Annotated in this window: 55 protein-coding genes, 1 pseudogene and 2 riboswitches (2 of these 58 cut by a window edge); of the genes and pseudogenes, 32 read left to right on the top strand and 24 right to left on the bottom strand. The window is 74.4% G+C overall.

What is annotated here, in order from left to right; all coding sequences use genetic code 11:
• Together CRP39_RS04075 and CRP39_RS04070 are read left to right on the top strand one after the other, a co-directional pair.
• Positions 1-505 carry the 3' portion of a glycosyltransferase family A protein gene (locus CRP39_RS04075; RefSeq protein ID WP_097204557.1) on the top strand. The gene continues 650 nt to the left of window position 1, outside the view, so 505 of the gene's 1,155 nt are visible here — the last part of the coding sequence; its start codon lies off the left edge, out of view; the stop codon is at positions 503-505.
• Positions 502-1,152: a flavin reductase family protein gene (locus CRP39_RS04070; RefSeq protein WP_245853550.1), complete on the top strand. Its 651-nt coding sequence runs from the start codon at positions 502-504 to the stop codon at positions 1,150-1,152. The genes CRP39_RS04075 and CRP39_RS04070 overlap by 4 nt, the downstream gene beginning before the upstream one ends.
• Positions 1,153-1,251: 99 nt before the next feature.
• On the opposite strand, the gene CRP39_RS04065 is transcribed toward CRP39_RS04070, so the two are convergent.
• Both CRP39_RS04065 and CRP39_RS27965 read right to left on the bottom strand, forming a co-directional pair.
• Positions 1,252-2,226 carry a carbohydrate kinase family protein gene (locus CRP39_RS04065; RefSeq protein WP_097204555.1) on the bottom strand — a complete coding sequence of 325 codons (975 nt, stop codon included), beginning with the start codon at positions 2,224-2,226 and terminating at the stop codon, positions 1,252-1,254.
• Positions 2,227-2,345: 119 nt separating this feature from the next.
• The gene (locus CRP39_RS27965; RefSeq protein WP_097204553.1) at positions 2,346-3,002 is read right to left on the bottom strand and encodes a CDP-alcohol phosphatidyltransferase family protein; all 657 of its coding nucleotides are present in this window, start codon (positions 3,000-3,002) and stop codon (positions 2,346-2,348) included.
• Positions 3,003-3,208: 206 nt separating this feature from the next.
• Here CRP39_RS27965 and CRP39_RS04055 point away from each other — a divergent pair, with 206 nt between their 5' ends.
• Positions 3,209-3,853 (top strand): hypothetical protein, encoded by a 645-nt coding sequence (locus tag CRP39_RS04055; protein WP_097204552.1) that lies wholly within the window; start codon positions 3,209-3,211, stop codon positions 3,851-3,853.
• Here CRP39_RS04055 and metF read toward each other — a convergent pair.
• Entirely contained in the window at positions 3,843-4,745 is a 903-nt protein-coding gene (gene metF, locus CRP39_RS04050) for a methylenetetrahydrofolate reductase [NAD(P)H] (RefSeq protein ID WP_097204550.1), read from the bottom strand. The genes CRP39_RS04055 and metF overlap by 11 nt on opposite strands.
• Positions 4,746-4,921: 176 nt before the next feature.
• Here metF and CRP39_RS04045 point away from each other — a divergent pair, with 176 nt between their 5' ends.
• From CRP39_RS04045 to CRP39_RS04035, 3 genes are read left to right on the top strand one after another with little or no spacing between them, the layout of a single operon-like run.
• A complete protein-coding gene (locus tag CRP39_RS04045; RefSeq protein WP_097204548.1) occupies positions 4,922-6,046 on the top strand; it encodes a polyprenyl synthetase family protein in 1,125 nt (374 codons plus the stop codon).
• On the top strand, positions 6,046-7,593 hold the full coding sequence (gene crtI, locus CRP39_RS04040) for a phytoene desaturase family protein (RefSeq protein WP_097204547.1): 1,548 nt from the start codon (positions 6,046-6,048) through the stop codon (positions 7,591-7,593). Before CRP39_RS04045 ends, crtI begins: the two co-directional genes overlap by 1 nt.
• The gene (locus tag CRP39_RS04035) at positions 7,590-8,540 is read left to right on the top strand and encodes a phytoene/squalene synthase family protein (RefSeq protein ID WP_216359597.1); all 951 of its coding nucleotides are present in this window, start codon (positions 7,590-7,592) and stop codon (positions 8,538-8,540) included. Before crtI ends, CRP39_RS04035 begins: the two co-directional genes overlap by 4 nt.
• Here the strand turns inward: CRP39_RS04035 and CRP39_RS27375 are convergent.
• From CRP39_RS27375 to CRP39_RS04020, 3 genes and pseudogenes are all read right to left on the bottom strand, one after another.
• Positions 8,537-8,698 (bottom strand): annotated as a pseudogene (locus CRP39_RS27375) (lycopene cyclase domain-containing protein); the annotation flags it as partial. The gene CRP39_RS04035 and the pseudogene CRP39_RS27375 sit on opposite strands and share 4 nt — an antisense overlap.
• 73 nt (positions 8,699-8,771) lie before the next feature.
• The gene (locus CRP39_RS04025; RefSeq protein WP_097204545.1) at positions 8,772-9,173 is read right to left on the bottom strand and encodes a lycopene cyclase domain-containing protein; all 402 of its coding nucleotides are present in this window, start codon (positions 9,171-9,173) and stop codon (positions 8,772-8,774) included.
• A gap of 7 nt (positions 9,174-9,180) precedes the next feature.
• A complete protein-coding gene (locus CRP39_RS04020) occupies positions 9,181-9,504 on the bottom strand; it encodes an Rv2175c family DNA-binding protein (protein ID WP_097204543.1) in 324 nt (107 codons plus the stop codon).
• Between the two features lie 70 nt (positions 9,505-9,574).
• Positions 9,575-9,660, top strand: a riboswitch (ZMP/ZTP riboswitch).
• 27 nt (positions 9,661-9,687) lie between these two features.
• Here CRP39_RS04020 and CRP39_RS04015 point away from each other — a divergent pair.
• The 5 genes from CRP39_RS04015 (at position 9,688) to bfr (ending at position 15,129) form a co-directional block, all read left to right on the top strand.
• Positions 9,688-11,145 (top strand): glycine hydroxymethyltransferase, encoded by a 1,458-nt coding sequence (locus CRP39_RS04015; RefSeq protein ID WP_097204542.1) that lies wholly within the window; start codon positions 9,688-9,690, stop codon positions 11,143-11,145.
• A 121-nt stretch (positions 11,146-11,266) separates the two neighbouring features.
• Positions 11,267-13,261, top strand: coding sequence for a Stk1 family PASTA domain-containing Ser/Thr kinase (gene pknB, locus CRP39_RS04010; RefSeq protein ID WP_097204540.1), 1,995 nt, complete (start codon positions 11,267-11,269; stop codon positions 13,259-13,261).
• Between the two features lie 29 nt (positions 13,262-13,290).
• The gene (locus CRP39_RS04005; protein WP_097204538.1) at positions 13,291-14,208 is read left to right on the top strand and encodes a deoxyribonuclease IV; all 918 of its coding nucleotides are present in this window, start codon (positions 13,291-13,293) and stop codon (positions 14,206-14,208) included.
• 136 nt (positions 14,209-14,344) lie between these two features.
• The gene (locus CRP39_RS04000) at positions 14,345-14,542 is read left to right on the top strand and encodes a (2Fe-2S)-binding protein (protein WP_097204536.1); all 198 of its coding nucleotides are present in this window, start codon (positions 14,345-14,347) and stop codon (positions 14,540-14,542) included.
• Positions 14,543-14,634: 92 nt separating this feature from the next.
• Complete coding sequence (bfr, locus tag CRP39_RS03995; RefSeq protein ID WP_097204534.1) at positions 14,635-15,129, top strand: bacterioferritin; 495 nt, start codon at positions 14,635-14,637, stop codon at positions 15,127-15,129.
• 51 nt (positions 15,130-15,180) lie between these two features.
• Here the strand turns inward: bfr and CRP39_RS03990 are convergent, their stop codons facing one another.
• From CRP39_RS03990 to CRP39_RS03980, 3 genes are read right to left on the bottom strand one after another with little or no spacing between them, the layout of a single operon-like run.
• Positions 15,181-16,191 (bottom strand): threonine aldolase family protein, encoded by a 1,011-nt coding sequence (locus CRP39_RS03990; RefSeq protein WP_245853549.1) that lies wholly within the window; start codon positions 16,189-16,191, stop codon positions 15,181-15,183.
• Positions 16,184-17,521 carry a class II 3-deoxy-7-phosphoheptulonate synthase gene (locus CRP39_RS03985; RefSeq protein ID WP_097204532.1) on the bottom strand — a complete coding sequence of 446 codons (1,338 nt, stop codon included), beginning with the start codon at positions 17,519-17,521 and terminating at the stop codon, positions 16,184-16,186. Before CRP39_RS03985 ends, CRP39_RS03990 begins: the two co-directional genes overlap by 8 nt.
• A 29-nt stretch (positions 17,522-17,550) precedes the next feature.
• The gene (locus CRP39_RS03980) at positions 17,551-18,576 is read right to left on the bottom strand and encodes a 6-phosphofructokinase (protein ID WP_097204530.1); all 1,026 of its coding nucleotides are present in this window, start codon (positions 18,574-18,576) and stop codon (positions 17,551-17,553) included.
• An 82-nt stretch (positions 18,577-18,658) separates the two neighbouring features.
• Between CRP39_RS03980 and CRP39_RS03975 the strand changes: the two genes are divergently transcribed.
• Together CRP39_RS03975 and CRP39_RS03970 are read left to right on the top strand one after the other, a co-directional pair.
• Positions 18,659-19,543, top strand: coding sequence for an SDR family oxidoreductase (locus CRP39_RS03975; RefSeq protein WP_097204527.1), 885 nt, complete (start codon positions 18,659-18,661; stop codon positions 19,541-19,543).
• 87 nt (positions 19,544-19,630) lie between these two features.
• Positions 19,631-20,848 carry a cytochrome P450 family protein gene (locus CRP39_RS03970; RefSeq protein ID WP_097204525.1) on the top strand — a complete coding sequence of 406 codons (1,218 nt, stop codon included), beginning with the start codon at positions 19,631-19,633 and terminating at the stop codon, positions 20,846-20,848.
• A 13-nt stretch (positions 20,849-20,861) separates the two neighbouring features.
• Here CRP39_RS03970 and CRP39_RS03965 read toward each other — a convergent pair whose 3' ends face one another.
• Positions 20,862-21,350, bottom strand: coding sequence for a polyadenylate-specific 3'-exoribonuclease AS (locus CRP39_RS03965; protein ID WP_097204523.1), 489 nt, complete (start codon positions 21,348-21,350; stop codon positions 20,862-20,864).
• Positions 21,351-21,432: 82 nt separating this feature from the next.
• Between CRP39_RS03965 and glpK the strand changes: the two genes are divergently transcribed.
• A complete protein-coding gene (gene glpK, locus CRP39_RS03960) occupies positions 21,433-22,908 on the top strand; it encodes a glycerol kinase GlpK (protein ID WP_097204520.1) in 1,476 nt (491 codons plus the stop codon).
• Between the two features lie 2 nt (positions 22,909-22,910).
• Positions 22,911-23,213 carry a DUF6221 family protein gene (locus tag CRP39_RS03955; protein ID WP_097204518.1) on the top strand — a complete coding sequence of 101 codons (303 nt, stop codon included), beginning with the start codon at positions 22,911-22,913 and terminating at the stop codon, positions 23,211-23,213.
• A gap of 36 nt (positions 23,214-23,249) precedes the next feature.
• On the opposite strand, the gene CRP39_RS03950 is transcribed toward CRP39_RS03955, so the two are convergent.
• Entirely contained in the window at positions 23,250-24,014 is a 765-nt protein-coding gene (locus tag CRP39_RS03950; RefSeq protein WP_245853548.1) for a lysophospholipid acyltransferase family protein, read from the bottom strand.
• A 122-nt stretch (positions 24,015-24,136) separates the two neighbouring features.
• Between CRP39_RS03950 and CRP39_RS03945 the strand changes: the two genes are divergently transcribed.
• The 3 genes from CRP39_RS03945 (at position 24,137) to CRP39_RS03935 (ending at position 27,017) form a co-directional block, all read left to right on the top strand.
• Positions 24,137-25,015: an alpha/beta hydrolase gene (locus tag CRP39_RS03945; RefSeq protein ID WP_245853546.1), complete on the top strand. Its 879-nt coding sequence runs from the start codon at positions 24,137-24,139 to the stop codon at positions 25,013-25,015.
• Positions 25,012-25,698: a hypothetical protein gene (locus CRP39_RS03940; protein WP_097204513.1), complete on the top strand. Its 687-nt coding sequence runs from the start codon at positions 25,012-25,014 to the stop codon at positions 25,696-25,698. Before CRP39_RS03945 ends, CRP39_RS03940 begins: the two co-directional genes overlap by 4 nt.
• Positions 25,699-25,781: 83 nt before the next feature.
• Positions 25,782-27,017 carry an ornithine cyclodeaminase, nickel-pincer nucleotide-dependent gene (locus CRP39_RS03935; protein WP_097204511.1) on the top strand — a complete coding sequence of 412 codons (1,236 nt, stop codon included), beginning with the start codon at positions 25,782-25,784 and terminating at the stop codon, positions 27,015-27,017.
• Between the two features lie 42 nt (positions 27,018-27,059).
• Here the strand turns inward: CRP39_RS03935 and CRP39_RS03930 are convergent, their stop codons facing one another.
• The 4 genes from CRP39_RS03930 to CRP39_RS03915 are packed head-to-tail and all read right to left on the bottom strand — an operon-like array spanning position 27,060 to position 30,150.
• Positions 27,060-28,067 carry an ROK family glucokinase gene (locus CRP39_RS03930; protein WP_245853544.1) on the bottom strand — a complete coding sequence of 336 codons (1,008 nt, stop codon included), beginning with the start codon at positions 28,065-28,067 and terminating at the stop codon, positions 27,060-27,062.
• A complete protein-coding gene (locus tag CRP39_RS03925) occupies positions 28,068-28,556 on the bottom strand; it encodes a hypothetical protein (RefSeq protein ID WP_097204509.1) in 489 nt (162 codons plus the stop codon). It lies immediately after the preceding gene.
• Complete coding sequence (locus CRP39_RS03920) at positions 28,553-29,710, bottom strand: ArsA family ATPase (RefSeq protein WP_097204507.1); 1,158 nt, start codon at positions 29,708-29,710, stop codon at positions 28,553-28,555. The genes CRP39_RS03925 and CRP39_RS03920 overlap by 4 nt, the downstream gene beginning before the upstream one ends.
• Before the next feature lie 8 nt (positions 29,711-29,718).
• Positions 29,719-30,150, bottom strand: coding sequence for an SRPBCC family protein (locus CRP39_RS03915; protein ID WP_097204504.1), 432 nt, complete (start codon positions 30,148-30,150; stop codon positions 29,719-29,721).
• Between the two features lie 152 nt (positions 30,151-30,302).
• Here CRP39_RS03915 and CRP39_RS03910 point away from each other — a divergent pair, with 152 nt between their 5' ends.
• Positions 30,303-32,153 carry an AMP-dependent synthetase/ligase gene (locus tag CRP39_RS03910; RefSeq protein ID WP_097204503.1) on the top strand — a complete coding sequence of 617 codons (1,851 nt, stop codon included), beginning with the start codon at positions 30,303-30,305 and terminating at the stop codon, positions 32,151-32,153.
• Between the two features lie 39 nt (positions 32,154-32,192).
• Here the strand turns inward: CRP39_RS03910 and CRP39_RS03905 are convergent, their stop codons facing one another.
• The 4 genes from CRP39_RS03905 to CRP39_RS03890 form a co-directional block, all read right to left on the bottom strand.
• On the bottom strand, positions 32,193-33,323 hold the full coding sequence (locus CRP39_RS03905) for a glycosyltransferase family 4 protein (protein WP_097204501.1): 1,131 nt from the start codon (positions 33,321-33,323) through the stop codon (positions 32,193-32,195).
• A complete protein-coding gene (locus CRP39_RS03900; RefSeq protein ID WP_097204499.1) occupies positions 33,320-34,588 on the bottom strand; it encodes a M48 family metallopeptidase in 1,269 nt (422 codons plus the stop codon). The genes CRP39_RS03905 and CRP39_RS03900 overlap by 4 nt, the downstream gene beginning before the upstream one ends.
• Positions 34,589-34,700: 112 nt before the next feature.
• Positions 34,701-35,783: a C40 family peptidase gene (locus CRP39_RS03895; RefSeq protein ID WP_097204497.1), complete on the bottom strand. Its 1,083-nt coding sequence runs from the start codon at positions 35,781-35,783 to the stop codon at positions 34,701-34,703.
• Between the two features lie 17 nt (positions 35,784-35,800).
• Positions 35,801-35,976: riboswitch (cyclic di-AMP (ydaO/yuaA leader) on the bottom strand.
• A 188-nt stretch (positions 35,977-36,164) separates the two neighbouring features.
• Positions 36,165-36,476 (bottom strand): hypothetical protein, encoded by a 312-nt coding sequence (locus tag CRP39_RS03890; protein WP_097204495.1) that lies wholly within the window; start codon positions 36,474-36,476, stop codon positions 36,165-36,167.
• Positions 36,477-36,784: 308 nt separating this feature from the next.
• Between CRP39_RS03890 and CRP39_RS03885 the strand changes: the two genes are divergently transcribed.
• From CRP39_RS03885 to CRP39_RS03865, 5 genes are all read left to right on the top strand, one after another.
• Complete coding sequence (locus tag CRP39_RS03885) at positions 36,785-38,353, top strand: serine/threonine-protein kinase (protein ID WP_183358914.1); 1,569 nt, start codon at positions 36,785-36,787, stop codon at positions 38,351-38,353.
• A gap of 27 nt (positions 38,354-38,380) precedes the next feature.
• On the top strand, positions 38,381-40,060 hold the full coding sequence (locus CRP39_RS03880) for an N-acetylmuramoyl-L-alanine amidase (RefSeq protein WP_097204494.1): 1,680 nt from the start codon (positions 38,381-38,383) through the stop codon (positions 40,058-40,060).
• Between the two features lies 1 nt (position 40,061).
• Positions 40,062-42,422, top strand: coding sequence for an FHA domain-containing protein (locus tag CRP39_RS03875; RefSeq protein ID WP_183358915.1), 2,361 nt, complete (start codon positions 40,062-40,064; stop codon positions 42,420-42,422).
• Positions 42,423-42,500: 78 nt separating this feature from the next.
• On the top strand, positions 42,501-44,375 hold the full coding sequence (locus CRP39_RS03870) for a DEDD exonuclease domain-containing protein (RefSeq protein ID WP_097204492.1): 1,875 nt from the start codon (positions 42,501-42,503) through the stop codon (positions 44,373-44,375).
• A complete protein-coding gene (locus tag CRP39_RS03865; protein ID WP_097204490.1) occupies positions 44,372-44,659 on the top strand; it encodes an Lrp/AsnC family transcriptional regulator in 288 nt (95 codons plus the stop codon). Before CRP39_RS03870 ends, CRP39_RS03865 begins: the two co-directional genes overlap by 4 nt.
• Before the next feature lie 76 nt (positions 44,660-44,735).
• On the opposite strand, the gene trpD is transcribed toward CRP39_RS03865, so the two are convergent.
• Positions 44,736-45,782: an anthranilate phosphoribosyltransferase gene (trpD, locus tag CRP39_RS03860; protein ID WP_097204488.1), complete on the bottom strand. Its 1,047-nt coding sequence runs from the start codon at positions 45,780-45,782 to the stop codon at positions 44,736-44,738.
• Positions 45,779-46,195: a hypothetical protein gene (locus CRP39_RS03855; RefSeq protein WP_097204486.1), complete on the bottom strand. Its 417-nt coding sequence runs from the start codon at positions 46,193-46,195 to the stop codon at positions 45,779-45,781. The genes trpD and CRP39_RS03855 overlap by 4 nt, the downstream gene beginning before the upstream one ends.
• Before the next feature lie 130 nt (positions 46,196-46,325).
• Here CRP39_RS03855 and ctaE point away from each other — a divergent pair, with 130 nt between their 5' ends.
• The 4 genes from ctaE to qcrB all read left to right on the top strand — a co-directional run bounded on the left by ctaE (position 46,326) and on the right by qcrB (position 50,688).
• Positions 46,326-46,940: an aa3-type cytochrome oxidase subunit III gene (ctaE, locus tag CRP39_RS03850; protein WP_097204484.1), complete on the top strand. Its 615-nt coding sequence runs from the start codon at positions 46,326-46,328 to the stop codon at positions 46,938-46,940.
• Positions 46,941-46,947: 7 nt separating this feature from the next.
• Positions 46,948-47,835, top strand: a complete 888-nt coding sequence (gene qcrC, locus CRP39_RS27960) for a cytochrome bc1 complex diheme cytochrome c subunit (RefSeq protein ID WP_216359596.1) — start codon at positions 46,948-46,950, stop codon at positions 47,833-47,835.
• Between the two features lie 73 nt (positions 47,836-47,908).
• A complete protein-coding gene (qcrA, locus tag CRP39_RS03840; protein ID WP_097204482.1) occupies positions 47,909-49,021 on the top strand; it encodes a cytochrome bc1 complex Rieske iron-sulfur subunit in 1,113 nt (370 codons plus the stop codon).
• Positions 49,021-50,688 (top strand): cytochrome bc1 complex cytochrome b subunit, encoded by a 1,668-nt coding sequence (qcrB, locus tag CRP39_RS03835; protein ID WP_097204481.1) that lies wholly within the window; start codon positions 49,021-49,023, stop codon positions 50,686-50,688. Before qcrA ends, qcrB begins: the two co-directional genes overlap by 1 nt.
• An 898-nt stretch (positions 50,689-51,586) precedes the next feature.
• Here qcrB and CRP39_RS03830 read toward each other — a convergent pair.
• Both CRP39_RS03830 and ctaC read right to left on the bottom strand, forming a co-directional pair.
• Complete coding sequence (locus tag CRP39_RS03830; protein WP_097204479.1) at positions 51,587-51,988, bottom strand: cytochrome c oxidase subunit 4; 402 nt, start codon at positions 51,986-51,988, stop codon at positions 51,587-51,589.
• 45 nt (positions 51,989-52,033) lie between these two features.
• Positions 52,034-52,903, bottom strand: a complete 870-nt coding sequence (gene ctaC / locus CRP39_RS03825; RefSeq protein ID WP_097204478.1) for an aa3-type cytochrome oxidase subunit II — start codon at positions 52,901-52,903, stop codon at positions 52,034-52,036.
• Positions 52,904-53,167: 264 nt separating this feature from the next.
• Between ctaC and CRP39_RS03820 the strand changes: the two genes are divergently transcribed.
• From CRP39_RS03820 to asnB, 3 genes are read left to right on the top strand one after another with little or no spacing between them, the layout of a single operon-like run.
• Complete coding sequence (locus CRP39_RS03820) at positions 53,168-53,533, top strand: metalloprotease (RefSeq protein ID WP_097204476.1); 366 nt, start codon at positions 53,168-53,170, stop codon at positions 53,531-53,533.
• The gene (locus CRP39_RS03815) at positions 53,523-53,897 is read left to right on the top strand and encodes a DUF3817 domain-containing protein (protein ID WP_097204475.1); all 375 of its coding nucleotides are present in this window, start codon (positions 53,523-53,525) and stop codon (positions 53,895-53,897) included. Before CRP39_RS03820 ends, CRP39_RS03815 begins: the two co-directional genes overlap by 11 nt.
• 56 nt (positions 53,898-53,953) lie before the next feature.
• Positions 53,954-55,888 carry an asparagine synthase (glutamine-hydrolyzing) gene (gene asnB, locus CRP39_RS03810; protein ID WP_097204473.1) on the top strand — a complete coding sequence of 645 codons (1,935 nt, stop codon included), beginning with the start codon at positions 53,954-53,956 and terminating at the stop codon, positions 55,886-55,888.
• Between the two features lie 96 nt (positions 55,889-55,984).
• Here the strand turns inward: asnB and CRP39_RS03805 are convergent, their stop codons facing one another.
• A complete protein-coding gene (locus CRP39_RS03805) occupies positions 55,985-56,332 on the bottom strand; it encodes a HesB/IscA family protein (protein WP_097204471.1) in 348 nt (115 codons plus the stop codon).
• A gap of 143 nt (positions 56,333-56,475) precedes the next feature.
• Here CRP39_RS03805 and CRP39_RS03800 point away from each other — a divergent pair, with 143 nt between their 5' ends.
• On the top strand, positions 56,476-56,608 hold the 5' portion of the coding sequence (locus CRP39_RS03800) for a DUF3043 domain-containing protein (RefSeq protein WP_097204469.1). 473 nt of this gene lie beyond the right edge of the window; the window shows 133 of its 606 coding nt (coding positions 1-133); the start codon lies at positions 56,476-56,478; the stop codon falls past the right edge of the window.

Genomic DNA, 56,608 nt, shown 5'->3' with positions numbered 1-56,608 from the left:
CGGCTACGCGGCGGCCGGCGGCCACGGCGCGGTACGCGGCGAGGTGATCGAGGACGTCGCCCTGGCGCGCGCGGTGAAGCGGACCGGCGGACGGGCGGTCCCGGTCGACGGGTCCCGGCTGGCCGCATGCCGGATGTACTCGGGCTGGCGGGAGCTGCGGGCGGGGTACGCCAAGTCCCTCTGGGCGTCGGTGGGCGGGTCGCCGGCGGCGAGCGTGGCGGTAGCCGCCGCGCTGAGCGCGGTGGAGGTGCTGCCCGCGGTGGCCGCGCTGCGGGGCTCCCGGGCGGGGCTGGCCGGCTACGCGGCCGGGGTGGCCGGGCGGGCGGTGTCGGCGGCGGTGACCGGGAGCCGGGTGTGGCCGGACTCCCTGGCCCACCCGCTCTCGGTCCTGCTCTTCGACGTCCTGCTGGCCGACTCGGTGACCGGGCGACGCCGGGGCACCCTGTCCTGGCGCGGCCGCCCGGTGGGCGCGACCCGGCCGGCGCGGGAGACGATGAGCCGGTGACCAGCCCGATCGCGCGTGTGCAGTTCGACCCGGCGGCCATGGACAGCGGCGCGTTCTACCGGGTGCTCAACTCGGTGGTGGTGCCGCGCCCGATCGCATGGGTGACCAGCCGCTCGGCCGAGGGCGTGGTCAACCTGGCGCCGCACTCCTTCTACACGGTGGCCTGCGTCGACCCGCCGGTCGTGCAGTTCACCTCCGTGGGCCGCAAGGACTCGCTGCGCAACGTCGAGGCCACCGGCGAGTTCATCGTCAGCCTGGCCCCCGAGCCGCTGTTCGAGCAGGTCAACGCGACCGGCACCGACTTCCCGCACGGGGTCAGCGAGGCCGAGGAGTGCGGCGTGCGGCTGGAGCCGGGCGAGCGGGTGTCGGTGCCGCGCGTCGCGGAGTCGCCGGTCAGCGTGGAGTGCACGCTGCACTCCACGCTGCGGCTGGGCGACAGCACGGTGGTGTTCGGCCGGGTCGAGGTCATCAGCGTGTGGGAGAGCGCGGTCCGCGACGGCCGGCCGCGGATCGAGCACCTCCAGCCCCTGGCCCGCCTCGGGGGCAACGAGTGGTCGACGCTCGGCGAGATCAAGGAGATCCGGCGGATCTCCTATCGCCGCTGGAGCGAGGACCCGTCGATCGGCGAGCACGTCCGCGAGGAGTGACGCGATGACGAGGGTCCCTGATCGCGCGGCCTCCTCCCTCACCGCCCACCGTGAGGGTGGACGCCCGGTGATCAGGTCACCTGATCCCAGCCGCACACGTCATGGCAGGTGTGGGGCGATCTCGTCGGCGGCGTCGGCGCCGAACGCGGCGGCGAACCGCTCCAGGAACGGCTGCTTGTGCAGCTCGTACTCCTGGGTGCCGACGACCTCCACCGCCTCGGTGGCCACGGCCGACCCCAGCTGAGCGGCCCGCTCGAAGCCCAGACCCCACATCCGCCCGGCGATGAACCCGGCCCGCAGCGCGTCGCCGCCGCCGGTCGGCTCGACCGGCTTGGTCTCGGGGACGGCGATGACCGGGATCGGCTCGGCCCCGGCCTGCCGCACCTGCACGCCGGCCGACGCCCGGGTGGTGACCCACGTGCCGACACGGTCGAGCACCTCGGCGTCGGACCACCCGGTCTTCTGCAGCAGCAGCGCGGCCTCGTACTCGTTGGTGAACAGCACGTCGGCGCCGTTCACCAGCTCGCGGATCATCCCGCCGTCGGCCCAGGCCAGCTGCTGGCTGGGGTCGGCGGCGAAGCGGTAGCCGCGGGTCCGGCACTCCTGGGTGTGCCGGACCATCGCGGTCGGGTCGTTGGGGCCGACGACGACCAGATCCGGCTCGCCCACGCGGCGGGCGACCGGCGCGAGCTCGATGGACGACGCCTCGCTCATCGCGCCCGAGTAGAAGGACGCGATCTGGTTGTTCACCGCGTCGGTGGTGCACACGAACCGGGCGGTGTGCTTGAACTCCGACCAGTGCACGCTGCCGGTGTCGACCCCGTGCCGGGACAGCCAGGCCTCGTAGTCGGCGAAGTCGCTGCCGACCGCACCGACGAGCACCGGGCCCAGCCCCAGCAGCCCGAGCCCGAAGGCCATGTTCGCGCCCGCGCCGCCACGGTGCTGCACCAGATCGTCGACCAGGAAGGACAGCGAGACGTTCTCCATCTGGCCCTCGACGAACTGCTCGGTGAACTTCCCGGGGAAGGTCATCAGGTGGTCGGTGGCGATGGATCCGGTGACGACGACGGGCACGGGGCGCTCCCTCGGGGACGGTCGCTGAGACGGCCCGCGCGGTGTCGGGTCGAGGTGGACGGCGGGGGTGCCGGGACCCGACCAGCCTAGGAGGCGACCCGGCACGCCGCGCTCCGGCATCAGTCGGCCAGCGCCCGGCGCAACGCCGTCCCGAGCTGCGCGACCCCGACGACGCCGAGCAGGCACCCCACGGCCGTGCCGGCCGTCACCACCTCGGCGGCGAGGTCCAGGCCGGCGAGCACCCCGGCCCCGCCGAGGGTGAAGCCGGTCATCGCCACGCGGGTCGGACGCTCCCAGACCGAGACGGCGCCGGTCTCGGAGACCCCGGCCTGCCCGGCGCGGGCGCGCAGGTAGTCCGGCAGCCAGCACAGCGCGCCGTAGGCGGCGGCCAGCCAGCCGGGCGCGCCGGCCGCCCACAGCGCGGCGGCGAAGGCGGCCTCGCTGAGCCGGTCCACCGCGGAGTCGAGCACGAACCCGCGGCGGGAGGCCCGGCCGGTGGCGATGGCCAGGGCGCCGTCGAGGGAGTCGAGGACGGCGGAGACGCCGATGAGCGGACCGGCCAGCACCAGCCACGCACCGCCGGCCCAGGCGGGGACGACGGCGGCGACCGCGACGACCAGGCCGAGCGCGGTGGCCGCGATGGGCGGCACCCGGGCCAGCGGGCGGGCGGCGGCGTAGGCGGCCGACAGCCAGCCCCGGACCAGCCGGCTGTCCGCGGGGTCGGTGCCGCCGTGCCAGGCCGACCACGCGGCGAGGTACTCCTCCCGGCTCAGCACGGCGTCCTCCCCACGCGGGGAAGTCCACCAGGCCGGCCCTCCTCCGGCGAGACCGGGGAGCGTGGACGCCTGCCGGCCGCCGCCTCCTCCGCCCCCCTGCCGTCGCGTTCCGGGGGCCGCGGCCCTCGCCGCCGTCGTCGTCCTGGTCGCCGCCGCGGGGCCGACGTCACGCATGCACCGGCCGCACCGGCGGGTAGGGCACCGGCATGGCAGTCATCAGCGACGCGGTCGTCGTCGACGTCCTCCGCCGGGTCGACCGGCTCACCGCCCCGCTGGTCCGGCGGCTGGGCCGGCCACGGGCGCTGCCGCGGGACGAGCGCGACCGGTGGTGGTCCGACCAGGTGCCGCTGGTGGCCGCCGGGATCAGCGCAGCGCCACGGATCGCCGGCAAGCTCGCCGACCTGCTGCCCCTGCAGAACACCGTCGGGTCGGCGGTGCAGGCTCTCGTCATCGGCGGGGTGGCCACCGAGCACGGGGTCGAGGACCCGGCCGAGCGGGTGTCACTGCTCGCCCGGGTGCTGCTCGACCGCGACCTCGCCGTGGAGCAGGTCCGGCCGCTGCTGCAACCCGCCAAGGGCGCCTACGCCGACGAGGCCTTCGGCGCCCGGACCCGGCGCGCCGGCGTCCTGGGCAACGTACGCACGCTCTGGCGGGTCTCCCGCCTGCTCAGCCGGATCGACGACACCCTCGACGCCCGTCCCAAGGGCAGGCTGCACCACCGCTTCCTGGCCAACCTGCCCGTGGTCGGGGTGGTCGGTGGCTACGCCGCCGAGCGCGAGGCGCTGCGCCGGGCCGCCGCGGCCGCGGCCGCGGCGGCGGCGACGCCGGACCCGGCGCCGGTCAGTGGGTAGCGGGGACCGCGGCCAGGTTGGCGTACACCTCTCGGGTAGCCGTGGAGCGGTTCATGGTGATGAAGTGGATGCCGGGGACGCCCTCGTCCAGCAGCGTCCGGCACAGCTGCGTGGCCACCTCGACGCCGTAGGCGCGAACGGCCGCCTTGTCCTCCGGGCGGTCCCCGTCGAGCTGGGCGAACCGGGCCGCCAGGTGTGCCGGGAACGCCTGACCCGACAGCTGCACGATGCGGGTGATCTGCCGGGCGTTGGTCACCGGCATCACCCCGGCGATGATCGGGACGTCGCAGCCACGGCCGGCCACGCGGTCACGCAGCCGCAGGTAGTCCTCGGCCCGGAAGAACATCTGGGTGATCGCGAAGTCGGCCCCGGCGCGGCACTTGCGCACGAACATCTCGACGTCGCTGTCGAAGTCCGGCGAGCGCGGGTGGCGCTCGGGGAAGGCGGCCACCCCGACGCTGAAGTCGCCCATCGAGCGGATGAGGTCCACCAGCTCGGCGGCGTAGGTCAGCCCCTCCGGGTGGGCCACCCACTCCGCCTGCGGGTCCGCGCCGGGCGGGTCACCGCGCAGGGCCAGCAGGTTGCGCACCCCGGCGGCGGCCAGGCGGCTGACGACGTGCCGCAGCTCCGCGACGCTGTGGTCGACGGCGGTCAGGTGCGCCAGCGGCGTCATCGTCGTCTCGGTGGCGATCCGCTCGGTCACCGACACCGTGCCCTCGCGGGTGGAGCCACCGGCGCCGTAGGTCACCGACACGAAGGACGGGCGCAGCCGCTCCAGCTCGCGCAACGCCGTCCACAGCTGCGCGGCGCCGTCGGGGGTCTTCGGCGGGAAGAACTCGAACGACCACGTCGGCCGCCCGTGGGCGAGCAGGTCCCGCACGGTGCCGGTCATGGGGGCACAGGATACGGACCGGTTTGTCCCGCCGGGCTGCATCCACCCGGTGTCGTCCGGGTGAAGAGAACGGAGCAGGCGTGCACGTCCGGAACGAGGAGGCTGGTCCGTTGACCCTGGTGCAGGACACCCCACAGGCCGTGCAGGTCCCAGCACCGGCAGGCGATACTTGGTCGATGACCGCCGGGGCGCGCACGCGCGGGACCACTGCCCTCCCCGCCGCTCCGCCGGCCGCCGCCGAGGTGGACCGGGTCCGCGCCGCGGTGCACATCGCCCTCACCGGCTTCCTCGACGAGCAGCGGGACGTCCTCGCCGCGATGGACCCCGCGCTGCTCCCCGTGGCCGACGAGGTCCGCGCCCTGGCCGACGGCGGCAAGCGGCTGCGCCCGCTGTTCGCCTACTGGGGCTGGCGGGCGACCCGCGGCGCGGACGCGACGGAGGACGACGCCGCGGTGCTCCGGGCCGTCGCCGCCCTGGAGTTCGTGCACGCCAGCGCGCTGGTCCACGACGACGTCATGGACGGCGCCCTCACCCGCCGCGGCCGCCCGGCGACCCACGTGGGCTTCGCCGCCCGGCACGGCGACGGCCGGCTCGCCGGGGACGGCGAGACGTTCGGGGTCGGCGCCGCGATCCTCGTGGGCGACCTGGCGCTGGTGTGGTCCGACGAGCTGCTCCGCCGCTCCGGCCTGTCGCCGGCCACCCTCATCCGGGCCCGCGCCGTCTGGGACACCATGCGCACCGAGGTCACCGCGGGCCAGTACCTGGACCTGCTCCGCGCCGCCGGCGGGCTGCCCGGGGCGCAGGGTGCGCTGACCGTCGCCCGGTACAAGAGCGCCGGGTACACCGTGCAGCGGCCGCTGCAGCTCGGTGCCGCCATCGCCGGGGCAGGCCGCGAGGCCGCCGAGGTCTGCACCGCGATCGGGCTGCCCCTCGGGGAGGCCTTCCAGCTCCGCGACGACGTCCTCGGGGTGTTCGGGGACCCGTCGGTCACCGGGAAGTCCGCCGACGACGACCTGCGCGAGGGCAAGCAGACCCTGCTCATCGCCCTGGCCGAGGAGGCCACGGACGACGCCGGCCGACGCCTGCTGGCCGACCTGCTCGGCAACCCCGACGCCTCCACGGCGGACTTCGACGCGCTGCGGTCGCTGATCGAGGCCACGGGCGCCCGCGCCCGGGTCGAGGACCGCATCGCCGACCGGACCGAGCTCGCGCGCACCGCCATCGCCGAGGCGCCGTTCGCCGAGGACGCTCGCGCCGCGCTCGACGTACTGGCCGTGGCCGCCACCACCCGCACCGCCTGATGGTCCGGACCGTCCCCGGGCGCACCGATCGCGTGGTCGTGGTGGGCGCCGGGCTGGCCGGCCTGTCCGCCGCGCTGCGGCTGCGCGGCGCCGGGCGGGAGGTGACCGTCGTCGAGCGGGGGCCCGGCCCCGGTGGCCGCGCCGGGCGCATCGAGGAGCGCGGCTACGCCCTCGACACCGGCCCGTCGGTGTTCACCGCCCCGGAGCTCATCGCCGACACCCTCGCGGCGGTCGGCGAGCGGCTGGAGGACCGGCTGACCCTGACCCCGCTGGACACCACCTACCGCGCCCAGTTCGCCGACGGCTCGCACCTGGACGTGCACGCCGACCCCGACGCGTTCGCGGCGGAGGTGGCGGCCCTGTGCGGGTCGGGCGAGGCCGCCGCGCTGCGCCGCTACCTCGCCGACCTCGCCGAGCTCTACCGCCTGCAGCTGGACACCTTCATCGACCGCAACCTCGACACCCCGCTGGACCTGCTCGGCCCGGAGCTGGTGGCGCTGGCCCGCCGCGGCGGGTTCGGGCGGCTGTCCCGGCACGTGGCGCGGGCCTTCACCGACGACCGGCTGCGCCGGCTGTTCAGCTTCCAGGCCCTCTACGCCGGGGTCAGCCCGCAGCGGGCGATCGCCGCCTACGCCGTGATCGCCCAGCTCGACATCGGCGCCGGCGTGTGGCACCCGGCCGGCGGGATCGTCGCCGTCCCCCGGGCGCTGGCCGCCGCGGCCGCCGACGCCGGCGTCGTCCTCCGGTACGGCTGCGGCGTGCGCGAGCTGGAGCTGACCGGGGCACGGGCCACGGGCGTGCTGCTCGACGACGGCGAGCGGGTGCCGGCCGACGCCCTCGTCGTCACCGTCGACCAGCCCGAGCGCCTGGTGCCGGGGTTCGCGCGCCGCCGCCGGCCGGTCTACTCGCCGTCGTGCGTCGCGCTGCACGTCGGCGTGCGCGCCGAGCTGCCGGGCCAGGCGCACCACACGATCAGCTTCGGCACCGCGTGGGAGGAGGTGTTCGACGAGCTCACCCGGTTCGGCCGGCCCATGACCGACCCCAGCCTGCTGGTGAGCATGCCCTCGCGCACCGACCGCAGCCTGGCGCCCGACGGCGGCCAGGTGCTCAGCATCGTGGCCCCCACGCCGAACCTGGACCGGCGCAGCGGCGGCAACCCCGACCTGGACTGGCCGGCGCTGGGCCCCCGCTACCGCGACGAGGTGCTGGCCACCCTGGAGACGCGCGGCTGGACCGGCCTGACCGGCGCCATCGAGGTCGAGCACATGGACACCCCGCTGACCTGGGCGGCGCAGGGCATGGCCGCCGGGACGCCGTTCGCGCTGGCCCACACCTTCGGCCAGACCGGCCCGTTCCGGACGCCGACCCTCCCCCGCCGCGGGCCGGAGAACGTCGTCCTCGCCGGGTCGTCGGTGCAACCGGGAGTGGGGGTGCCGATGGTGGTCATCAGCGGCCGGCTCGCCGCCGAGCGCATCACCGGCCCCGAGCACATCCGCGGATCCGCACGGGGCACGTCCGCCGAGGTACCTGCGAGGGAGGCCCGGTGACCGCCACCGAACGGCTGACGACGGCGCAGCGGCAGGCGCGCCTCGACGCCGCCTACCGGCACTGCGCCGCGATCGCCGCCCGCCACGGCAAGAGCTACCACCTGGCCACCCGGCTGCTGACGCCTGACCGCCGCCCGGCAGTGCACGCGCTCTACGCGGCCGCCCGCACCGCCGACGACCTCGTCGACCACCCCGGCGCCGACCCGGCCGGCGACCTCGCCGACTGGTCCCGCGCCGCGCTCGCGGAGCTGGAGGCTGGCTGGTCCGACGACCCGGTGCGGCTGGCCCTGGTGCACACCTACCGCCGCTACGACATCGCCGTGGAGCACCTCGTCGACTTCCTCGCCGCGATGACCAGCGACCTCGACGTGACCGGATACGCCGACATGGACGCCCTCGACCGGTACATGTGGGGCTCGGCGTCGGTCATCGGCCTGCAGGTGCTGCCGGTGCTGGGCACCGCGCGGGGGGTCGCCCGCGAGGAGGCCGCGCCGCACGCGATCGCGCTGGGCGAGGCGTTCCAGCTGACCAACTTCCTGCGCGACGTCGCCGAGGACGTCGACCGCGGCCGGGTCTACCTGCCCGCCGACCTCATGGCCGCGCACGGGGTGACCCGGGAGCAGCTCGAGGCCAAGCGGTACGACGCGCGTTTCCGGGAGCTCATGCGGGAGATGGTGGCGATCGTGCGGCGCCGCTACGACGACGCCGCGCCCGGGACGCCGCTGCTCGCGCCGGAGTCCCGCGACTGCGTGCGCGCGGCCACCGCCCTCTACGGCGGCATCCTCACCGAGATCGAGCGGGCCGACTACCGGGTGCTCGACCGCCGGGTGTCGGTGTCCAAGCCGCGGCGCCTGGCGGTGTTCGCCTGCCGGTTGACCGCCGCCCAGCTGGCCAGGGTGAGGGTGACCATCGCGAAGCCGAACAGCAGGTCCTCGACCGGGGCGTAGGCGATCCGCGGGCCCCAGATCGCGTCCGGGTCGTACACGACCACCTCCAGGCCGGTGAGCACGCCGTTCATCAGCAGCTGGAACGTGATGATGATCGCGTAGGCCACCCAGAACACCGGCCGGGTGACCATGCGGGTGCGGTAGACGGCCAGGTCCACGACGAGGACCGCGACGACCGCGACGACCGCCAACGTCGAGTAGCTCACCACCGGGCCTCGGCTTCCTCGGTGCTCATCTGGCCGACTCCGTGCCCCGGTCCGCTCCTCGCTCGTTCCTCGCTGCGATGCTCCCAGGGCTGTCGTCGACCGCGGGGTAGCCGGCGTCCCAGCCGGTCACCCGCCGCACCGCCTCCAGCGCCAGCACCGAGCACAGCGGGACGACGAGGAAGAAGAGCACCTCCTCCACCGGGATGCCGCCCGGCAGCCGGACGCCGAGGGTGCGGGTGTCGGAGTAGTCCCAGTGACCCTGTGCGATCGCGTACAGCACCCAGACGACGAAGACGGCGAACTCCGGGACGACGGCGACCAGCAGCCGCCGCCAGCGCGCGTAGACCCGCACCCGCAGCACCAGCTCCAGCGGCGCGGTGACGACGAGGCAGCCGGCCAGGAGCGCCAGGTACGTCAGGGAGCCCACCCCGGACTCAGAACGCCAGCGCCTGGGCCCGGCGGGTGACCTCGGTGTGCCGGTCGCTGCGCAGCGCGTCCACCGGGGTGCCCGGCAGCGACTCGTCCGGGCGGAACAGCCACTCGAAGACCTCCTCGTCGCTGAACCCGCCGTCCTTGAGGACGGTGATGAGCCCCGGCAGGTGCCGCAGGACGGCGCCGTCCTGCAGGAAGTCGGTCGGGATCTTGCTGTTGCCGCTGCCGGGCACGGCCATGAGCTTGTGCTCGCGCAGCAACTGGCGGACCCGGTTCGGCGAGATGCCGAGGACGGCGGCGACCTCCGCGGGGGTGAGCGTCTCCATGACGTGCGAGCCTATGGCGCCCCGGCGGCGGACACCGGCGGGACCGGTCCCGGGGCCACGGCTAGGATCGCTGCGGGGCCGTGACTGGCGCATCGAGGTGGGACCGACCACCGGGGAGCGGCCCGCACCACCCCGCCGGGCGCCTGGGCACCTCCCCGAGTCGACCCCCGCTGGAGGGCTCCCATGACCGACGCCACCGCCCCCTTCGACGCCGCCACCGCGACGGCGGCCTACCGCAGCGCCCTGCAGGTCATCGGCGCCGTCGAGCCCCGCGTGGCCGACGCGATCGGCGCGGAGCTCGCCGACCAGCGTGCCTCGCTGAAGCTCATCGCCAGCGAGAACTACGCCAGCCCCGCGGTGCTGCTGACGATGGGCAACTGGTTCAGCGACAAGTACGCCGAGGGCACCGTCGGGCACCGCTTCTACGCCGGCTGCCAGAACGTCGACACCGTCGAGGCGCTGGCCGCCGAGCACGCCCGGGAGCTGTTCGGCGCGCCGCACGCCTACGTGCAGCCGCACTCGGGCATCGACGCCAACCTGGTCGCCTTCTGGGCGGTGCTGGCCACCCGCGTGGAGGCGCCGGCCCTCGAGAAGGCCGGCGTCCGGCACGTCAACGAGCTCACCGACGACGACTGGCGCGACCTGCGCCACGCCCTGGGCGACCAGCGGATGCTCGGCATGTCCCTGGACGCCGGCGGCCACCTCACCCACGGGTTCCGGCCCAACATCAGCGGCAAGATGTTCGAGCAGTCCTCCTACGGCACCGACCCGGGGACGGGGCTGCTCGACTACGACGCCGTCCGCGAGCGGGCCCGCGAGTTCCGCCCGCTGATCCTCATGGCCGGCTACTCCGCCTACCCGCGCCGCGTCGACTTCGCGAAGATGCGCGAGATCGCCGACGAGGTCGGCGCCACCTTCGTCGTCGACATGGCCCACTTCGCCGGGCTGGTCGCCGGGAAGGTGCTCACCGGCGACTTCGACCCGGTGCCGCACGCGCACGTCACCACGACCACCACGCACAAGTCGCTGCGCGGTCCGCGCGGCGGCATGGTGCTGGCCCAGCCGGAGTACGCCGACGCCGTCGACCGCGGCTGCCCGATGGTGCTGGGCGGCCCGCTCCCCCACGTCATGGCCGCCAAGGCCGTCTCCTTCGCCGAGGCCCGCCGTCCGGAGTTCGCCGGGTACGCGCAGGCCGTCGCCGACAACGCGCAGAGCCTCGCCGAGGGCCTGGCCCGCCGCGGCGCCACGCTGGTCACCGGCGGCACCGACAACCACCTCGTGCTCGTCGACGTCACCTCCTTCGGGCTGACCGGCCGGCAGGCGGAGTCCGCCCTCCTGGACGCCGGCATCGTCACCAACCGCAACGCCGTCCCGGCCGACCCCAACGGCGCCTGGTACACCTCCGGCGTCCGGCTGGGCACGCCCGCGCTGACCACCCGCGGCTTCGGGGCGGCCGAGTTCGACCGCACCGCCGAGCTCATCGTCGACGTCCTGGCCGGCACCACGCCGACCGCCACCCGCGACGGCGGGGTGTCCAAGGCCAAGTACACGACGACCGACGGCCTGGCCGACCGGACTCGTGCGGCCGCCGCCGAGCTCCTCGACGCGCACCCGCTGTACCCCGGACTCGACCTGGACTGAGGGGCCCGCCCTCCCGTCGCGGGCCCGGGCTCCCGGGGCGGGTGTGACGGGTGAACCGCCACACCGGTCACACCCGCGTGTGCAGGCGGCGGACTCGTCCGTCGCTCCTACACTCGACCGGGTGGACACCGCCGTCACCGACCCCGTGGTCGGCCTCGTTCTCGAGGGGCGCTACCGCCTCGAGGAGCGGCTGGCGCGCGGTGGCATGTCCACCGTCTACGCCGCCACCGACCTGCGGCTGCACCGCACCGTCGCGGTCAAGGTCATGGCCGAGCACCTCATGCACGACCCCACGTTCGTCGACCGGTTCACCCGCGAGGCGCGGGCCGCGGCGATGCTCAGCCACCCCAACGTCGTGTCGGTCAGCGACCAGGGCAGCGACCAGGGCTTGGTGTTCCTCGTCATGGAGCTGGTCCGCGGCCGCACCCTGCGCGACCTGCTGCAGGCCCGCGGCCGGCTCACCGTCGGCGAGGCGTTCGCCGTCCTGGAGCCGGTCCTCTCCGGGCTGACCGCCGCGCACCGGGCGGGCATCGTGCACCGCGACATCAAGCCGGAGAACGTCCTCATCGGGACCGACGGCGTCGTGAAGGTCGCCGACTTCGGCCTCGCCCGCGCGCTCACCGGCACCGGGCAGACCAGCCACACCGGCGGGGTGTTGATCGGCACCGTCGCCTACCTCTCCCCCGAGCAGCTCGAGCGGGGCAAGGCCGACGCGCGCAGCGACGTGTACGCCGCCGGGGTCGTGCTGTTCGAGATGCTCACCGGCCACCCGCCCTACGGGGGCGACACCCCGCTGGCGGTGGCCTACCAGCACGTGCACCACGACATGCCCGTCCCGTCGGAGGAGGTGCCGGGCCTCCCGTGGGAGGTCGACGAGCTCGTCGCCCGCACCACCCGCCGTGACCCCGCCGTCCGACCTCTGGACGCCGGAGCGTTCCTCGCCGACCTCGAGGACGTGCGCAACGACCTCGGCATCGAGCGGGTGCCGGTGCCGACCGGCCGCAGCACCGCCGGCCCGGGCACGCTGCGCCCCACGAACCGGCCCAGCCGGCCGCGGCACCCCAGCGACCCCGGCCCCTCCGACGGCACGGAGGTGCTCGGTACCACCGGCACCCGCCCGGGGCGGGGCGCGCGGACGTCGATGCTGCCCGGCATGGGTCCCGGCCCGACCACCGACGTCGCCGGCCGCCGCCCACCCCTGGAGCAGCGCCGCCCCGGCGTGCCCCAGCACATCCGGCGTCGGCGCGCCCGCCTCGCCGTCGCGATCGTGCTGCTGCTGGCCGTCACCATCGGCGCCGTCGGCTGGTGGATGGGGTCCGGCCGCTGGACGACGGTCCCCTCCCTCGTCGGCAAGGAGCAGGCCGCCGCCATCGACCTGCTGCAGGAGGCGGGGCTGGACCCCGACTGCTGCGAGGAGCAGTTCAGCGAGGAGGTCGCCGCCGGTGTGGTCATCGCGGCCGACCCCGAGGGCGGCGAGGCGATCCGCGGCACCGACGTCCGGCTGACCGTCTCCAAGGGCCCCGAGCGGTTCGAGGTGGACCCGGCGCTGATCGGCCGCCCACTCGAGGAGGTCCAGGCGGCGATCGAGGCCAGCATCCCCGTCGCCATCTCGGTCGTGCAGGACTACGACAACAAGATCCCGGTCGGTTCCGTCACCGGCTTCGAGCCGGAGGCGGGCACGGACCTGATGCGCGACCAGCCGCTGACGGTCTTCGTCAGCCGCGGGCACGAGCCGGTGACCGTCCCGGCCGTCGTCGGTCTGCCCCCGGAGGAGGCGACGGCCAACCTGCAGGCCCTCGGCTTCACCGTCGAGCGGTCCGAGGGACGCAGCGCGGACGTCGACGCCGGCGAGGTCATGGCGGTCTCGCCGGCCGCCGGTCAGCAGGCGCCGCACCAGAGCACCGTGACCATCCAGGTGTCGGCCGGCCTGCCCCAGGTGACGGTCCCCGACGTGGTCGGCAAGAGCGAGGACGAGGCGGTCGCCGCCCTCGAGGCCGCCGGCCTGCAGGCGAAGGTCAGCCAGTTCTTCGGCAACCGCGTGCTGCGGCAGACCCCCAGCGCCGGTGAGGTCGTCGACATCGGCACGTCGGTGACGATCCTGGTCACCTTCGGATAGGACTGAGGACACTGCACACACCCCCCGGTGTGCCGCCGATCGGCGCGCACATCCAGATCAAGGGCGGCCTCGCCAAGGGCGGCCTGGCCTACACCGACGCCGTCGCCGCGCGCGCCGTGCAGGTCTTCGTCGGCAACCCCCGCGGGTGGAAGCTCACCGCGGGTAACCCGGCGCAGGACGCCCTGTTCGCCGAGGGCTGCGCCGAGCGCGGGGTGCCCTCGTTCATCCACACGCCGTTCCTGGTGAACGTCGGCTCCCCGACCGAGGCCACCGTCGAGCAGTCGATCGCCTCGATCGCGCACAACCTGGCCCGCGGTGCCGAGCTCGGCTGCCATGGCGTCGTCGTCCACGCGGGCTCCGCCGTCGGCGAGGACCGCTACGAGGACGCCCTGCGCCAGCTGCACGAGCGGCTGCTGCCGGTCCTGGAGGCCGCCCCCGACGACGGGCCGCACCTGCTGGTCGAGCCGACCGCCGGCGGGGGCAAGTCGCTCGCCGCCACCGTCGAGGACCTCGGCCCGTACCTGGCGGCGCTGGAGCACCACCCGCTGGTCGGCGTCTGCTTCGACACCTGCCACGCCTGGGCGGCCGGCCACGACCTCGCCACCCCCGGCGGGATGACCGCCACGCTCGACGCCCTGGAGGCCACCGTGGGCCCGGGCCGGCTGGGGCTGGTGCACGCCAACGACTCCCTGGACGAGTGCGGCTCCCGCCGCGACCGGCACACCACCATCGGCGCCGGCACCATCGGCAGTGGCGCGTACGGCACCGGTCCGTTCGCCGAGCTGCTGGCGCACCCGTCGATGGCCGGCGTCCCCGTCGTCGTGGAGACCCCGTCGGAGCGGGACGGTGTCGCCTGGGCCGGTCACGCCGCCGATATCGCCCTGCTCAACGACCTCGCGGCCCTCCGGACCACACCGCAGCCGGGCGCCGTCCGCCTGGCGAGCTGAGCCGTCCCGGGACCAATGACTCGGTCAGGCCGCACACTCCAGGCACCCGGGTCTGGGCACAGTGACCCTTGGCACACTGGAGAGGCTGGGCTAAGTTAGGCGTGCCTTTCCTTCCCCTGCCCCGGGAGTGCCGCGCGTGTACGTCTGCATCTGCTTCGCCGTCAGCGAGTCCCAGCTGGTCGACGTGATCGACGACGGCGCGCGCACCGAGGAGGAGGTCGGCGACGCCTGCGGCGCGGGCACCGGTTGCGGCAACTGCCTGGACCGCATCTGCGATCGGCTGCGCGCCGCCGATCCGCTGCACGGCCTGGAGCTCCGCGAGACCGTCGCCTGAGGGCAGGCTGCCCATGCTGAGGTCGACCTGAGTTCGGCCGGGGTCCCAGCGGGCCACTAACCTCGGCCGCAGTCGAGCCGAGGAGGAGCGCCATGCAGGGTGACGCACGGGTCATCGAGTACCTGAACGAGCAGCTGACCAGCGAGCTCACGGCCATCAACCAGTACTTCCTGCACGCCAAGATGCAGGCCAACTGGGGCTACAACAAGCTCGCCAAGCACACCCGCGACGAGTCGATCGAGGAGATGACCCACGCGGAGCGGCTGACCGACCGCATCCTCTTCCTCGAGGGCCTGCCGAACTACCAGAAGCTGCTGCCGCTGCGGATCGGGCAGACCGTCCGCGAGCAGTTCGAGTCCGACATGGCCGTCGAGGTCGAGGTCCTGGCGCGGCTGCGTGAGGCGATCCCGTACTGCGAGTCGGTCGGCGACCGCGTCAGCAAGAACCTGTTCGAGGAGATCCTCGCCGACGAGGAACACCACATCGACTACCTCGAGACCCAGCTGCACCTGCTCGACACCCTGGGCGAGCAGCTGTACCTGGCCGGCCAGATCGAGCACCCGACGCCCGGCGACCACGCCGAGTAGGCCCCACCCGACACGAGGCCCGCACCCCGCCGGGGTGCGGGCCCGCTCGCGTCACCGGCCGAGGACCCCGCTCAGGACGTCGGCCGCCCGCTCGATGCCCGCCCGGTCGACGTCGAGGTGGGTGACCAGCCGGATCCGGCGTGGACCGACCTGGGAGACCAGCACCCCCTGGGCCTTGGCGGCCTCGGCGACGACCGGCGCCGCGACGTCGTCCAGCACGACGATGTTGGTCTCGACGGTGGCCGGGTCGACGCCGAGCCGCTTGGCCAGCAGCCGCGCGTGCTCGTGGTCCTCGGCCAGCCGGGCCAGGTGGTGGTCCAGGGCGTACACCCCGGCCGCGGCGAGGACGCCGGCCTGCCGCATGCCCCCGCCGAGGCGCTTGCGCCACAGCCGGCCGGCCGCGATCCGCTCGGCCGAGGCGACCAGCACCGAGCCCACCGGCGCACCCAGGCCCTTGGACAGGCACACCGAGGCGGTGTCGGCCAGCCGCCCGTAGGTGGCGAGGTCGATCCCGGTGGCGACCGAGGCGTTGACCAGCCGGGCCCCGTCGAGGTGGACGGCGACCCCGGCCTCCCGCGACCAGTCCCACAGCCGCCGCAACTGCTCCAGCGGCTGCACCAGCCCGCCGCCGCGGTTGTGGGTGTTCTCGACGGCGACCGCGGCCGTGGCGGTCAGGTGCCAGTCGGTCCTCGGCCGCACCTGGGCGATGAGCTGGTCGGCGTCCAGCCGGCCCCCGGCCGACACCACCGTGCGCGTCGAGATGCCGAACACCGCCGCCGCGGCACCCATCTCGTAGGTGACCACGTGCGCGTCGGCGTCGCAGAGCACCTCCTGGCCGGGCTCGCAGACCAGGCGCATGCCGATCTGGTTGCCCATGGTCCCGGAGGGCACGAACAGCGCCGCCTCGTGGCCCAGGAGGCCGGCGACCCGTTCCTCGAGCGCGCGGATCGACGGGTCCTCGCCGTAGACGTCGTCGCCGACCTCCGCCTCGGCCATCGCCCGGCGCATCGCCGGAGTCGGCCGCGTGACGGTGTCGGAGCGCAGGTCGATCAGGTCAGCCACGCAGCATCTCGGCGACCAGGAACGCCAGCTCCAGCGACTGCCCGGTGTTCAGCCGCGGGTCGCAGGCCGTCTCGTACCGGCTGTTGAGGTCCTCGTCGCTGATCTCCATGGCCCCGCCGAGGCACTCGGTGACGTCCTCACCGGTGAGCTCGACGTGGATGCCGCCGGGCCAGGTGCCCAGCGCCCGGTGGACGTCGAAGAAGCCGAGCACCTCGTCGACGATGCGGTCGAAGTGCCGGGTCTTGTACCCGGTGGAGGACTCGTGGGTGTTGCCGTGCATCGGGTCGCACTGCCACACGACCTGGTGCCCGCTGGCGGTGACCTTCTCGACGATCGCCGGGAGGACGTCGCGGATCTTGCCGTTGCCCATCCGGCTGATGAGGGTCAGCCGCCCGGGGATGCCCTCGGGGTCCAGCCGCTCGACCAGCTCGGTGGCCTGCTCGGGCGTCGTCGTCGGGCCGATCTTGACGCCGATCGGGTTGGCGATCCGCGACATGAACTCCACGTGCGCGCCGTCGAGCTGGCGGGTGCGCTCACCGATCCAGACGAAGTGCGCCGAGGAGGCGTAGGGCCGGCCGTCGTGCACGCGCAGCAGCGCCCGCTCGTAGTCGAGGATCAGCGCCTCGTGGCTGTTGTAGAGCTCCACGCCGCGCAGTGCGGCGTCGTCGACCCCGCACGCCTTCATGAACCCCAGCGCCCGGTCGATCTCGCGGGCGATGACCTCGTAGCGCACCCCGGCCGGGGAGTTGGCCACGAAGTCCTTGTTCCAGTCGTGGACGGCGTGCAGGTCGGCCATGCCGCCGCGCGCGTAGGCGCGGATCATGTTCATCGCCGCGGCGGAGTTGGCGTAGGCGCGCACCAGCCGGTACGGGTCGGGGATGCGCTGCTCGAGCACCGGCTCCAGCGCGTTGACCATGTCGCCCCGGTAGGAGGGCAGGCCCAGCGCGTCGATGTTCGACGACCGCGGCTTGGCGTACTGACCGGCGACCCGCCCCACCTTGACCACCGGCACGCTGGCGCCGTACGTGAGCACGACGGCCATCTGCAGCAGCGTGCGCGTGGTGCTCTGCAGGTGCGCGTCGGTGTTCAGGTCGAAGGTCTCCGCGCAGTCGCCGCCCTGCAGCAGGAACGCCCGGCCCTGCGCGACCTCGGCCAGGCGGGTGCGCAGCTCGTCGACCTCGCTGGGGGCGACGATCGGCGGCACCGACGACAGGGTGGACAGGACGGCGTCCAGCGCTGCACGGTCCGGCCACTCCGGCTGCTGGGCAGCCGGCAGCTCACGCCACCGGTCGAGGCCGGGGACCACATCGGCGGGATCGGGGAGACTCACGCCTACAGAGGGTACGGCGGTGCCCTCCGTCAGCCGAAGAAGACCTCGACCTCCGCGTACCGCTCCACCGGCACCAGCTTCAACCGGGCGGTCGCCGCGGTCAGCGGCACGCGGACGATGTCGGTGCCGCGCAGCGCCACCATCACCCCGGACTCGCCGTCGTGGACGGCGTCGACGGCGGCCAGCCCGAACCGGGTGGCCAGCACCCGGTCGAACGGCGAGGGGGTGCCGCCGCGCTGGATGTGGCCGAGCACGACCGCCCGCGCCTCCCGGCCGGTGCGCTGCTCGATGAGGGAGGCCAGCGCGGTGCCGATGCCGCCGAGCCGCACGTGGCCGAACGCGTCCTTCTCCCCCGCGGCGAGCACCATGCCGCCGTCCTTGGCCACCGCCCCCTCGGAGACCACGACGATGGGCGAGTAACCGGAGTCGAAGCGGTGCTGGCAGTGCGCGACGACGGCGTCGACGTCGAAGGGCTGCTCCGGGATGAGCACGACGGTCGCTCCGCCGGCCATCCCCGCGTGCAGCGCGATCCACCCGGCGTGCCGGCCCATGACCTCCACCACGAGCGTGCGGTGGTGGCTGTCGCCGGTGGTGTGCAGCCGGTCGATGGCCTCGGTGGCCACGCCCAGGGCGGTGTCGAAGCCGAACGTGTAGTCCGTGGCGTCCAGGTCGTTGTCGATCGTCTTCGGGACGCCGACGACCGTCAGGCCGGCCTCGGCGAGCTTGGTGGCCACCCCGAGGGTGTCCTCCCCGCCGATCGGGATCAGCGCGTCGATGCCCAGCCGCTCGAGGTTGGCGATCACCCGGTCGGCGCCACCCTCCAGCGCGTAGGGGTTGGTCCGCGAGGTGCCGAGCACGGTGCCGCCGCGAGGGAGGATCCCGCGGACGGCGGCGAGGTCCATCGGCACCGTGTCGGCCTCCAGCACGCCCCGCCAGCCGTCGCGGAAGCCGACGACCTCGTCGCCGTGCTGGGTGACGCTCTTGCGGACCACGGCCCGGATGACCGCGTTGAGGCCCGGGCAGTCACCGCCGCCGGTCAGGATGCCGATGCGCATGTCCGTCCTCCGCGGGAAGGGTCCTGGCTGCTCGGGGGTTGGTCCGGGTCATGATGCCGCACCCGGGGCCGGGCCACTCGTGATGCGCACGATCGCCGTCACCGGGGCCACCGGCACGCTCGGTGGCCGGGTGGCCGCCCGCCTCGCCGGACGGGACGACGTCACGGTGCGGCTGGTGGTGCGCGACGCCGGCCGGGCGCCGCGGCTGCCGGACGCCGAGGTGGTCGCCGCACCCGGCGGCTACGCCGACGGGGCCGGGCTCACGGCGGCCCTCGACGGCGTGCACACCCTCTACCTCGTCTCCGCGGCCGAGGCCGAGGACCGCGTGCAGCAGCACCTCACCGCCGTCCGCGCCGCCGCCGACGCCGGGGTGCAGCGGGTGGTCTACACGTCCTTCCTGGGCGCCGCGCCCGACGCCGTCTTCACCCTGGCCCGCCAGCACGCCACCACCGAGGACGCGCTCACCGCGACCGGGGTGCGCACCACGGTCCTGCGGCACGCGATGTACGCCGACTTCGTGCCGTTCTTCGCCACCCTCGAGGAGGGGCGGGCGGTGATCGCCGCCCCGGCCGGAGACGGCCGGGCGTCCTTCGTCTCCCGCGACGACCTCGCCGACGTCGGCGCCGCCGTCCTGCTCGACGACTCCCCCGCCCTGGACGGGGCCGTGCTCGACGTCACCGGGCCCGCGGCGCTCTCAGTGGACGACGCGGTCGCCGTCCTCGCCGAGGTCACCGGCCTGCCCGGGGAGTACCGCCCGCAGACCGTCGAGGAGGCGTGGGCCACCCGCCGTCCCTCCGGGCACCCCGACTGGGAGGTGGAGGGATGGGTGACCAGCTACCTGGCGATCGCCGCGGGTGAGCTGGCGACGGTGACCGACGTCGTCCCCACGCTCACCGGCCACCCCGCGCGGACGGTGGCCGAGCACCTGCGCGCCCACCCGGAGGACTGGGCGCACCTGCGGCCCTGAGCCGAGCGGCAGGGCGTCGACCTCCTGCGCGTCCGGTGCCAGGCTGGTCGGGTCCACGGGGAGCCGCACGACCGGAGGGAGACGGCCGTGACCGTACCCGCCACCCCGCTGGCCGAGGCCGCCGAGCTGGCCGACCCCTGGCCCGTCCTCGCCGCGCTGCGCGAGAGCGGGCCGGTCCGTCGGCTCGACCCGAGGCTGCGCCTGCCCGTGTGGGTGGTCGCGCGCTACGAGGACGTGCTCGCGGCGCTGTCGGACCCACGGCTGAGCAACGACCCGCACCACGCGGTGGCCCTGCGCAGCCTGCTCCGCGGCGACTTCCTGAGCCGCAGCATGATCGGCACCGACCCCCCGGAGCACACGCGGCTGCGGCGGCTGGTGTCGAAGGCCTTCACCGCCCGCCGGGTCGAGGCGCTGCGGCCGCGGGTCCAGCAGATCACCGACGCGCTGCTGGACCGGATCACCCCGCGGGGCACCGCCGAGCTCGTCGGCGAGTTCGCCCTCCCGCTGCCGATCACCGTCATCGGCGAGCTCCTCGGCGTCCCGGCCGCCGACCGGGAGCGCTTCCGCGCCTGGACCGACGAGGTGCTGGACCAGCCGTTCGACCCGCAGGAGGACCTGGCGCGCGTGACGGCGGCGCGCGAGCGGATGCACGGCTACCTCGCCGACCTGGTCCAGGCCAAGCGCGCCAGGCCCGCGGACGACCTGCTGACCGACCTGGTGGAGGCGACCGACGAGGGTGAGCGGTTGGACGCGCAGGAGCTCCTCGCGATGACCTTCCTGCTGCTCGTCGCCGGGTACGTCACCACCGTCAACCTGATCGGCAACGGGACGCTGGCGCTGCTGCGCTCGCCCGACCAGCTCGACCGGCTGCGCGCCGACCCCTCCCTGGTCCCGCAGGCGGTCGAGGAGCTGCTCCGCTTCGACGGCCCGGTCAACCCCGGGCTGACCCGCTACGCCGTCGAGGACCTCGAGATCGGCGGGGTGACCATCCCGCGCGGCGACGTGGTGCTGCTCGCCGTCGCCGCGGCCGACCGGGACCCCGACCGCTTCCCGGACCCCGACTCGCTCGACGTCGGAGCGGCCGGCCCCGGGCACCTCGCCTTCGGGCACGGCGTCCACTACTGCCTCGGCGCGCCGCTGGCCCGGCTCGAGGGGCAGATCGCGTTCACCCAGCTGCTGGCCCGGCTGCCGGACCTGGCCCTCGCCGTGGACGAGGACGCGCTGCAGTGGTCGGCCGGTGGCGTCCTGCGCGGCCTGAAGGAGCTGCCGGTCACCTTCACCCCGACGCCGGTCACGGGCGCCTGACCGCCGGGGGCCGTCAGCGGGGCCGTGCGCCCTCCATCGCCTGCCAGCGGGCGAGGTTGTAGCGGGCGTCGACCAGCGCGTCGTGGGTGCCGGGCGGCTTGGGCGGCAACGGCGGCTGCCCCAGGTCGTCCCAGCGCTGGCGCAGCTCACGGGTGAACCGCGGGATCGGCCGGGGCAACGCCGGCATCGCACCCCACAGCTGGCACAGCGCCACGTGGTCGTAGGCGGCGAACCAGGCCCAGAGCTCGATCTCCTCACCGGGCCCGGTGAGGAAGGCCAGCAGGTCGTCCCGGATGCGCTGCCGGCTGCGCCACGCCCGGTCGGCCGGCGGGGGCAGCTGGTCGAGGACGTTGCGCCGCACCCAGGGGATGGCCCGGCGCTCGTCGAACTCGGTGCTCACGGCGTAGAACTCCCGCCCGGTGTCGTCGACGACCCCGATCGACACCAGGTCGATCGTCGTGCCGTCCTCGATGAACTCGGTGTCGTAGAAGAACCGCCGCACGCACCCACCGTAGGCGGAGCGCTCTGGTCGGTGTCCGTCGCCGCGCTGCTCGACGCGGGGACCACCGGCTAGGTTCGGGCCCATGCCGGTGCTGGCGATCGACGCGGGGACGACCGGGGTGACCGCGCTGGTCGTGGGCGAGGACGGTGCCGTCCTCGCCCGCGGCTACCGCGAGTTCGCGCAGCTGTTCCCCCGGCCGGGCTGGGTCGAGCACGAGCCCGAGGACATCTGGACGGCGACCCTCGCCGCGTGCCGCCAGGCGCTGGCCGGCACCGACGCGCAGCCCACCTGCGTGGGGATCACCGACCAGCGGGAGACCGCGGTCGTGTGGGACCGGCGCACCGGCCGGGCGCCCCGGCCGGCGATCGTCTGGCAGGACCGGCGCACGACCGGCATCTGCGACCGGCTGCGCGAGGCGGGACACGAGGACCGGGTCGCCGAGCTGACCGGGCTGCGACTGGACCCCTACTTCACCGGCACCACGTTCTGCTGGCTGGCCGCCGAGGAGCCCAGCCTGTGGGCGGGGGTCCGCGACGGCAGGCTGGCCCTGGGCACGGTCGACTCGTTCGTCGTCTCCCGGCTGACCGGCGGGGCGGTGTACGTCACCGATCCGAGCAACGCCTGCCGCACGCTGCTCTACGACCTCGAGGCGGGTGGGTGGTCCGAGGAGCTGTGCGCGCTGTTCGACGTCCCGCGGTCGGCCCTGCCGGAGGTGGTGCCCAGTTCCGGCGTCGTCGGCACGACCAACCCCGACGCCTTCCTCGGGCTGCGGTTGCCGGTCGCGGGCATCGCCGGCGACCAGCAGGCCGCGCTGTTCGGCCAGGCCTGCTACTCCCCCGGCACGAGCAAGTGCACCTACGGCACCGGCTCGTTCGTGCTGACCAACACCGGGGCCACGCCGGTCCGCTCGGGTGCCGGGCTGCTCACCACCGTGGCCTGGGACCTCGGCGACGGGCTGGTCTACGCGCTGGAGGGGTCCATCTTCGTGACCGGCGCGGCGGTGCAGTGGCTGCGCGACGGGCTGGGCCTGATCGACTCCGCCGCCGAGATCGAGGGGCTGGCGCGCACGGTGCCCGACTCCGGCGACGTCGTCTTCGTCCCCGCGCTGACCGGCATGGGCGCCCCGCACTGGGACCCGCACGCCCGGGGCGCGATCGTCGGCCTGACGCGGGGCACCACCCGCGCGCACCTGGCCCGGGCCACGCTCGAGGCGATCGCCTTCGAGGTGCGCGACGTCGTCGACGTCATGGTCGACGAGGCGGGGCTGGAGGTGCCGGAGCTGTCCGCCGACGGCGGCGCCAGCGCCAACGACCTCCTGCTGCAGCTGCAGGCCGACCAGCTCGGCGTACCGGTGCGCCGGCCGGTGGTCACCGAGACGACGGCGCTGGGCGCGGCGTTCCTCGCCGGGCTGGGCACGGGGGTGTGGTCGACCACCGACGAGCTGGCCGCGACCTGGTCGCTGGACCGCCGGTTCGAGCCGGTGCCGGGACGCCGGGACGACGGCCGGCACGACCGCTGGCGGGCCGGCCTCACCCGCGCCGGCGGCTGGGCGCGCTGACGATGCCGGCGACCGGACGCCACGCGGACCTGCCCCTGCGGGACGGTGACCTCGTCGAGTTCCTGCTGGCCCGCTTCGACGAGGACGAGGAGGCCGCCCGCTTCGTCCAGCTCAGCCCCGCGCCGGGCAACCGGGCCCTGGTCGCCCACGTGCTGCGGGACGCCGCGGCCAAGCGGCAGCTGGTGGAGTACTTCCGCGACCTGGAGCGGCAGGGCAGGCGCGGCGACACCATGGACAACGCGCTGCGGCTGATCGGGCAGACCTACGCCGACCACCCGCACTACCGCCCGGAGTGGCGCCCCTGAGGACGGACCCCCGGCCCCGTCCAGGGCGAGGGGCCGTCAGCCGGCCAGGGTGTCCGGGGCGCGGTCGGCGGCCTCGTCGGTCGGGGGCTGCATCCCGCGGATGACCTCCGACGCGCTCGCACCCGTGGCGTCCATCGACTTCTTGACCTTCGCGCCGTAGACGTCGACGTACTCCTGCGCCGACAGCGTCATGATCTCGTACATGATCTCGTCGGTGATCGACCGCTCCACGAAGCGGTCACCGGCCAGCCCCTCGTAGCGGCTGAAGTCCAGCGGCTCCCCGAAACGGACGCACACCTTGGGCAGCTTGTCCCCCACCAGCGGCAGCCGGCGCGGCCGGTAGACCATCGCGACGGGGACGACGGGGACGCCGGTCTCCAGCGCCATCCGCGCCACCCCGGTCTTGCCCCGGAACAGCCGGCCGTCCGGCGAGCGGGTGCCCTCGGGGTAGATGCCCAGCAGCTTGCCGTCGCGGAGGATCCGCAGGCCGGTCCGGATCGCGTTCTCGGCGGCGGACGCGCTGCTGCGGTCGATCGGCACCTGCCCGGCGCCGGAGAAGAACGCCCGCTGCAGGAAGCCCTTGACGCCCGCGCCGGTGAAGTACTCCGCCTTGGCGAGGAACGTCACGCGGCGGCGCAGCGAGAGCGGCATGAACACCCAGTCCGCCGCGGACAGGTGGTTGCTGGCGAGGATCGCCGCACCCGTGCGGGGGACGCTGTCCACGCCCTCGGCCCGGGGCCGGAACAGGACCTTGACGACGGGGCCGACCGCCACGAACTTGAGGAACCAGTAGAACAACACGCCTCCCTCGGGGGCTGCCAGACTAAGGAGCCCGGCGGTCGATGGACAACGTGAGGTCCGCACCGCCGGTCCCAGCCCGCGCTTGCCGGTCGGCACCACCGCCGACGCCGAGGAGGACCACCGTGCCCACTGACGAGGCACCTCCACCAGGTCTGCTGCCCGGCGCCGAGCCGTTCGCGTTCCCCGGCGGCACCGACGGTGGCGGCACCGGCGTCCTGCTGCTGCACGGGTTCACCGGCTCGCCGTTCAGCATGCGGCCGTGGGGTGAGCACCTGGCCGCGGCGGGTTTCGCCGTCCGGGCGCCGCTGCTGCCGGGCCACGGCACCCGCTGGCAGGACTGCAACCTGACCACTGAGCGGGACTGGGTGGACGCCGTCTCCAGCGCCTTCGACGAGCTGGCCGCCGAGTGCGACCGCGTCGTCGTCGCGGGCCTGTCGATGGGCGGCACCCTGGCGATCCGGCTGGCCGAGCTGCGGCCGGACGACGTCGCCGGCCTGGTGCTGGTCAACCCCTCGCTGCTCACCCAGCGACTGGACGCCAAGCTGCTGCCGCTGCTCGCCCGGCTCACCCCCAGCTGGACACCGATCGGCAACGACGTCAAGAAGGCGGGGGTCACCGAGCTGGCCTACCCCAGGCTGCCGACCCGTGCGGTGCTCGGTCTGCGCCGGCTGTGGACGGCCACCCGGGCGGACCTCGCCCGCGTGACCGCTCCCCTGCTGGTGTTCCGCAGCGTCACCGACCACGTCGTCGAGCCCGCCTCGGTGCGGGTGCTGCTGGCCGACGTCTCGAGCGCCGACACCGCTGAGGTGCTGCTCGAGGACAGCTACCACGTCGCCACGCTCGACAACGACGCCCCACGCATCTTCGCCGACTCGGTGGACTGGATCCGCGCCCGCGTGCCGGCCGTCGAGAGGAAGACGACGGGCGAGCTCGCGCGTCCGTGCATGGAGGCGGCAGCTGCGCGAACGCGGGCGACCAGTGCCGGCGAGGAGCACTCGTGAGCGGCCCCCGACGCGGCCGCGGCCGCCGGGACAACGGGCTGGACGCCGCCCTGTGGTCCCCGCTGCGCGACGTCGACCCCCGCGTCGGTGAGCACCTGCTCGACGTGCTGCGCGACGCCGGCATCGCCGCCTACCTGGAGCCCTCGGCCGACGTCGAGCCCTACACGCGGACGGTGTCCCTGCCGAGCCCGCCGACCGACCGCCTGTTCGTCGACCGCGCGCGCAGCGGCGAGGGCCGGGCGCTGGTCGAGCAGCACGTCGACGAGCACGTCCCCGAGCGGACGCGGGCTCCGCGCGCGCCGCGTCCGGACGTCGACGAGGACGCCGAGTGGGCCCGGATCGTGGCCGCGTTCGAGGCCGAGAACGGCCGCACCGCCGTGGCGGACGAGCCCTCCGACGCCCCTCCTCCGCTGCCGGCCGAGCCGGAGGTGCTGGACCGGCCGGAGGAGCACTACGAGCCGCCGCCGCCCCCGCCGGTGCCGGCCCCCGCGCCCGCCTCGCTGTACGCGGTGCTGCTGATCGCCGTCGGGGCGGTGCTGGTGGTGGCGCCGCGGGTGCTGCGGCTGTCCCCGGACGTCGGCCTGGTGCTCGGCGTCGCCGCGGTGGTCGGCGGGGTCGCGATGCTCGTGTCGCGGATGCGCGAGCGGTCGACCGAGGACGGCGACGACGGCGCCGTGGTCTGAGCGAGGACGCCCCATCCATCGGACGCTCGCTGCGGGACCCAGCAGGGGCCACCGGGCGTCACGGATCCCATAGCCTCCGGCGTGTGGACGCCGCGCTGCACTCGACCACCGTCACGCTGGTCGGCCACCTCATGGACACCGGCGTCCTCGCCCGCGTGCTCGACGACGTCCTCGAGTACGGCGGCGACTACCGCATCGAGGACCTCGCCCTCGGTCGGCAGCACGAGGACGAGTCGCGCGCGACGGTGCGGGTCAGCGCCGGGGACGCCGAACTGCTCGACCGGATCGTCATGCGCCTGCAGACCCACGGGGCCAACGCCGTCGACCCGGGGACGGCGACCACCCGCCCGGCACCGGCCGACGGCGTCTTCCCCGACGACTTCTACTCCACGACCAACCTCGACACGTTCGTGCGCCTGGACCGGGAGTGGCTGCCGGTCGACCGCGCCGAGATGGACTGCGGCCTGGTGGTCACCGAGCAGGGCGGGCGCGTCGTCGTCCACACGGTGCCGGTGAGCGACGTGCGGGCCGGCCAGGCGGTGGTGTGCGGTGCGCACGGCGTGCGGGTGGAGATGCCGCCGTCGGTCCCCCGCGGCGAGGAGGAGGCCTTCGGGTTCATGTCGTCGGTGGCTTCCAGCGAGAAGCCGCAGGGACTGCTGGTGCGGCAGATCGCCGAGCGGATGCGGGAGGTCAAGGCCGCCGGGAAGAAGGTGCTGTGGGTCGGCGGGCCGGCCGTCGTCCACACCGGGGCGGCCCCGGCGATGGTCCGGCTGGTCGACGCCGGCTACGTCGACGTCCTCTTCGCCGGGAACGCGCTGGCCACCCACGACATCGAGTCGGCGCTGTACGGCACGTCGCTGGGCGTCGACCTCGCCAAGGGGTCGGGAGTGCCGCACGGCCACGAGCACCACATCCGGGCGATCAACACGATCCGGCGGGCGGGTTCCATCGCGGCGGCCGTCGGGTCCGGCGTCCTGACCGGCGGGGTCATGCACGCGATGGTCCGCGCCGGCAAGCCGTTCGTGCTGGTGGGCTCGGTGCGCGACGACGGGCCCCTGCCCGACGTGTACACCGACGTCATCGAGGGTCAGCGGGCGATGCGCGCCGAGCTGCCGGACGTCGGGTTCGCGATCATGGTGGCGACGATGCTGCACGCGATCGCGACCGGGAACATCCTGCCGGCGTCGGTGCCGCTGGTCTGCGTGGACATCAACCCGGCGACGGTCACGAAGCTGGCCGACCGCGGCAGCGCCCAGGCGATGGGCATCGTCACCGACATCGGCCTGTTCCTCGAGCAGCTCGCCCGCGAACTGACGTGAGGGAGTGGATCCGTCGGCGTGACCCGCATGGATCCACTGCGTTCACCCCGCGCCCTCCGAGGCGGCGCGGCGCACCAGGTCCGCGGCGCCGACCAGGCCCGCCTGCGGGCCGAGCCGGGCGGCCACCACGCGGGGGCCGGGCCGGAAGCCACGGCCGGGCAGCGCCCGTTGCAGCCGTTCCCGCGCCGGGCGCAGCACCATCTCGCCGAGCACGCTGACGCCCCCGCCGATGACGACCACCTCGGGGTCCAGGACTGCGGCGAGGTCGGCGATCCCCTGCCCGAGCCAGGAGCCGACCTCGGCCAGCAGCTCCAGGGCCAGCGGATCGCCCTCGGCCGCGGCCCGCGCGACGTCCTCCCCGGTGAGCCGGTCGGCCTCCCCGCCGACCCGCTCCAGCAGCAGCGCCGCGGCCGCCGGGGAGCTGCGGGCCACCTCGCGGGCGGTCTGCCCGAGCGCGGTGCCGCTGGCGTACTGCTCCCAGCAGCCGCGGTTGCCGCACGCGCACAGCCGCCCGTCGGGGACGACGCGCATGTGCCCCCACTCCCCCGCCACGCCGTGCGACCCGCGCTGCAGCCGGCCGTCCATGACGATGCCGCCGCCGATGCCGGTGCCGAGCGTGATCATCAACGCGAGGTCGGCGCCGGTGGCCGCGCCGTAGCGGTACTCGGCCCAGGCGGCGGCGTCGGCGTCGTTGCCCACCCACATCGGCCGTTGCAGCCGCGTCGCGAGGTCCTTGCGCAGGGTCGAGTTCCGCCAGGCCAGGTGCGGGCTGAACAGGACGGTGTCGCCGGTGCGGTCGAACCAGCCGGCCGCGCCGACGCCCACGCCCACCAGCGGACCGCCGTGCACGCGCGCGAGGTCGTCGACGACGGCGGCGATCGCGTCCTCCGTCTCGCTGACCGAGAATCCGGGGGTGGCCCGGCGGGCGGTGGCGAGCAGGGTCCCGTCCGGGGCGACGACGCCGCCGGCGACCTTGGTCCCGCCGATGTCGATGCCGAGCGCCGGGAGGTCGGCGGCGTCCGGCTGCGGGGAGCGCGGGATGGCGGCCACTCAGGCGATCTCGATGCGCTGCACGGGCACCGCCGGCTCCGGCACGGCCGCACCGTCGGCCGCAGCCCCGCCGTCGGCGGGAGCGGTGCCGTCGGCCGCAGCCCCGCCGTCGGCGGGAGCGGTGCCGTCGGCCGGAGCGGTGCCGTGGGCCGGAGCCGTGCCGTCGGCCGGAGCGGTGCCGTGGGCCGGAGCGGTGCCGTCGGCCGGAGCGGTGCCGTGGGCCGGAGCGGTGGCCGGGGACTGCTCGGCGAAGGAGCGCAGCGCCGTGGCCGCGGCACCGAGCACGTCGGCGAGGGCGGCGGTCACCTCGGGCCGCTCACCCCGCACGACCGCGGCGACCTGGCAGACCGGGCACCAGCGGCAGTCGGCCGGGTGGCCGGGCTCCGCCCCGGTGGTGCGGGCGCCGCTCCGCGCGGCCTCGCCGAGGGTCTGGCCCAGGCCGGCGACCAGCCGGCGGGCCTGCTCGACCCAGTCGGGTTCGTCGGTCATGTGCTGCTCCCCTCGGCGGCCAGCAGGTCGGCCGGCCACTGCTGTGGATCGGGTGTGAAGGTGACCTCGAGCCGGGCCCGCGCGGTGCCGGCGTCGGCGAGCTGCCCGGCGGTCACCAGGCACCGGCGCAGGAGCGCGTCGAGCCGGATCGACCGGCGGGCCCCGGCGACGGTGACCACGAGGTCATCCTGCCAGCGGGTCAGTTCCAGGCCCTCGCGCTCGGCGAAGGGCAGGGCGAGCACCAGCCGTCGGCCGCCGTCGACGCGCTCGGACACGGGGAGGAAGGGAGCCGCGGGGACGGCGTCGTCGTCCCCGTCGGGGAGGAGCGCGGCGAGCGCGACGACGTCCTCCGGTGCCTCCGGGGACTCCTCGACGCGCCGCACGGGGGCCAGCTCGGCGAGCGCGGCGAGGACGGCCTCCTGCTCGGCGCCGCGCCGGCGCCACCACTCCCCCGCCCCGTCGGCGGGGAGCACCCGCGTGTGGACGGCGGTCGGCCGCTGCCCGTGCAGCGCCAGGGCGGTCACCGCCGCGCGCAGCACCGGCACGGCGTCGGGGCGGGGCGGGGCGACCAGCCGGACCTCGGTGGTGGCCGGGTCGGTGAGGTCCACCCGGCCGAGGAGCTGCTCGAGCGCGGGCACGGCGTCCAGCGCCGCGTCGACCGGCCCGCGCTGGACGGCACCGGCCCGGACCGCGGCGGTGCGGACGGCGCCCAGCATGCGCAGCCGCGTCGGCAGCGCCTGGTGCAGCCACCAGCGCAGCACGCCGGGCAGGCCGACGAGCGCCGCACCGGAGGGCAGCGGACCGGCGTCGACCACGACCCGGTCGACCTCGGCGTCGTCCACCGCACGCGCCAGGCGGGCGAGCAGCGCGAGGTCCCGGGCGCCGGGCAGCGGGACGACGGAGCTCGGTGGCGGCAGCGCGACCCCGGGGACGGCCGCCGACAGCGCAGTGAGCGAGGCATCCCAGAGCGACTCGAGGGCGCCGAGGGGTGCCACCGGGTCGACGGTCAGGCCGGGGACCGTGGACCACCCCGGGGGCGGCGCGGCGGTCAGCAGCAGGGTGCGGCGGCCGGAGCGCGCGGCCCGGACCGCGGCGGCCGCCGCGAGGGTCGAGGCACCGGCTCCACCGGGGCCGGTGAGGAGCAGCGTGCGCACGGAGCCGGTCAGCCCTCGACGCGCTTCTTGAGCTCCTTGAGGGCGGTGTCGAGGATGACCTTCTCCGCCTTCCGCTTGAACATCCCCAGCAGCGGGAGGTGGGTGTCGATGGTGATCCGGTAGGTCACCTCGGTGCGGCCGCCGCGCTCGTCGAGGGTGTAGGAGCCCTCCTGGCGCTTCTGCATCTGGCCCTGCACGAGGTGCCAGGAGACCCGGCGGTCGCCGTCCCAGTCGTACTCCAGGACGTAGTCGTCCTTGACCATCCCCGCGTCGATGACGAAGTGCACGCGGCGGGCCCGGCCGTCGGGGCCGGCCTCGACGACCTCGACCTGCTGGGCCGCGGCGACCCACTGGGGGTAGGCCTCGAAGTCGGCGATGACCGCCATGACGTCCGCCGCGGGAGCCTCGACGGTGATCGACTGGGTGGACTGGTCGGCCATGGGCAGCAGGCTAACCGCTCCCCGTTCTGTCGCCCGGTCGTGGCACGTGCGCCTGCTACTCACCGGTAGCCCCCAGCGGCTAGATTTGGGCCGTCCCGGTCCGGGGCCGCAGGCGACGGTGCCGTGGTCGGGCGGGGAGGAGAGGACCAGGCGTGCGCGAGTTCAGCGTCCCGGCGACGACCGAGGTGCGGGCCGACGAGGCCCTGCCCGACCTGCTCACCACCAACGTGACCGCGCACGGCGACGACGTCGGCCTCCGGGTCCGCCGCGACGGCCGGTGGGAGGACGTCACCTGGCGGGAGTTCGGCGCCCAGGTGGACGGCGTCGCCAAGGGGCTGATCGCCTCCGGCGTCCAGGCCGGCGACCGGGTCGCCCTGCAGGCCAAGACCCGCTACGAGTGGACCGTCCTGGACTTCGCCATCTGGGCCGCCGGCGGTGTCGTCGTCCCCGTCTACGAGACCTCCAGCCCCGACCAGGTGGCGTGGATCCTGTCCGACTCCGGTGCCCGCGCCGCCGTCGTCGAGCGCCCCGAGCACGCCGAGGCGGTCGACTCCGTCCGCGACCAGGCGCCGGAGCTGGGCCCGGTGTGGGTCATCGACGACGACGCCCTGGGCACGCTGACCGCCGCCGGGGCCGACGTCCCGGACAGCGAGCTGCAGGCCCGCCGCGCCACGCTCCACTCCTCGAGCCCGGCCACGATCATCTACACCAGCGGCACCACCGGGCGGCCCAAGGGGTGCGAGCTCACCCACGCCAACTTCCTGTTCGAGATCGGCAACGGGATGACCCTGCTGGACCGGTTCCTCAACGAGGACGGGTCGCTGCTGCTGTTCATCCCGCTGGCGCACGTGCTCGCGCGGGTGCTGGAGGTCGGCGCGGTCAAGACCCGCACCGTCATCGGCCACACCGCCGACGTGTCCAACCTCGTGGCGGACCTCGGCGCCTTCCAGCCGACGTTCGTCCTCGCCGTCCCCCGGGTGTTCGAGAAGGTCTACAACCAGGCGAAGGCCAAGGCCGAGGGCGACGGCAAGGGGAAGATCTTCGACCGGGCGGCGCAGGTGGCCATCGACTGGTCCCGCGCGCAGGACACCGGCGGCCCCGGGCTGCTGCTGCGGGCCCAGCACGCGCTGTTCGACAAGCTCGTCTACGGCAAGCTGCGGGCCGCTCTCGGAGGGCGCTGCCAGGGCGCGATCTCCGGCGGCGCCCCGCTCGGTGAGCGGCTCGGCCACTTCTTCCGCGGCCTCGGCGTCACCGTCTACGAGGGCTACGGGCTGACCGAGACCACCGCGGCGGCCGCGGTGAACCACGACGCCGCCTTCCGGATGGGCACCGTCGGCCGGCCGCTGCCCGGTGTCCAGGCCGCGATCGCCGACGACGGGGAGATCCTCATCCGCGGTGGGATCGTGATGCCCGGTTACTGGAAGAACGAGCAGGCCACCGCCGAGGCCATCGACCCCGACGGCTGGTTCCGCACCGGCGACCTGGGGGACATCGACAGCGACGGCTTCATCCGGATCACCGGGCGCAAGAAGGAGATCCTGGTGACCGCGGGCGGCAAGAACGTCGCCCCGGCGGTCCTGGAGGACAGGCTGCGCGCCCACCGGCTGATCAGCCAGTGCATCGTCGTCGGCGACCAGCGCCCGTTCATCGGCGCGCTGATCACCCTCGACGAGGAGGCCCTCCCGGCCTGGCTGGAGTCCAAGGGCAAGCCGGCCGGCACGTCGGTGGGCGAGCTGACCGAGGACTCCGACGTCCTGGCCGAGATCGAGTCGGCGGTCACCGAGGCGAACAAGGCGGTGTCCAAGGCGGAGTCGATCAAGAGGTTCCGGGTCCTGGCCACCGACTTCACCGAGGCGAACGGGATGCTCACCCCGAGCCTCAAGCTCAAGCGGGCCGTGGTGATGAAGGAGTTCGACGCCGAGGTCGAGGCCATCTACCAGAAGGACCCCGCTGCCCCCCACCCCTCACAGGCTCGGGGCGGGACCCTGCAGCAGGGCCGCTGACCCGCCGAGCCCCGTCCCGCTCCGTGTGCGGGGCGGGGCTCAGCGCTGTGCGGGGTCCAGCAGGGTGGCGAAGGTGGCCGCGATCGACGACCACGACCACCGCTGCTCGACCCACGCGCGACCGGCCGCACCCATGGCCCGCGCCCGGTCCGGGTCGTCGAGCAGGTGGTTGACCGTCGCCGCGACGCCGTCCGGCGACCGGGGATCGGCGACGACGTGCCCGGTCACGCCCTCCCGCACCGTCTCGGGTGCGCCACCGGAGGTGCCGGCGACCACCGGCCGGCCGCTGGCGGCCGCCTCGAGGTAGACCATGCCCAGCCCCTCGACGTCCAGCCCGCCGCGGCGGGTGCGGCAGGGCATCGCGAAGACGTCCCCGGCGGCGTAGTGCTCGGGCAGTTCCTCCGGGCGCACGGCTCCGGTGAGGACGACGGAGTCCTCGAGCCCCGCGGCCGCCACGGCGCGGCGCAGGCCGCCCTCCAGCGGGCCGCCGCCGACCAGCAGCAGGCGGGCACCGGGGTGGCGGGCCAGGACCCGCGGCCACCCGGCGACGAGGACGTCCTGCCCCTTGCGCCGCACCAGCCGGGAGACGCACACCACCACCGGCGCGTCCCCGAGCCCGTACCGCCGGCGCACCGCCGTCCCGTCGGCGTCCGGCGTGAACAGCTCGACGTCCACCCCCGGCGACAGCTGCGCCAGGCGCGTCGCCCCGCCCAGTGCGGGCGCCAGCCGTTGGCGGGTGTACTCGCTGATGTGGGTCAGGACGTCGAGGCCTCCGGCGATGCGCCGCATGAGCTGCCGCGCCCCCGGCAGCGCGACCCACCCGGTCTCGTGGCCGTGGGTCGCCCCGACCAGGTGACCGACCCCGGCCGCCCGCAACGCCGGCGCGAGCAGGCCGAGGGGTGCGGCCGCTCCGAAGAAGGCGGTGTCGCAGCCGTGACGCCGGGCGAGGTCGGTCGCGGCCCGCGCCGTGGCGGGTGTGGGCAGCAGCATGCCGGTCGGCCGGCGCACCACCGGGTACGGCAGCGCGGCGTCGTACTCCTCCCAGCCCGGCGAGCGGGAGGCGAGGACGACGAGGGAGTCCGGTGGGCGGCGGGCCAGGAGCGCCGCGACGAAGGTCTGGATGCCGCCCTGGCGCGGCGGGAAGTCGTTGGTGACGACGAGCGTCCTCACCCGGCCTCCTGCAGCCGCTGCCAGTCCTCCGCGAACGCCACCCGCTGCGGCCCGGTCGGGTGCGAGCCGAAGAACCAGTGCCAGGCCGCCGGCGGGTCCGGGTCGGAGAGGTTCGCGGTGGCCAGCCGGTTCTGCATGGCCACGAACGCCTCGGCGTCCCCGGTGAGGTCGAGGGCGTGCAGGTCGGCGCGCCCCTCCACGTGCCGGGAGACCAGGTTCTGCACGGGCATGGCCACCACCGTGCCCACGGCGGCCAGGAACAGCACGAGCGGCACGACCCGGGGATCGCCGGCGGAGTCGGCGCCGGCCCGCCGCAGCAGCGGCGTCCACGACAGCAGCCACCCCAGCAGGGCCACCGCCGCCGCGGCTCCCAGCGCCCCCTCCAGCGTCCCGGTGAGGACGTCGTCGCTGGCGACGTGGCCGAGCTCGTGGGCAGCGATCGACTCGATCTCGGCGTCGGGCAACTGGGCCAGCGTCGTGTCGTACAGCACGATGCGCCGGGTCGACCCGAAGCCCGAGACGTAGGCGTTGAGCGCCGTCGTCCGCCGCGAGGCGTCGGCCACGAGGACGTCCTCGACGGGCGTGCCGTTCTCCTCGGCCAGCTCCAGCAGGTCGGTGCGCAGCTGCCCCGCCGGGAGCGGGTCGAAGCGGTTGAACGCCGGCTCGATGACCACCGGGTACAGGAAGGAGCCGGCGACCACCATCGCGGCCGCGGCCCCCGCGGCCCAGCCCCACCACGTCCGCGGCGCCCGCCGGGCCAGCCACACCACGGCGAGCAGGGCCAGGGCGGTGAGCACGGCGTCGATGGCGGTGGAGACCGCGACGTCCCGCAGCCACAGCGGCCAGCTGCGCGTCGACAGTCCGAACCGGTGGCGGACCACCTCCCCGTAGGCCGACAGCGGCAGTGTGATCAGCCGGCCGGCCAACACCAGCGCCACCGTGCCGAGCAGCACCTGCCACACCCACCCGCCGCCGAGCGGCCGGGCCGCGGACCGGACCAGCCACCGCCCGAGCGGGGTCAGGGCCAGCACCGCGGCGGCCACCAGGCCGAGCACGAGCGAGGCGAGCGACGCCGGGCGGATCGCGGCGGCGAAGGACTCCGCCCGCTCGGCCACGCCGGGGGGCAGTCCGGCGCCCGGGCGGATCGGGGTGGCCCCACCCGGCGGATCGGGCAGCAGGTTCCACGGCGTGCCGACGGCGACGACGACCACGAAGGCCGCGCCCAGCACACCCGCGGCCAGCAGCGCGGCCCGGCGGGCGCTCACCCGGCCGATCCTAGGAGGCAGCTGGTCCTCTCTCACGCGGCACCTCCCGGCCTGACTCCGCGCCCGGTCCGCTCCTCGCTCGTTCCTCGCTGCGATGCTCCCGCGGCTGTCGTCAGGCGATGCGGCGCATGGCGGTGATCCCGCCCATCGAGTCGACGCTGACGACCTTCACCGGCTGGCCGGACGTCGAGGCGTGCACCATCTGGCCATTGCCGATGTACATCGACACGTGGCTGACCGGGCTGTAGTAGAAGATCAGGTCGCCCGGCTGCAGGTCGGCGCGGGACACCGCGGTGCCCATCGTGGACTGGATGCGGCTGGAGTGCGGGAGGCTGATACCGGCCGCGGCGTAGGCGTACTGGGTGAGCCCCGAGCAGTCGAAGGAGTTCGGCCCGCCGGCGCCCCACACGTAGGGGTCACCGACCTGGGCGAGCGCCGTGTTGACGGCGGCCTGCGCGGCACCGCTGGAGGCGGCGGCCGGCGCCGGCGTGGCCACGGGCTGCCCGACGTGCGAGGTGACCACCTCCTGCTGCTGCTGCGCCGAGAGCGCGTCGTACTGCGCCTGGTAGTCGGCGATGTCGGACTCCAGCTGGCCCTGCCGGGCGGTGACGTCGTCGAGAGTGGCCTGCGCCTGAGCTGCCGCGGCGTCGGCGTCCTGCCGGGCCCGGTCGGCACCGGCCGCGGTCTCGGCGACCTCGGCGAGGACGTCGGTGGTGTGGCCGGCGATCACCTCGAGCGTGGCCAGCTGGGAGACGAGGTCCTCGGCCGACCCGCTGCTCATGAGCAGGTCCAGCTGCGTCATCCCGTCACCTGTGTAGGCGGTGCGGGCCACCTGCCGGATCTGGCCGTCGAGGGCGTCGAGCCGCTGCTGGGCGTCCGCGGCGGCCTGGCGGGCGCTGTCCGCGGCGGCCTGCTGCTGCGCGAGCACCTCGCGGGCCTCGTTCACCTGCTCGGTCACGGCCTCGAGCTCGCGGCCGGCCTCGGTGACCAGCTGGGCGGCCTGCGCGGCGCTGCCGGCCTGCTGCGGGTCCGCGGCGGCAGTCCCCGGCAGGAGCGTCAGGGCAAGGGAGGCGGTGGCGCCCAGGACCAGTCTGCGACCGAGTCGGCGGGCCAGGCGGGGGCGGCGGAACAGGACCGGGAGGTCGGGGTGGGACTGATCGGTTGCATGCCCCAGGGCAGGGCGAGGCGTCGCCACGGTCGGCGGCTCTCCGTTTCTTCCTCAGCAACCGCCTACCGAGTTAGCTGACGGGTTCGGGCTGGGAAGAAGTGCCCTATCTCTGCGCACCGACGGACCGGCGCACGCGAGAACTCACCCCAGTACTGCGGTGGGTCCCCGGTTCGCCCTCGGTGCCACACGGGCGCGTCGGGCGATTCGGCGGTGTCCGCCCGGGGTCACCTCTCTCCGGTGACGACCGCCCGATCGGACCGGCTCACCGTACGGGCGTGATGAAGTTGTGACAAATGGGTCCTGTGTGGACTGTGGGAACAGCCACACGATCGGCGTTCGCCACGCCGTCGGCCACGCAGGGTCACCACGATGGTCGACCATCCGTGCCCACGGCCGCCGAGGCCGGCCTCACCCGGTGCGCCGCCGATGCCGCGCCGGCCCACCCGGAGCCGGCTGGTGGCGCAGCGGCGGCACCAGCCCACCCTCCGCCAGCGCCCGCACCGCCCGCCGCTCGACGTCGTCGAACTCCACGACCACTCCGGGCCGGGGCACCACGACGTCCTCGGCGGCCGCCGCTCCCGCGAGGTCCCGCCGGCCGGTCATCGGCACCACGGTCGGGTCGGCGCTCTCCCAACCGGGCGGAGCGCCCAGCAGGACGGTGACGACGCAGTCGGTGCACCCCGTGCCCCGGGCGGTGCACGTGTCGCAGTCGATGAACATGGTCCACTCCTCTGCCGGGCCGACGCCTCGTCGCAGGGGCCCTCCATGGCCCCGGTCGGTCCGCGCAGGACGCTAGGGACGGCCACCGACAGTTCCGGCTGGGCGCCGGGCGTCCGGGACCACCCACGGTCGCCGGCCCACCACCCGATGGGAATACGCCGCTCCACCGGACGAGCCACAGGAGGGTGGGCAGGGGCCCCTCCGGTGCCTAGGGTCGGCGTCGGTGCGCGGACACCAGTCGCGAGGGGGACACCGATGGCACGACCTCGGCCGGGGACGGCCATCCGGTGCACGACTGGGGACCCGCGGTGACGGCGTTCGGTCCGTACGAGCTGCAGGGGCTCCTCGGCCGGGGCGGGATGGGCGAGGTCCACCGGGCCTACGACCGGGAACAGGCCCGGGTGGTGGCGCTCAAGTTGCTCCCCGCCGCGATGGCGACAGACGAGGGGTTCGTCGAGCGGTTCAAGCGGGAGTCCTACGCCGCCGCCCAGCTCAACGACCCGCACGTCCTCCCGATCCACCGCTACGGCGAGATCGAGGGCCGGCTCTACATCGACATGCGCCTGGTCGAGGGCCTGGACCTCGCTGAGTTGATCGCACGGGAGGGCCCGCTCCCGCCGGTGCGCGCGGTCTCGATCGTCGCGCAGGCCGCGCAGGCCCTCGACGCCGCACACGCCCGCCGGCTGGTGCACCGCGACGTCAAACCGTCCAACCTCCTGCTCACCTCGCAGGACTTCGTCTACCTCGTCGACTTCGGGATCGCACAGGTCGGCGGCTCGGACGCCCGACCGCTGACCGCCGACGGGGCCGCCGTCGGGACGTTCGACTACATGGCGCCGGAGCGTCTGCACGGTGGCGCCGAGGTCGACGGGCGGGCCGACGTCTACTCCCTGGCCTGCGTGCTCCACGAGGCCCTCACCGGCCGGCGGCCGTTCCCGGTCGAGGGCGTGCCGGCGCTGGTCCACGCCCACCTGTCCACCCCGCCGCCGCGGGTCACGGCGCTGCGACCGGACCTGCCCGCCGGCCTGGACGCTGTCGTCGCGCGGGGCATGGCCAAGTCCCCCGCCGACCGATACGCGACCTGCGGGGAGCTCGCCGCGGACGCCGTCCGGGCACTGCAGGGCGCGCCGCCGCGGGTGCCCGTGGCCGTCGTCCCCTCCGCCGCACCCACGGTGGTCCCCGGCGCGGCCGCGGCGGTCCAGGCACCGCCCACCTACGTCCCCCCGGCACCGCCGGGCACCTGGCCGCCGGCCGCGACGCAGCCACCGGAGCGGCGTGGCCGGGGTACCGCAGGGTGGCTTGTCGCCGCGGCGGCCCTCGTGGTGGCCGCCGTCCTCGCCGGGGTCCTCCTGGGCCAACGAGGGGCCGGTGGGAACGGCGCCGGCGCCGGCACGGTCGCCACCGACAGCGATGCGCCGCCCGGAGCGATCTCGTCGCCGGACCCGCCGTCGGAGGACACGGCCGAGGACGCCGGGCAGCAGTCGACGCCCGCATCCCGCACCGCGTCCGACGCGCCGTCGAGCCCCGCTCCCCGCACCGGACCGGCCCGCGGCGACCTCGGGCTGCCCGTGCCGATCTCCGACCCGGCCTGCGACAGCAGCTGGGTGGTCTTCCTGGGCTCAGCGGTGACGCCGGGCCGCTACGAGGAGGAGATCTCGGGCTTCCTCGCCGCGCACCCCGGCGCCTCCTACCTGCTCACCGCGGGGAGCTGCTCCTCGCTGCGCCACGACCTCGACGGCGCGCTCATCTACGCCGCCTACACGGGCCCCTTCCCGAGCCAGGCGGCCGCCTGCGCCGAGCGTGCCCGCGTGGGCGGGGAGAGCTACGTCAAGCGGCTGGACGACACCACACCGCCCGGGCAGCTGTGGACCTGCTGACCTCCCCCACCCCTGACCGGACCGCCGATGTGTGACGCCGGGCCGGACGCCACTGCGTCCGCGCTGACCCGGCGGGCCTTCCTGCGCGGGGCCGCGGCCGTCGCGCTCGCCGTCCCGCTCGCACCGCTGGTCGCCGGGCGGGCGGCGGCCGCGCCCCTGGGCCTGCCCGGGGTGACGGTGCGTCCCCGGGAGGACTGGGCACAGGGCCTGGCCCCGACCGGCCCGCTGGCGAGCGAGCAGCCCGGCGACGTCCGATTCCTCCTCGTCCACCACACCGCGTCCGGCAACGGCTACGGACCCGAGGCGGTCGCCGGCCAGATCCGCAGCTTCTACGGTCTCCACACCGGGCCCACGAAGAACTGGCCCGATGTGGCCTACAACTTCTTCGTCGACCGCCACGGAGGGATCTGGGAGGGCCGCGCCGGCAGCCTCGCCGGACCGGTGCAGCCCGACGCGACCGGCGGCAGCCAGGGCTTCGCGCAGCTGTGCTGCTTCATCGGGGACCACACCACGGAGCCCCCCACCGCGGAGGCACGGGGCGCGATGGTCGCCCTGCTGGCCGCGCTCGCCGACGTGTACGGCATCGACACCACGCCCGGCGCGACGACGTCCTTCGTCTCCCGGGGGTCCAACCGGTGGCCGGTCGGCACCCCGGTCACCGCCGCGACGATCTCCGGGCACCGCGACATGTCCCTCACCGCGTGCCCCGGGGACGCCGCCTATCCGCTCGTCCGTGACGTGTTCCCGACGGAGGTCAGCGCGCTGCGGGCCGCCCGCTCGGCTCCGCCGCCCGCACCGGCCCCGCCACCGGCGGAGCTCCCCGCCCCGTCGGACGCTCCCCCGTCGACCCCGGTCACGGACGCCCCCACCGGGACCGCCGCGGCCGCCGCGGTCGCCGACGGCGCCGGCGACTGGGTCGCGCCGGTCCTCGTCTCGGGTGCGGCCGTGGCCGCCACGGGAGCGGCGCTCGCGGCACGGCACCGGCGCCGGTCCCGATCCGGCGGCGGTCCCGGGAAGGCCACGGGCGAACCGGTCTGGCAGGTCCACGAGGCGGGCGGGGACGGCACCGGCGCCCTATCGGCCGCCACCGTGCACGAGCGGCTCGACGGGCTCGTGGTGGGGATGCTGGTCACCGCGGACCACCCCTCGACGGCGGTGCCGGCCGCGCACGACGCCGCCCGGCGCGCCACCCGCGAGGGTGACGGGCAGGCCGAGCGCTGGCGGCAGGACCCCGCCCGTGCCGCCGCCCTCCTCGTGTCGCGGTCGCTCAACGCCGGGTACGCCGCCGTCCGCGGCCGGCGCATCCGCCTCGACGGCGCAGCCGTCCTCGTCGCCGGCGGCACGGTCACCGTCGCGGCGACCGACGAGGCGATGGCCGCGCTGCTCACCGTGGACGGCGAGATCGTCCGGCCGACGCTCGACCGCCCCTCGGGTCCCGGCGCTCTGGTCTTCCTGTACCGCGCCGCACGTCCCGGGACCGCCACCGCCGCGGCGGTGCTCGTACCGGTCGCCCCGGGAGCCGACCGCGGCGGCGCCCCGGCGCAGCGGCTGTCCGACCTGTGCCGTCGGCTGACCGCCCCCGCGGACGTGGACCGGGCACTGGCCGGGTTCCGCTACGACTTCTACGGGGCCACCGGGACCGAGGCCGCCGCCCTCGCCGTCGTGCGCCCCGACGCGCTGCCCGCGACCGTCCCGGGGAGGCGGTGACGTGACCGGGAGTGGACCCCCGGCCCCCGGGCCGGTCACCGGCCCCACCGACACGCTGGAGCTGCACGCCGGCGGCCACCGGCTGCTGCTGGGACCAGGACGGCGCGTCGTGGTCGGCCGAGGGGACGGCGTCGACCTCGACCTGCCGCATCCCGGCGTGTCGCGCCTGCACCTCGTCGTGGAGCCGGACCCGGCCGGCTGGACGGTCGTCGACCACAGCCGCAACGGGACCTTCCTCGGCCAGCACCGCATCACCCGGCTGACCGTCACGGGACCGGTCCGCCTGCACCTGGGCAGCGTCTCCGACGGCGCGCCCCTCGACCTGGTCCCCGGCGCGGCGGCGCCCCCACCGGCCGTCGATCAGCAGCGCACCGGGCAGGGTCAGGTGACCGCCGTCCACGACGTCCGCACCGCGCGCATCACGGTCGGCCGGCTGCCCGACAACGACGTCGTGCTCGACGACCTGTTGGTCTCCCGGCAGCACGCCGTCCTCGACCGCGGCCCCACCGGCTGGACCCTCACCGACCTGGGCACCGGCAACGGGACCTTCGTCAACGGGCGGCGGGTGACCCGGGCGCCCATCACCCCCGGTGACGTCATCGGGATCGGCCACGGCCTGCTGCAGTTCGACGGCGACCGGCTGGTCGCCTCGGTCGACCGCGGGGGCAACGTCTTCGCCGCCGAGGACCTCACCGTCACCACCCCCCAGGGGAAGGTCCTGCTCCAGTCGGTCGGCTTCACGCTGTCCGGCAACAGCCTGCTCGCCGTCATCGGCCCCAGCGGCGCGGGCAAGTCCACCCTGCTGCACGCCCTGACCGGTGCGCGCCCGGCCGACAGCGGACACGTCCGGTACGCCGACCGCGACCTCTACGAGGACTACGACGAGCTGCGCCAGCGCATCGGCCTGGTCCCCCAGGACGACGTCCTGCACACGCAGCTCACAGTGCGCCAGGCCCTCACCTACGCCGCGCGGCTGCGCTTCCCCGCCGACACCACGGCGGCCGACCGCCGGGGCCGGATCGCCGAGGTGCTCGAGGAGCTGGGCCTCACCGCGCACGCCGACCAGCGCATCACGAGCCTGTCCGGCGGACAGCGCAAGCGGACCAGCGTCGCCCTCGAGCTGCTGACCCAGCCGTCCCTGCTCTTCCTGGACGAGCCCACCTCCGGTCTGGACCCGGGGATGGACCGCTCGGTCATGCGGACCCTGCGGGCGCTGGCCGATGACGGCCGCACCGTGGTGGTGGTGACACACAACGTGGCCAACCTGGAGCTCTGCGACCAGTTGCTCGTCCTCGCGCCCGGCGGCCACGTCGCGTACGCGGGCCCTCCGGCCAACGCCCTGCGCTACTTCGGCCGCAGCGACTTCGCCGACGTCTTCCTGTTGTTGGAGACGCTGCCCGGGGAGGAGTGGGCCCGCCGCTTCCGTGGTTCGCCGGACCACCGGCGGGCCGCGGCGTCCTCGCCCGGGCACCGCACCCCCGGTGTGGAGCCGGCGGCGCGACCGGCACCGGCCACCGGCCCCCGCCAGCAGAACCCGCTCACCCAGTTCGCCGTGCTGGTGCGCCGCTACCTGGCGGTCATCGCCTCCGACCGGCAGTACGCGGTCTCCCTCGCCATCCTGCCCCTGGTGCTCAGCGCGCTCGCCCACGCCGTCCCCGGGTCCTCCGGGCTGTCCGTGCGCGCGGCGGCGCGCTCGGGTGAGGCGCAACCGGCCCAGCTGCTCCTCGTGCTGGTCATCGGCGCGGTGCTCATGGGCGCGGCGGCGTCGGTCCGCGAGCTGGTCAAGGAGCGGCCGGTCTACCTCCGGGAGCGGGCCATCGGCCTGTCGATCGGCGCCTACCTGGCGTCGAAGGTCGTGGTGCTGGCCCTGGTCACCGGGCTGCAGGCCGTGCTGTTCACCGTCGTCGCCCTGCTCGGCCGGCCCGGGCCGGACGACCCGCTCCTGCTCGGCTCCGGTCGCGCGGAGGTGCTCCTGGCCGTCCTCGCCGTGACGTGGACGGCGATGCTGACCGGCCTGGCCATCTCGGCCGCAATCGACAACGCCGACCGCGGCATGCCGCTGCTGGTCGTGCTGATCATGGTGCAGCTCATCCTCTGCGGCGGGTTGTTCCCCGTGGACGGCCGCGTCGTGCTCGAACAGCTCTCCTGGCTGGTCCCCTCCCGGTGGGGCTACGCGATGACGGCCGCGACGGCCGACCTGAACGCCCTCGACCCCGGTGCGGGCGACCCCGCCTGGGAGCACAGCACGGCGATCTGGGCCTCCGACGCCTCGCTGTTGCTGGCGACCGGCGTCGCGCTCGTCGTCGCCACCGCCCTGCTGCTCGCGCGCCTGGACCCCCGCAGGCGCGGGCCCCGGCCCTGATCCGCCCCCCGGGGAACGCCCGCGCTCCACCGGCGCGCGTCCCCGGGACTGTCACTGCCCCGACCTACCGTCCGCCCCGTGCCCCCCTCCCCTGCCCGGCTGGCCGGGATCGCCGCCGGGACAGCAGCTCGAGCCGCCGCAGGGCTCCCCCGCTACGAGCAGGCCACCATCGAGGAGCTGGGCACCCCGCTGGCCGACGTCACGTTCGTCGTCGTCGACCTGGAGACGACCGGCGGCTCGCCCAAGGACAGCGCCATCACCGAGATCGGCGCGGTCAAGGTCCGGGGCGGCACCGTCCTCGGCGAGTTCCAGACGCTGATCGACCCGGGCTGCGAGATCCCGCCCTACATCAGCGTCCTGACCGGCATCACCTCCACGATGGTGGCCGCCGCCCCGCGCATCGGCGCGGTGCTGCCCGGCTTCCTGGAGTTCGCCCGGGGCGCGGTCCTGGTGGCGCACAACGCACCGTTCGACCTCGGTTTCCTCAAGGCCGCCTGCGCCGAGAACGGGATCCCCTGGCCCGCCACGGCCTCCGTCGACACCGCCGTCCTCGCCCGCCGCCTGCTCACCCGCGACGAGGTGCCCAACTGCAAGCTGGCCACCCTGGCGCCGTACTTCCGCACCACCACCGAACCCTGCCACCGCGCGCTGGCCGACGCCCGCGCCACGGTCGACGTGCTGCACGGGCTGTTCGAGCGTCTGGGCCCCCTCGGCATCACCAGCCTGGAGGAGCTCACCAGCCTCACCCGGCAGGTGGACCCGGAACGGTTGCGCAAGCGGCACCTGGCCGACGCCGTCCCGTCCGGCCCCGGTGTCTACCTGTTCCGCGGCCCCCGGGACGAGCCGCTCTACGTCGGGACGTCGAACGACCTGCGCACCCGGGTCCGCAGCTACTTCACCGCCGGCGAGCAGCGCAGCCGGATCACCGAGATGGTGGCCCTCGCGCAGCGCGTCGAGGCGATCCCCTGCGCGCACGACCTCGAGGCGGCCGTCCGGGAGCTGCGGCTGATCGCCGAGCAGAAACCGCGCTACAACCGGCGCTCGCGGTTCCCCGAACGGGCACTGTGGGTGCGGCTGACCGAGGAGCCGTTCCCGCGGCTGTCGGTCGTCCGCCGGGTGCGTCCCGGTGCGGGGGTGTTCCTCGGCCCGTTCCCCGACCGGCGGGCCGCCGACGCCGCCGTCGCGGCCATCCACGAGTCGCTGCCGCTGCGGCAGTGCACCGGCCGGCTGTCCCTGCGGGTGCTCGGCACCGCCTGTGCCCTGGCCGGGATGGGCCGGTGCGGCGCCCCCTGCACCGGCGCCCAGTCGGCCGAGGAGTACGCCGGGATCGCGGCAGTCCTCCGGTCCGCCGTGGCGGCCGACCCGGGAGCGCTGCTCGCGCCGCTGCTGGCGCGGGTCGACCGGCTGGGCGCCCAGGAACGCTACGAGGACGCCGCGGTGCTCCGCGACCGGGTGGCTGTCCTCATCCGCGCCGTCCGTCGGCGACAGCGACTCCAGTCGCTGGCCGCGGTGCCCGAGCTGGTACTGGCCCGCCCGGACGGCGGGGGCGGCTGGCAGCTGTCCGTCGTCCGGCGAGGGCGGCTGGTGGCCGCCGGGTGCGCGCCCCGGGGCACGTCGGTGCGGGAGACGCTGACCGGCCTGCTCGCCACCGCGGAGACCCCCCTGGGTCCGGGCGACGAGCTGGCCGCCTCGGTCGACGAGACGGAACTGGTCCTGCGCTGGATGGAGAAGCCGGGGACCCGCCTCGTGCAGGTGTCCGGCACCCTCGCCTGCCCGGCGCCCGGCACCGGGCGCTACAGCACCTTCCTCGACCGCGTGGAGGCCGGCCACACCGGCCGCGACCCCTTCGCCGACACCCGCTCCCTGGGCACGCGCGCCCGGCCCGACCGGGTCTCCCCCGGGCCGCGAGCGGCCGCCGGTCCGGGCGCGGCCCGGCTAGCATCGCCGGCGTGATCACCGCCATCGTCATGATCGACGCGGCCACCGACGCGATCCCCGAGGTGGCCGAAGCCGTCGCCGACCTCGACGGGGTCAGCGAGGTCTACTCGGTCGCGGGCACGGTCGACCTCATCGCCGTGGTCCGCGTACGCGAGTTCGAGCAGATCGCCGACGTCGTGGCCGGGCGGATCAACAAGGTCCCCGGGGTGCTCGAGACCGACACCCACATCGCCTTCCGCGCCTACAGCCGGCACGACCTCGAGGCGGCGTTCGCCATCGGCTTCGACTCCGCCGACTGAAGAAGGACTCCTGCCCCGCCACTCGCACGCACGCGGCGGGACCCTGCAGAGGACCACCGCGGCGGCAACCCGCGGTTCAGGCGCGCAGCGACCGGCTGACCTCGACCCACCGTTCCAGCAGCGCCTGCGCCCGCCCGTCGTCGATCGCCGCGGCGGCCCGCTGCAGCCCGGCGGCGAGGGCGTCGTGCAGCCGCACGTCCCGCTCCTGGAAGGCGGCCAGCGCCCCGGCGGCGTTGAGCAGCACCGCGTCCCGCACCGGCCCGCGCTCACCCGCCACCACCCGCCGGAAGACGTCGGCGTTGAACGCGGCGTCCCCACCGCGCAGCGCCCCGGCCGGCGGCGCCTCGATGCCCAGCGCCTCGGGGTCGACCCGGTCGGGCTCGACCGCGCCGTTGCGGACCACCCACACCGAGGAGGTCGTGGCGGTGGTGAGCTCGTCGAGCCCGTCGTCGCCACGGAACACCAGCGCGCGCATCCCCCGCCCGGCCAGGACCTCCGCCAGTACCGGCGCCATGCGCCGGTCGGCGCAGCCGATCGCGGCCGCCACGGGACGGGCCGGGTTGGTCAGCGGGCCGAGGAAGTTGAAGACCGTGCCGATGCCCATCTCCCTCCGGGGCACGGCGGCGTGCCGCATGCCCGGGTGGAAGACCGGCGCGAAGAAGAAGCCGATGCCGGCCTCGGCGACGCAGCGGGCCACGGCGCCGGCCGGCAGGTCGATGACCACGCCCAGGGCTTCCAGCACGTCGGCGGCCCCGGAGGACGACGACGCCGCGCGGCTGCCGTGCTTGGCCACCGGCACCCCGGCCGCGGCGGTCACGACCGACGCCATGGACGAGATGTTCACCGTGTGGGCACCGTCACCGCCGGTCCCGACGATGTCCACGCATGCCAGCGGGAGCGAGACGGGGGTCGCCCGGTCGAGCATGGTCGCGGCCAGCCCGGTCACCTCGGCCGCGGACTCGCCCTTGGCTCGCAGTGCGACAGCGAAGGCCGCGATCTGCACGGGCGTGGCCTCTCCGGCCATCACCTCGCGCATGGCCCAGGCAGCATCCTCGGTGGAGAGGTCCTCCCGGGCCAGCAGACGGGTGAGGAGCCCCGGCCAGGTGGGCGCGCCGCCGCTCACCGGCGGGCGGCCGGCCGCCGCCCCACCCGGTCGCGCAGCAGGTCGGCGACGACGGTGGGAGCGGTCAGCGGGTCCACGGGGAACGGCAGGGTCGCGTCGGCCTGGGACCAGTGGGCCAGCCAGCGGTCGGGCTGCCGGGCGATGAGCACGCACAGCGCCGGACGGTCGGCCACCTCCACGGTGATCTGACGGCTGAGCGCCAGGCCACCGGCCGGCTGCGCCTCGCCGTCGAGGATGCAGAGGTCCACGCCCCCGCCGTCCACGGTGTCGATCACGTCCTGGTCGGTCGCGCACTCGATCCAGGTCACCGGGCCGACGTCGGCCGCCGGACGACGGCCCACCGCCGTGCGGACGGCAGCACGCACCTCGGGCCGGGAGCTGTAGACCAGGACGGTGGCCGGCGCATCGCTCACCCGGCGGAGCCTAGTGCCCGGACCGAGCCCACCGGGTCCGACCGCCACCAGGTATCGGACAGGTCACGGTGCCGCCACACCCGCACACCCGCGGTCGTGGGGGTGCGGGGACCGATGCCATGATGGCCCCGTGACAACGGCTCCCGTCGCGAGCGGCACCTTCGACACCTCCCGGGTGCACTCCCTGACCCGTCCCAACATGGTCAGCGTCGGCACGATCATCTGGCTCTCCAGCGAGCTGATGTTCTTCGCCGGACTGTTCGCCATGTACTTCACCGCGCGGGCTCGCGCCACCGAGGGGTGGCCGCCCGAGCCGACCGAGTTGAACCTGCCCTACGCGCTGTTCTTCACGATCATCCTGGTGGCCTCCTCGGTCACCTGCCAGCTCGGTGTCTTCGCGGCGGAGAACGGCAACGTCTACGGCCTGCGGCGCTGGTTCACCATCACGTTCGTCATGGGCCTGGTCTTCGTGCTGGCGCAGGTGAACGAGTACCGCGTCCTGGTCACCGAGCACGGCACGTCGATCTCCAGCTCGACGTACGGCTCGGTCTTCTACCTGACGACGGGGTTCCACGCGCTGCACGTGATCGGGGGGCTGGTCGCCTTCGTCTACCTGCTCATCCGGTCCACCATGGGCCGTTTCACGCCAGCCCAGGCGACCGCGGCGATCGTGGTCTCCTACTACTGGCACTTCGTCGACGTCGTGTGGGTCGGGCTCTTCGCCACGATCTACCTGATCCGCTAGGGAACCGGTGTCCACCACGAACCCGCAGTCCGACGCCCAGCCCGACGACGTGACGCCCCGCGGCCGCGCCCGCTGGTCCCGCCGTCCGGCTGAGGGCGCCCCCGCCGCCGCGGCCCGCGCGCGCCGCCGCTCCAAGCACCGCCGCAGGGTGGTCAACGTGGCCGGTCTGATGGCCGCCCTCGTGTTGACCGGCACCCTCTACTCGGCACTGTCGCCGGCCTACGCCACCGACGAGGGCACCACGACCGCGTCCTCGGCCGAGGCGGCCGGCCGCGAGCTGTACGAGCGCAGCTGCATCACCTGCCACGGCGAGAACCTCGAGGGCGTCCCCAACCGCGGGCCCTCGCTCATCGGCGTCGGCGAGGCGGCCGTCTACTTCCAGGTGCACACCGGCCGCATGCCGCTGGTCCGCCAGGAGGCGCAGGCCCCCGACAAGCCGGCCGTCTTCTCCGACGAGGAGATCGACCAGCTGATGGCCTACGTGCAGGCCAACGGTGGCGGCCCGACCCTCCCCTCCGGCGACCTCCGCGACGGTGACCTCGCCCTCGGCGGCGAGCTGTTCCGCCTGAACTGCGCGTCCTGCCACAACTTCGTCGGCGCGGGCGGTGCGCTCTCGTCGGGCAAGCGGGCCCCGAGCCTCGACGACGTCAGCGACATGGAGATCTACACCGCGATGCTCACCGGCCCGGAGAACATGCCGGTCTTCGGGGACAACCAGCTCACCCCCGACGAGAAGCGCGCGATCATCAACTACGTCCAGACGATCCACGAGCAGGCCGACCCCGGCGGCGCCGGCGTGGGCCGCATGGGCCCGGTCGCCGAGGGGCTGGTCATCTGGGTGGTCGGCGTGAGCGCCCTGCTGTTCGGGATCTTCTGGATGGGGAGCAAGGCATGACCACGGCCACCGGCCCCGCACCGGACACTTCGGCCCAGCGACCGCTGCCCGCGTGGGTCAGCGAGGAGGAAGCGTGAGTACGCGCGACAGCCGCCCCGGCTCCACCGGCGGCGCGGACGTCGCCGGGCCGTTGCACGGCGGTCCGGACGACGACTACACCCCTGAGCAGCTGGCGGCGATGCCCCGCGAGGAGCTCGACCGCCTGGGCGCCCGGTACGACGGTGTCGAGATCCTGCACGTGGACCCGGGCCCCGAGCCCGGCACCCCGGTGGAGCGTCGAGCGGTCCGTCAGGTCGGCCTCACCTTCGCCCTCGCCGGGCTGGCCGCTCTCGCCTTCGTCGTGGTCTACGTCGGCTCCGGCTGGTTCCTCCCCGACTGGCACTGGGAGATCACCGACAGCGGCTGGAGCGTCCTGTTCACGCCGCTCCTCGGCGCGCTCATGGGCCTGGCCTTCATCCTCGTCGGCGTCGGCCTGGTGCTCTACACCAAGAAGCTCCTGCCGCACGAGACCGCGGTCCAGGACAAGCACGACGGGTCGCACTTCGACCGCGTCACCACGGGGGCGACCCTCGTCGGCGGCCTGCACGACAGCGGTCTGGCCCGGCGGAAGCTGCTCACCCGCTCGCTCGCCTTCATGGGAGGTGGCCTCGGGCTCATGCTGCTCATGCCGCTGGGCGGCCTGATCAAGAACCCCAACAAGGGCGACCCCCTGGGCACCACCAGCTGGGCCGAGGGCGTGCGACTGGTGCGCGACGACGGCACCCCGATCCGGCCGGGCGACCAGGAGCCCGGCTCCCTGGAGACGGTGTTCCCGGCCGTCCCGGGCGGGAACCGCGAGTCCGACGCACCCACCATGCTCTTCCGGCTGCGGCCCGAGCAGGTCGACGTGCTCCGACCCCGCGAGGGCCACGAGGACTTCAACTACGGCGACTACGTCGCCTTCTCGAAGATCTGCACGCACGCCGGCTGCCCGGTGTCGCTGTACGAGCAGGAGACCAGCCGGATCCTCTGCCCGTGCCACCAGTCGATGTTCGACATCACGCAGGGGGCCAAGCCGATCTTCGGTCCGGCGACCAGGCCGCTCCCCCAGCTGCCGATCACAGTCGACGACGAGGGCTACCTCGTGGCCCGCAGTGACTACATTGAGGCCGTCGGCCCCACCTACTGGAACCGGGAGCGGATCTGATGGCTGCTCGCACCGCCACGGCCCCGGGAGCTCCGACCAGCCGCCTCGGCAAGGTCGCCGTCGAGTTCGACGATCGCCTGATCGTCGCCGGCCCCCTCCGCCGGACGCTGAACAAGGTCTTCCCCGACCACTGGTCCTTCCTGCTCGGTGAGATCGCCCTCTACGCGTTCATCATCCTGCTGCTGTCGGGCACCTATCTGACGTTCTTCTTCGACGCCTCGATGACCGAGGTCGTCTACGAGGGCTCCTACGCGCCGCTGCGGGGCGTGGAGATGTCGGCCGCCTACGACTCGGCGCTCCAGCTGTCGTTCGACGTCCGTGGTGGCCTGTTCATGCGGCAGATCCACCACTGGGCGGCGCTGCTGTTCGTCGCGGCGATCGTCGTCCACCTGTTCCGCATCTTCTTCACCGGCGCGTTCCGTCGGCCGCGCGAGACCAACTGGCTGATCGGCGTGGTCATGCTGGTGCTGGCCCTGCTCATGGGCGTCACCGGCTACACCCTCCCCGACGACCTGCTCTCCGGCACCGGGCTGCGCATCATCAGCGCGATCCTGCTCTCGGTCCCGGTCATCGGGACCTGGGCGCACTTCGCGGTCTTCAACGGTGACTTCGTCGGCACGGAGATCATCGGGCGGTTCTACATCGCCCACGTGCTGATCATCCCGGCCATCCTGCTCGCGCTCATCGCGGTGCACCTGCTGGTGCTGGTCAAGCAGAAGCACACCCAGTTCCCCGGTCCGGGGCGTACCGAGCACAACGTGGTCGGCAACCGGCTCTTCCCGGCCTTCGCGGGCAAGGCCACCGGCCTGCTCTTCATCGTGTTCGGCGTGTGCGCCGCCCTCGGCGGGCTCGTGCAGATCAACCCGGTGTGGCTGTGGGGGCCGTACAACCCCTCACAGGTGTCCGCGGCCTCGCAGCCGGACTGGTACATCATGTTCCTGGACGGGTCCACCCGGCTCTTCCCGGCATGGGACATCAACCTCCCCGGCGACTACACGATCCCGGCGCTGTTCTGGCCGACGGTCGTGGTGGCCGGGCTGATGTTCACGGCGCTGGCCGTGTACCCGATGGTCGAGCGCAAGCTCACCGGCGACACCGCCTCGCACCACCTCCTGCAGCGGCCGCGCGACGTGCCCGTGCGCACCTCGCTCGGCACCATGGCGATCGCCTTCTACGTGATCCTGATGCTCTCCGGCGGCAACGACGTCATCGCGGAGAAGTTCGACATCAGCCTCAACGCGATGACCTGGGTCGGACGCATCGGCGTGATCATCATCCCGCCGATCGTGTACGTGTTCACGTACCGCATCTGCCTGGGCCTGGAGCGGCACGACCGCGAGGTCCTCGAGCACGGCATCGAGACCGGTGTGCTCCGCCGGCTGCCCCACGGCGAGTTCATCGAGGTCCACCAGCCGCTGGGCCCGGTCGACGAGCACGGTCACGGCATCCTCGCCTACGGCGGCGCTCCGGTGCCCAAGCGGATGAATCAGGTGGGCGGTGCCCGTCGGGCGATCCGCGGCTTCTTCACGCCCATCGAGGAGCCGAGCCGCGTGGAGCTCGAGCAGCGCCATGAGGACCACGGGCAGGCTGCCGCGGAGTCCGCTCGGGAGCTGACCTCCTCCGGTCGTCCTGCCGACGGTGGCCGGCCGCAGGAGCCGCGCGACTGATCGAACGCAACAACGAGTGGGGCCCCGGCGGAATCCGCTGGGGCCCCACTCGTGTGTCGGCCCGGGGCCGGTGACTGCCCCGGGCCGACACCGGCACCTGCTGGCTGGTCCTCACCGCAGCCGACCCAGGTGATCAGCCGCGTGATCAACCGCGCATCGACCACCCGCGCGAACGCCCCGGCCGGCAGGCGTGCGGGACGCGTCGCCCGACACCGTGCCGTCGTCCCGGCGCCCTGCCGTCGCCCCGGCGCCCTGCCCTGCGGAGCCGCACTCGGTCTCCTACTCCCCGCCCCGGCCGCCGGTGCACCTGTCCCGTCGCCCGGGCCCGTCACCGCCCCAGGCCCGTGGTGACGTCGGCGCCACCGCGGGCCCTGGCCGGGCCGCGCGTACCGCCCCGGGTGCGGCCTGCTCGCCGGCCGCGCCGGCCCGCCACGCGGGCCCGAGGATGCGCCGGTACCTGCGGAGCCACCGCACCTCCCCCGCCGGCCACGGCCACAGCCACAGCCACGGCCTCGGCCACGGGATGCCCGGGCGGACGGCGGGGGCCGCACAGCGGGCGGGTCACCCGGCAGGGCGCCAGAGGATCCCGAGTCCGACGGCGGCGTCGCCGGCCGACCGCCACAGCCACCAGCACGCCGAGGCGGCGTCCCCGGCCCGAATGGTGGGGAGGCAGCGTCGCCGGTGGCAGGCCCGCCCACGACGCTCGTCCGAGCAGGCGTGCCGCCGTCCGACCGGGGACGCTTCGGACGGCACCCGGGGTGGTCGCGTCGGGCGGCACCCGGGTGATCATGGGCTGCGGCGGGCGGATCCACCGGACCTCAGGTCCCGACGAGGGCCCCGACGACGAGGGCCCCTCCCCGCTGATGCGGAGAGGGGCCCTGGTCGGGAGCCGGACGGCTCAGCCGTGCGCGTTCTGGCCGGTGTAGAACTCGAACACCAGCCCGCCGATGGTGATCAGGAGGGCCGCAGCGGCGATCAGGATGAGCCAGGCGTAGAAGAAGGCCAGCGCCACCCCCATGAGGGCGGCCGACAGGGCGATCCCGAGCGGCCAGTAGCTGGCCGGCGGGAAGAACCCGAGCTCACCGGCGCCGTCGGCGATGTCGGCGTCCTTGCGGTCCTCCGGGCGAGCGTCGATGCGCCGGGAGACGAACCAGAAGAACCCACCGATCAGGAAGGTCAGCCCGCCGGAGAGCACGAGGGCCGTCGTGCCGATCGGCTCCCGGGCCCACAGCCCGTAGACGATCGCCATCACGATGCAGAAGACCCCGATGACGTTGAAGATGAGCGCTTCGACCTTCACGGTCGTCCCTCCTGCTGCGTGGTGGAGACCCGGTGGAGCCGCATGTCAGCCATCGGCCCGCTGAGCGTCGTCCACGAGGTCCCAGGCCTGGGTGGTCTGCGGGTCACCGGGCTGGCCGATGCTCTCGAGCGCGTCGAACGTGCTCAGGCCCGACTCGCGCGCGGCCAGGTAGTCCTCGTAGTCGGCGGGGGTGACCGCGCGGACCTCGAAGTTCATGTACGCGTGGTACGTCCCGCACAGCTCGGCGCAGCGACCGACGAAGGCGCCCTCCTCGCGGACGGTCACCTCGAAGACGTTGTCACGGCCGTTCTCGTTGCCCGGGATCACGTCGAGCTTGAAGAGGAACTCGGGCACCCAGAACGAGTGGATGACGTCCGCGGAGGCGACCTCGAACCGGACCCGCTGGTCGGTCGGGACGACGAGGATCGGGATCTCCTCGCTGTTGCCCACGGTGTTGACCGGCTCGCCGTCGGTGCCCGTGGTCTCCGGGTAGACGAACTGCCAGTTCCACTTGAAGGCGTTGACCGCGATCGTGACGTCCGGGTCGTCGCTGCGCTCCTGGACCTTGTTCTGCGTCACCACGGTGAAGAAGAACAGGCCGGCGATGATGAGGAACGGGATGATCGTGTAGACGATCTCCAGCGGCAGGTTGTACGCCGTCTGCTTCGGCAGTTCGTCGCCGCGCTTCCGGTGCCGCACCACCGACCACAGGATCAGGCCCCAGACACCGAAGCCCACGATGAGCGCGGCGATGACCGACCAGATCCAGAGGTCCCGCATCGCGTAGGCCTCGTCGGTGATCCCGTCGGGCCACCCCCAGCGCCAGAACTCGTTGTTGGGCGTGCACGCGGTGAGGGTGACCACCCCCAGGAGACCGAGCGCGGCGACCCGCGCGAGCCTGCTGCCTCGAGCCACTGCTCGCTGCCTCCTCGTCCTCCGCCCGGACCACCCGAACGGTCTTCCCGGCGCGCCGCCCACCGGTTCCGGCGGACGGCTGCTGTGCCGACCACAGTCTGGGGCGAGACTAGCCGACCCCGCATGGCGGCCGACCACCGGAGACGGAGTCGCGGCGGGTCGCGTCCCCGGGCCGGGGTGGGTGGTCTCCCGGGGCGGCCCTGGGGCGTGAGCCCCCTCACCGGTCACCCCGTCCGGGGGGCGCCGCCGGTTACAGTCGGAGCCGTGTTCTCCCGGTTGCTGACCCCCAAGTGGGTGCTCGGGCACCTGGTGGTGGCGGCCCTCTTCGTCGCCACCTTCTTCCTCGGCTACTGGCAGCTCACCAAGGCGGAGGCCGGCGGCGGCGCGGTGAACTGGAGCTACGCACTGCAGTGGCCGCTGTACGGGTTCATGGGCCTGTGGTTCTACGTGCGCATGTGCCGCGAGGAGGTCAACCGGGACCCGGACGCCGAGGAACCGGGCGCCGACCTGGTCCTGTACCAGCGGCCCCGCATCGACACCACCGGCGACCCCGAGTTGGCTGCCTACAACGCCTACCTCGCCGAGCTCAACGAGAAGGCGCTGGGCCAGCGGGGCGACCGTGGCCGCTGAGCAGACCCGACGCACCAGCTCCCTCCCCCACGCCCTCGCCCGCCGGGTCGGGCAGGGCATCCCCGCCGCACTGCTGCGGTACCGGGTCATGGCCTGGATCGTCGGCGTGCTGCTGATCGCGCTGATCCTGGTCGCCGTCCCGTTGAAGTACGCCGCGGACATCGGACAGCCGGTCTCCGTCATCGGCACGCTGCACGGCTGGCTCTACTTCATCTTCTTCCTGGTGGCCTGCGACCTGGCGCTGCGCGCCCGGTGGACGCTCAAGGGCGCCGTCCTGGTGCTGCTCGCAGGCACCGTCCCCATCCTGTCCTTCGTCGCCGAGCGGATCGCCACCCGCAAGACCCGCGCCGGCGAGCGCGTCTGACCCCGTCCCGGCTCCTGCTGCCGGGCCACGAGCCCACCCCCGGAGACCTGCGCCTCATGTGCGGCCTGCTGGCATACCTGTCCACCGACGCCGACCGGGTCGGCGACTCCCACGTCACGGACGTGCAGGAGGCTCTGCACTGTCTGCACCACCGCGGGCCCGACGACACCGCCGTCTGGGCCGACTCCCGCGTCGTCCTGGGCTTCAACCGGCTGTCGATCATCGACGTCGAGGGCAGCCCCCAGCCCCTCCCCTACGCCGGCGACCGGTACCGGATCCTCTTCAACGGCGAGATCTACAACTACCTCGAGCTCCGCGAGGAGCTCGCCGCCGCCGGCGCCGAGCTGACCACACACGGCGACACCGAGACGATCGTCGCCGGGTACCACCTGTGGGGTCAGGACGTCGTCCGCAAGCTGCGCGGGATGTTCTCGTTCGTCATCTGGGACACCCAGACCCGGACGGCGTTCGGCGCCCGTGACCCGTTCGGGATCAAGCCGCTGTTCACCGCCCGGCTGGCCGACGGCGGACTGGTCTTCAGCTCCGAGAAGAAGGCCGTCCTGGAGATGCTCGGCGGCAGCGCGGCCGCCGGGGGCGTCGACCCCGCCTCGCTGCAGCACTACCTGACGTTGCAGTACGTGCCCGAGCCGGCGACGCTGCACCGCGGCATCCGCCGCATCGAGAGCGGCACCAGCTTCACCGTGGTGGACGGCGAACTGCACACCAGCCGGTACTTCCACCCCACCTTCCGGCCGCAGCCGGTGCCGGCAGGTCGGGAGCAGGAGCTCTACGACCGGATCGCCGCGGCGCTGGACGAGTCGGTGGCCAAGCACATGCGCGCCGACGTCACGGTCGGCTCGTTCCTCTCCAGCGGCATCGACTCCACCGCCATCGCCGCGCTGGCGCACCGCTACAACCCCGACCTCATGACCTTCACGGTCGGCTTCCAGCGGGAGTCGACCTCCGAGGTGGACATCGCGGCGGAGTCGGCGCGGACCCTCGGCGTCCGGCACGTGCCGGTGGAGATCACCGCGGAGCAGTTCGCCGAGGTGATCCCCGAGGTGGTCTGGTACCTCGACGACCCGGTCGCCGACCCGGCGCTGGTCCCGCTGTACTTCGTCGCGCGCGAGGCCCGAAAGCACGTGAAGGTGGTGCTCTCCGGAGAGGGCGCCGACGAGCTGTTCGGCGGGTACACGATCTACCGGGAGCCGCTGAGCCTGGCGTGGGCCGAGCGGGTGCCGCGGTTCGGCAAGCGTGCGATGGCGGCGTTGTCCGAGCGGCTGCCCGAGGGGATGCGCGGCAAGGACCTGCTGCGCCGCGCGTCGATCCCGCTCGAGGAGCGCTACTACGGCAACGCGCGGAACTTCTCCGGTGCGGAGCTGGCTCAGCTGATGCGGGGGCACGACCCCGACACGTCCCACGTCACCGTGACCGAGGACCTCTACCGCCGGACCCGCGAGGCCGGCTACGACGACGTCACGGCGATGCAGTACGTCGACCTGTTCACCTGGCTGCGGGGCGACATCCTGGTGAAGGCCGACAAGGTGACCATGGCCAACTCGCTGGAGCTCCGGGTGCCCTTCCTGGACCCCGAGGTGTTCGCCCTGGCCAGCACCATCCCGCTCGACCAGCGGGTGCCGAAGGGCAGCGACGCCACGAAGTACGCGCTGCGGCGGGCGATGGAGCAGATCGTCCCGCCGTCGATCCTGCACCGGCGGAAGCTGGGCTTCCCCGTGCCGACGGCGGACTTCCTCGCCGGGCCGCTGCACCAGTGGGCCCGCGACATCGTCACCGCGAGCCAGACCGACGAGTGGCTCGACCGCGGCCACGTCCTGACCCTGCTCGACCGGCTGCGCGAGGCCGAGGTGCCCAGCAAGCGCATCGCCCGTCAGGTGTGGGAGGTGCTCGTGTTCATGGTCTGGCACGGGATCTTCGTCGAGGAGCGGATCCGCCCCGAGATCCCGGAGACCCACTACCCGGTGAAGCTGTAGGCAGCACGAAGGCCCGGTCCCTGCAGGGACCGGGCCTTCGTCGCGTGCGTCGGCCAGCTGGTGGCCGGGGAGCGATCCGCGAGGACCGCGACGGGCTCAGTGGAAGGAGTCGCCGCACGCGCAGGAGCCCTGCGCGTTGGGGTTGTCGATCGTGAAGCCCTGCTTCTCGATGGTGTCGACGAAGTCGATGACCGCGCCGCCGAGGTACGGGGTGCTCATCCGGTCGACGATCACCTCGACCCCACCGAACTCGAAGGTCTGGTCGCCGTCGAGGAACCGCTCGTCGAAGAAGAGCTGGTAGCGGAGGCCCGAGCAGCCGCCGGGCTGGACGGCGATGCGCAGACGGAGGTCGTCGCGGCCCTCCTGGTCGAGCAGCGCCTTCACCTTGGCGGCCGCCGGCTCGCTCAGGACGACGCCGGTCGCTTGGGTGTCCTGCACCGTCATGTTGTTGTCCTCCCACGTTCGAGTGTGCCTGGGCCGGCACGTCCTGCTCCAGGCCAACACCGCCGGAGCGGGTCCTCTTCCACTGTACGGCCGCAGCCGCCGCGTAGGCGGGGAACGACGGAGGTCACACGTAGACTCGGGTCGTGAAGCTCCGCCTGCCCGGGCGCCGGGACCGTTCCGAGGCCACGCGCGCCGCCGACGCCGACCTGACCGCGCAACTGGTGAAGGCGGGCGGCAAGGGGCGGCCCACCCCCAAGCGCAGCGAGGCGCAGGGCC

Source organism: Geodermatophilus sabuli (genome assembly GCF_900215145.1).
Lineage (GTDB): Bacteria > Actinomycetota > Actinomycetes > Mycobacteriales > Geodermatophilaceae > Geodermatophilus > Geodermatophilus sabuli.
Note: the sequence above shows the minus strand (reverse complement) of the source record. Positions and strands in the feature narration are given on the sequence as shown.

Coding starts and splice junctions, on each gene's coding strand:
- CRP39_RS03980 (WP_097204530.1), bottom strand. CDS start 18,576: ATGCGCATCGGCATCCTGACCGGCGGCGGTGACTGCCCGGGCCTCAAC.
- CRP39_RS03915 (WP_097204504.1), bottom strand. CDS start 30,150: ATGGCCGACCAGTCCACCCAGTCGATCACCGTCGAGGCTCCCGCGGCG.
- CRP39_RS04045 (WP_097204548.1), top strand. CDS start 4,922: ATGACCGCCGGGGCGCGCACGCGCGGGACCACTGCCCTCCCCGCCGCT.
- CRP39_RS03805 (WP_097204471.1), bottom strand. CDS start 56,332: ATGACGGTGCAGGACACCCAAGCGACCGGCGTCGTCCTGAGCGAGCCG.
- crtI (WP_097204547.1), top strand. CDS start 6,046: ATGGTCCGGACCGTCCCCGGGCGCACCGATCGCGTGGTCGTGGTGGGC.
- metF (WP_097204550.1), bottom strand. CDS start 4,745: ATGACCGGCACCGTGCGGGACCTGCTCGCCCACGGGCGGCCGACGTGG.
- bfr (WP_097204534.1), top strand. CDS start 14,635: ATGCAGGGTGACGCACGGGTCATCGAGTACCTGAACGAGCAGCTGACC.
- asnB (WP_097204473.1), top strand. CDS start 53,954: ATGTGCGGCCTGCTGGCATACCTGTCCACCGACGCCGACCGGGTCGGC.
- CRP39_RS04015 (WP_097204542.1), top strand. CDS start 9,688: ATGACCGACGCCACCGCCCCCTTCGACGCCGCCACCGCGACGGCGGCC.
- CRP39_RS03925 (WP_097204509.1), bottom strand. CDS start 28,556: ATGACCGACGAACCCGACTGGGTCGAGCAGGCCCGCCGGCTGGTCGCC.
- CRP39_RS03880 (WP_097204494.1), top strand. CDS start 38,381: ATGTGTGACGCCGGGCCGGACGCCACTGCGTCCGCGCTGACCCGGCGG.
- glpK (WP_097204520.1), top strand. CDS start 21,433: ATGCCGGTGCTGGCGATCGACGCGGGGACGACCGGGGTGACCGCGCTG.
- CRP39_RS04055 (WP_097204552.1), top strand. CDS start 3,209: ATGGCAGTCATCAGCGACGCGGTCGTCGTCGACGTCCTCCGCCGGGTC.
- CRP39_RS03890 (WP_097204495.1), bottom strand. CDS start 36,476: ATGTTCATCGACTGCGACACGTGCACCGCCCGGGGCACGGGGTGCACC.
- qcrB (WP_097204481.1), top strand. CDS start 49,021: ATGGCTGCTCGCACCGCCACGGCCCCGGGAGCTCCGACCAGCCGCCTC.
- CRP39_RS04020 (WP_097204543.1), bottom strand. CDS start 9,504: ATGGAGACGCTCACCCCCGCGGAGGTCGCCGCCGTCCTCGGCATCTCG.
- CRP39_RS03955 (WP_097204518.1), top strand. CDS start 22,911: ATGCCGGCGACCGGACGCCACGCGGACCTGCCCCTGCGGGACGGTGAC.
- CRP39_RS03975 (WP_097204527.1), top strand. CDS start 18,659: ATGCGCACGATCGCCGTCACCGGGGCCACCGGCACGCTCGGTGGCCGG.